39 protein-coding genes are annotated in these 48,127 nt (G+C 42.4%); 6 read left to right on the forward strand and 33 right to left on the reverse strand.

The features are described from left to right. Window positions 1-141: 141 nt before the first annotated feature. Window positions 142-1,464 (forward strand): adenosylmethionine decarboxylase, encoded by a 1,323-nt coding sequence (gene speD / locus ACFPRA_RS23385; protein WP_381440150.1) that lies wholly within the window; start codon window positions 142-144, stop codon window positions 1,462-1,464. Between the two features lie 149 nt (window positions 1,465-1,613). Then, window positions 1,614-2,456 (forward strand): metallophosphoesterase family protein, encoded by an 843-nt coding sequence (locus tag ACFPRA_RS23390; protein WP_381440152.1) that lies wholly within the window; start codon window positions 1,614-1,616, stop codon window positions 2,454-2,456. A gap of 20 nt (window positions 2,457-2,476) precedes the next feature. Here ACFPRA_RS23390 and ACFPRA_RS23395 read toward each other — a convergent pair whose 3' ends face one another. The 13 genes from ACFPRA_RS23395 to ACFPRA_RS23455 all read right to left on the reverse strand — a co-directional run bounded on the left by ACFPRA_RS23395 (window position 2,477) and on the right by ACFPRA_RS23455 (window position 18,735). Then, window positions 2,477-5,122 carry a YfhO family protein gene (locus ACFPRA_RS23395; RefSeq protein WP_381440154.1) on the reverse strand — a complete coding sequence of 882 codons (2,646 nt, stop codon included), beginning with the start codon at window positions 5,120-5,122 and terminating at the stop codon, window positions 2,477-2,479. Between the two features lie 13 nt (window positions 5,123-5,135). Beyond that, on the reverse strand, window positions 5,136-5,513 hold the full coding sequence (locus tag ACFPRA_RS23400) for a GtrA family protein (protein WP_381440157.1): 378 nt from the start codon (window positions 5,511-5,513) through the stop codon (window positions 5,136-5,138). Continuing rightward, window positions 5,494-6,465, reverse strand: a complete 972-nt coding sequence (locus tag ACFPRA_RS23405; protein WP_381440159.1) for a glycosyltransferase family 2 protein — start codon at window positions 6,463-6,465, stop codon at window positions 5,494-5,496. The genes ACFPRA_RS23400 and ACFPRA_RS23405 overlap by 20 nt, the downstream gene beginning before the upstream one ends. Before the next feature lie 36 nt (window positions 6,466-6,501). After that, window positions 6,502-7,212 carry a glycerophosphodiester phosphodiesterase gene (locus ACFPRA_RS23410; protein WP_381440161.1) on the reverse strand — a complete coding sequence of 237 codons (711 nt, stop codon included), beginning with the start codon at window positions 7,210-7,212 and terminating at the stop codon, window positions 6,502-6,504. A gap of 36 nt (window positions 7,213-7,248) precedes the next feature. Then, window positions 7,249-8,073 carry a carbohydrate ABC transporter permease gene (locus ACFPRA_RS23415; protein WP_381440163.1) on the reverse strand — a complete coding sequence of 275 codons (825 nt, stop codon included), beginning with the start codon at window positions 8,071-8,073 and terminating at the stop codon, window positions 7,249-7,251. Between the two features lie 15 nt (window positions 8,074-8,088). Beyond that, window positions 8,089-9,030, reverse strand: a complete 942-nt coding sequence (locus ACFPRA_RS23420; protein ID WP_381440165.1) for a carbohydrate ABC transporter permease — start codon at window positions 9,028-9,030, stop codon at window positions 8,089-8,091. Next, window positions 9,027-10,112, reverse strand: a complete 1,086-nt coding sequence (locus tag ACFPRA_RS23425) for an ABC transporter ATP-binding protein (RefSeq protein ID WP_381440168.1) — start codon at window positions 10,110-10,112, stop codon at window positions 9,027-9,029. The genes ACFPRA_RS23420 and ACFPRA_RS23425 overlap by 4 nt, the downstream gene beginning before the upstream one ends. Before the next feature lie 51 nt (window positions 10,113-10,163). Next, window positions 10,164-10,994 (reverse strand): HAD family hydrolase, encoded by an 831-nt coding sequence (locus tag ACFPRA_RS23430; RefSeq protein ID WP_381440170.1) that lies wholly within the window; start codon window positions 10,992-10,994, stop codon window positions 10,164-10,166. A gap of 60 nt (window positions 10,995-11,054) precedes the next feature. Continuing rightward, window positions 11,055-12,347, reverse strand: coding sequence for an ABC transporter substrate-binding protein (locus ACFPRA_RS23435; RefSeq protein WP_381440172.1), 1,293 nt, complete (start codon window positions 12,345-12,347; stop codon window positions 11,055-11,057). A 425-nt stretch (window positions 12,348-12,772) separates the two neighbouring features. Next, complete coding sequence (locus ACFPRA_RS23440; RefSeq protein WP_381440174.1) at window positions 12,773-13,366, reverse strand: glycerol-3-phosphate responsive antiterminator; 594 nt, start codon at window positions 13,364-13,366, stop codon at window positions 12,773-12,775. Between the two features lie 245 nt (window positions 13,367-13,611). Continuing rightward, complete coding sequence (locus tag ACFPRA_RS23445; protein ID WP_381440176.1) at window positions 13,612-15,843, reverse strand: S-layer homology domain-containing protein; 2,232 nt, start codon at window positions 15,841-15,843, stop codon at window positions 13,612-13,614. Between the two features lie 171 nt (window positions 15,844-16,014). After that, window positions 16,015-17,757, reverse strand: coding sequence for a sulfate adenylyltransferase (locus tag ACFPRA_RS23450; protein WP_381440178.1), 1,743 nt, complete (start codon window positions 17,755-17,757; stop codon window positions 16,015-16,017). Between the two features lie 132 nt (window positions 17,758-17,889). Beyond that, window positions 17,890-18,735, reverse strand: a complete 846-nt coding sequence (locus ACFPRA_RS23455; protein ID WP_381440181.1) for a TetR/AcrR family transcriptional regulator — start codon at window positions 18,733-18,735, stop codon at window positions 17,890-17,892. Window positions 18,736-18,838: 103 nt separating this feature from the next. On the opposite strand from ACFPRA_RS23455, the gene ACFPRA_RS23460 reads away from it, so the two are divergent. The 3 genes from ACFPRA_RS23460 (at window position 18,839) to ACFPRA_RS23470 (ending at window position 24,297) form a co-directional block, all read left to right on the forward strand. Continuing rightward, on the forward strand, window positions 18,839-21,925 hold the full coding sequence (locus ACFPRA_RS23460) for an efflux RND transporter permease subunit (protein WP_381440184.1): 3,087 nt from the start codon (window positions 18,839-18,841) through the stop codon (window positions 21,923-21,925). Between the two features lie 163 nt (window positions 21,926-22,088). Beyond that, window positions 22,089-23,267: an MFS transporter gene (locus tag ACFPRA_RS23465; RefSeq protein WP_381440186.1), complete on the forward strand. Its 1,179-nt coding sequence runs from the start codon at window positions 22,089-22,091 to the stop codon at window positions 23,265-23,267. 241 nt (window positions 23,268-23,508) lie between these two features. Then, window positions 23,509-24,297 carry a DUF2935 domain-containing protein gene (locus ACFPRA_RS23470; RefSeq protein ID WP_381440237.1) on the forward strand — a complete coding sequence of 263 codons (789 nt, stop codon included), beginning with the start codon at window positions 23,509-23,511 and terminating at the stop codon, window positions 24,295-24,297. Window positions 24,298-24,374: 77 nt separating this feature from the next. On the opposite strand, the gene ACFPRA_RS23475 is transcribed toward ACFPRA_RS23470, so the two are convergent. Continuing rightward, complete coding sequence (locus ACFPRA_RS23475; RefSeq protein WP_381440188.1) at window positions 24,375-25,013, reverse strand: superoxide dismutase family protein; 639 nt, start codon at window positions 25,011-25,013, stop codon at window positions 24,375-24,377. Between the two features lie 728 nt (window positions 25,014-25,741). On the opposite strand from ACFPRA_RS23475, the gene ACFPRA_RS23480 reads away from it, so the two are divergent. Next, window positions 25,742-27,574, forward strand: coding sequence for a hypothetical protein (locus ACFPRA_RS23480; RefSeq protein WP_381440190.1), 1,833 nt, complete (start codon window positions 25,742-25,744; stop codon window positions 27,572-27,574). 156 nt (window positions 27,575-27,730) lie between these two features. Here the strand turns inward: ACFPRA_RS23480 and ACFPRA_RS23485 are convergent, their stop codons facing one another. The 19 genes from ACFPRA_RS23485 to ACFPRA_RS23575 all read right to left on the reverse strand — a co-directional run bounded on the left by ACFPRA_RS23485 (window position 27,731) and on the right by ACFPRA_RS23575 (window position 48,027). After that, the gene (locus ACFPRA_RS23485) at window positions 27,731-28,246 is read right to left on the reverse strand and encodes a flavin reductase family protein (RefSeq protein WP_381440193.1); all 516 of its coding nucleotides are present in this window, start codon (window positions 28,244-28,246) and stop codon (window positions 27,731-27,733) included. 73 nt (window positions 28,247-28,319) lie between these two features. Further along, a complete protein-coding gene (locus ACFPRA_RS23490; RefSeq protein ID WP_381440195.1) occupies window positions 28,320-29,762 on the reverse strand; it encodes a cytosine permease in 1,443 nt (480 codons plus the stop codon). Between the two features lie 66 nt (window positions 29,763-29,828). After that, window positions 29,829-30,494, reverse strand: a complete 666-nt coding sequence (locus tag ACFPRA_RS23495; RefSeq protein WP_381440197.1) for a cysteine hydrolase family protein — start codon at window positions 30,492-30,494, stop codon at window positions 29,829-29,831. A gap of 40 nt (window positions 30,495-30,534) precedes the next feature. After that, complete coding sequence (locus ACFPRA_RS23500; RefSeq protein ID WP_381440200.1) at window positions 30,535-30,840, reverse strand: YciI family protein; 306 nt, start codon at window positions 30,838-30,840, stop codon at window positions 30,535-30,537. An 11-nt stretch (window positions 30,841-30,851) separates the two neighbouring features. Then, window positions 30,852-32,297 carry an aldehyde dehydrogenase family protein gene (locus tag ACFPRA_RS23505; RefSeq protein WP_381440202.1) on the reverse strand — a complete coding sequence of 482 codons (1,446 nt, stop codon included), beginning with the start codon at window positions 32,295-32,297 and terminating at the stop codon, window positions 30,852-30,854. 24 nt (window positions 32,298-32,321) lie between these two features. After that, the gene (locus ACFPRA_RS23510; protein WP_381440205.1) at window positions 32,322-32,606 is read right to left on the reverse strand and encodes a hypothetical protein; all 285 of its coding nucleotides are present in this window, start codon (window positions 32,604-32,606) and stop codon (window positions 32,322-32,324) included. 32 nt (window positions 32,607-32,638) lie between these two features. After that, window positions 32,639-34,135, reverse strand: a complete 1,497-nt coding sequence (locus tag ACFPRA_RS23515) for an aldehyde dehydrogenase (protein ID WP_381440207.1) — start codon at window positions 34,133-34,135, stop codon at window positions 32,639-32,641. A gap of 13 nt (window positions 34,136-34,148) precedes the next feature. After that, window positions 34,149-34,952 (reverse strand): alpha/beta fold hydrolase, encoded by an 804-nt coding sequence (locus tag ACFPRA_RS23520; RefSeq protein WP_381440209.1) that lies wholly within the window; start codon window positions 34,950-34,952, stop codon window positions 34,149-34,151. After that, window positions 34,952-35,530, reverse strand: coding sequence for an amino acid synthesis family protein (locus tag ACFPRA_RS23525; RefSeq protein WP_381440211.1), 579 nt, complete (start codon window positions 35,528-35,530; stop codon window positions 34,952-34,954). Before ACFPRA_RS23525 ends, ACFPRA_RS23520 begins: the two co-directional genes overlap by 1 nt. A 2-nt stretch (window positions 35,531-35,532) precedes the next feature. Then, window positions 35,533-36,681: an LLM class flavin-dependent oxidoreductase gene (locus ACFPRA_RS23530; RefSeq protein WP_381440213.1), complete on the reverse strand. Its 1,149-nt coding sequence runs from the start codon at window positions 36,679-36,681 to the stop codon at window positions 35,533-35,535. Window positions 36,682-36,695: 14 nt separating this feature from the next. After that, complete coding sequence (locus ACFPRA_RS23535) at window positions 36,696-37,385, reverse strand: GntR family transcriptional regulator (RefSeq protein WP_381440215.1); 690 nt, start codon at window positions 37,383-37,385, stop codon at window positions 36,696-36,698. A 202-nt stretch (window positions 37,386-37,587) separates the two neighbouring features. Continuing rightward, on the reverse strand, window positions 37,588-39,192 hold the full coding sequence (locus tag ACFPRA_RS23540) for a BCCT family transporter (protein ID WP_381440218.1): 1,605 nt from the start codon (window positions 39,190-39,192) through the stop codon (window positions 37,588-37,590). 331 nt (window positions 39,193-39,523) lie between these two features. After that, entirely contained in the window at window positions 39,524-41,965 is a 2,442-nt protein-coding gene (locus ACFPRA_RS23545; protein WP_381440220.1) for a Lon protease family protein, read from the reverse strand. A 160-nt stretch (window positions 41,966-42,125) separates the two neighbouring features. Continuing rightward, on the reverse strand, window positions 42,126-43,742 hold the full coding sequence (locus ACFPRA_RS23550) for an FAD-dependent oxidoreductase (protein ID WP_381440222.1): 1,617 nt from the start codon (window positions 43,740-43,742) through the stop codon (window positions 42,126-42,128). Window positions 43,743-43,854: 112 nt separating this feature from the next. Then, window positions 43,855-44,334 (reverse strand): hypothetical protein, encoded by a 480-nt coding sequence (locus tag ACFPRA_RS23555; RefSeq protein ID WP_381440224.1) that lies wholly within the window; start codon window positions 44,332-44,334, stop codon window positions 43,855-43,857. A 543-nt stretch (window positions 44,335-44,877) separates the two neighbouring features. Continuing rightward, on the reverse strand, window positions 44,878-45,936 hold the full coding sequence (locus tag ACFPRA_RS23560) for an anti-sigma factor domain-containing protein (protein ID WP_381440226.1): 1,059 nt from the start codon (window positions 45,934-45,936) through the stop codon (window positions 44,878-44,880). Beyond that, a complete protein-coding gene (gene sigI, locus ACFPRA_RS23565) occupies window positions 45,936-46,691 on the reverse strand; it encodes an RNA polymerase sigma-I factor (RefSeq protein ID WP_381440228.1) in 756 nt (251 codons plus the stop codon). Before sigI ends, ACFPRA_RS23560 begins: the two co-directional genes overlap by 1 nt. An 81-nt stretch (window positions 46,692-46,772) precedes the next feature. Continuing rightward, the gene (locus ACFPRA_RS23570) at window positions 46,773-47,459 is read right to left on the reverse strand and encodes a hypothetical protein (protein ID WP_381440230.1); all 687 of its coding nucleotides are present in this window, start codon (window positions 47,457-47,459) and stop codon (window positions 46,773-46,775) included. 130 nt (window positions 47,460-47,589) lie between these two features. Then, complete coding sequence (locus ACFPRA_RS23575; RefSeq protein ID WP_381440232.1) at window positions 47,590-48,027, reverse strand: Dps family protein; 438 nt, start codon at window positions 48,025-48,027, stop codon at window positions 47,590-47,592. Window positions 48,028-48,127 lie beyond the last annotated feature (100 nt).

Raw genomic sequence — 48,127 nt, forward strand, 5'->3', positions numbered from 1 at the left:
TTTCGATTCATTATTTCTAAATTAAGTAATGTGCACAAGCCTTCTGACAACTTGTACATAACATAATTTTAGAATGGTTGAATAAGCATAGAAACTCATACCACTAACAGCTCATTCACAATAATAGAAAGAAGTGATTTTATGGATACAAATGGACAACATCTCGTAATCGATGCGTTTGATTGTCAGAAAGAAATTCTTAATAACGCAGCAGAATTAGAGGTAATGCTAACGAAGGCAATTAAGCAGTTAGGGATGGAGATATTATCATCTCATTTTCATTCTTTTACACCTCAAGGGGTGACAGGGGTTATTGGTATTTCCACTTCACATATTTCAATTCATACATGGCCAGAACATGGTTACGCTGCGTTGGATTTATATACTTGTGGAAATCAGGATATCTGGCCGGCATTAGAAGAAATCCTTACTAAAATGCAAGCTAAGCGAACAGCTGTGTTCGAGCTCAATCGAGGGGATGAATCCCACACGAAACCTATCATGAGAAAACTCAATCTTTCATCCAACGTCTCCAAAGATAAAAAGGCTGATTCCAAAGCGATATTCCAATTACAGAAAAATAAAGGAAATGATTGGGACTTGATACAATTGAAAGAAATTGCGCTAGGAAAACACAATGTTCTTTATCATGGAGAAAGTCAATATCAAGACATCTTATTAGTTGAAGCGAATGATCTTCGTTTGTATTTAAACCAAGAGCTACAGTTTTGTTCGCTGGACGAGAGACATTATCATGAGGCATTGGTCTTTCCAGCAATGGAGGTTGCACAATCGCACGAACGTGTTCTCATTCTAGGCGGTGGGGACGGACTGGCTTTAAGGGAGGTGTTGAAGTACCCAAATGTAAAACATGTAGATCTTGTCGACATTGATCCGCTGATTGTTGACCTTGCCAAAAATGAACCAGCGTTAGTCGCCCAGAACAATCGTTCATTATTGGATGATCGGTTAACTGTACATTCCGAGGATGCCAAGAAGTATATAGAGCAGGAACTGCAACCTTATGATGTGATTATTATCGACTTTCCTGATCCCGTCGACCCAATTCTGAGTTCTCTCTATACCAAAGAATTATTCGACAAAATCGCCAAGCATTTAGCCGTTGACGGTGCATTAGTTTGCCAATCTAACTCACCGGAGGATACACCACAAGTATTTTGGAGTATTGCAAAAACCATGACAAGTGCTGGCTTGAATACTCTGGCGTACACCGTCACTGTACCTTCATTCGGTTTATGGGGATTTCATTTAGCAACACAAAAAAAATCCATAGGAACAATACCCGAAATCTCTGTCCCTCACCAAGCCCTCCCTACCAATATGGAAGCCATGTTTCAAATTCCACCAGAATTACTATCCGTGCAGGAAACTGCAATTGTAAATAGCGAAACAAACCTAAAATTGCATGAACTTTACCAAAAGGAAATAAAAGACATATATTAGTCATATAAATTCTAATTTTTTACCGACCCTTTTCAAAAATCCTACAACCTCTTCATAAATACACCTTAAAATAAAAACAGAAGATAGTAATGTTGTCATGCAGCTATTATCTTTCCACAACAAATAACCATATCGGAAGGAGCATTCTCTTGAAGATTGTATTAATGGGTGATTTACACTATCCGTCTATCGACGAAACGATTCCTGGATTGCTTGAAGCACGCGATGCGTTTTACGAGCAATTGATAGGTCATTTTTTAAACATCGATGCGGATTTCTATGTTTCCATCGGAGACCTGACAAATTTCGGTCATGCTTCGGAATTGCAGGAGGTGTATGCTCTATTGTCCCGGGACAATAAAACTTTTTACCATACGCTTGGCAACCATGATTTATATTCCATGACGCGTCAAGAAGTGCTCGAACTGACCGGGCAATCCCGCTACCATTCCCTGACAACAGATCAAGCCGTATTCGTTTTCTTAGATACTGCAAAAGAATTGGATTTTGAAGATTGGGGCGGATGGGTAGATGAGGAACAACTCCACTGGTTTGAAAACATCGTCAAAGCATCAGGCACAAAACCATTGCTTGTTTTCGGCCATCACCCTGTCTACCACACAACGAAACGATCCGAGAACGACAAAGGTTCCATTCATCCGAGCATTGATATGTGGGAGATTTTAGAGCAGAAAGACGGCGTAGGTCTTTATTTTAACGGTCATACGCATATCGATTCCATCGAACAGATCGAAAATTGGACATTCGTACAAACATCTGCCTGTCTAGATCAGCAAGCTTTCCGCCAGATCGAAATCACAGAAGATGAAATCGTGATTACAGCAATTGACATTGCCGATGATGCATTGAGTAATCATGCGGCAACGATTTACAATCATATTAATCATTATAAGCACCAACCGGATGCCCGTGGTGATGCTGAAGACCGTGCATGTACAGTTTCATTGTTACCAGCTGAGGCACTTTCTTAAGCAAAAAAATTCCCCTCCGATCAGTGAAGGGGAATTTCTTTGTTTACTTTTCTTCGTGAAAAAATGAACAACAATCCAAAGGTGAGGCCTGTAATGAAGAGACCTAGAAAAAAGTAAGGCGGATAATACACAAGCTTGATATCATTCATCCCATCCTCCAATTCAATGCCGATAAATGCAAAATTGGCCTGATGCAATTTTTTCTTTTGTCCATTTACATAGACATTCCATCCTTTTTCAAAAGGGATCGGGAGCGCCATATACGTTTGACCCGTTCGATTGTCATAAGTCATTTCAACCGTATTCCGTTCCCACTTGACGGGTACATCAGGCTCCGAATTACTTCGTTCTTTGACCGCTCTCAACAATGTATAATCTTCTTCATAAAGCTTCAAATCCTTTAGCTGATACCTTCCTTTTGGCAGACGAATTGCTATTCGCTCATTTTTGGCCACTCGAATTGTTAAGTCATCTACATTCGTTTTGTAGATGGATTTATTTATTTTTCTGGACGTTTCATACTCATTTACCATTAAAAATAGTTCATCGGGACTTTCTGAAGAACCCCGATTATTTTTAACACTTCTCAAATAAAACGATACGTAATAATCACCTACGGTTTGTTCACCATTTTCAATCAGTAAATCCAAACCGCCTTCTTCTTCCGTAATTTCAAGCAGATCATTTTCATACGTACCGCCGACCGCTTGGAACGATACTTGGTCAATCAGATTGGGGCTATCTATCACTTCCTGCTGGCCCTTTGGTGCATCTTTTAGGATAATGCCATCCAACATCGCTCTTTCTTTTGCGATTGGCGATGTTTGGTTGAAATCCTTCTCGCTGAAAACCGTATCGGTCGTTCGTACAAATGGTAGGATGTAGTCATTTTTGTAGGCAATATAATCACCAGACGTAAATAGCTTTTCAAATCCATAAGGGATCGAAGTTTGATCTTTATGGGCGATCATATATTTACCCTCAAGTATGCTGTAAAGATTAGCACGGTCGCCAAGTGAAGCATACCGGCTGACACTTTCCCTCCCCATATCAATGGCCAAATCGAATAAGTAAAAATGCAACAAATGTTCATTCAAAATACTGGAATAGACACTCATCCCTTTAAACTCTTGAACAATCGGGGTATTATTCCTCGTATCCGTCATCCAATCGATGCGGGCGTTCGGATCGTTTTCTTGTGCTTGAACCCGCTGGATCAACTCACGTTGGTCTTCACCGTTGTACGCGTCACTCATCATATAGCTCCGCGATGAATCCTTTACATTTCCTGCATTCGACAGCTTTACTTCTTGGAAAATATTCGCGACATAGACACTCGTCAGGGCGATGGATAAGGCTAGTAACAGATGACTGAGACGATCTCTTTTCCATCCATACCAAATGAGCAAAAAACTGACAATCACCGCAGAAATAGCTAAATAGCCACCCTTCCAAGAAGATATCGACAGCTTAGGATCAACGATAAATGACACACTATATACAAGTGCCATTGCCATAAGCGCAATGCCTAGTTCACGCATCTTCACCTGTTTGATCATCTGAAGCGCCGCGGCAACTACCCCGCCCGCCATCAGCGATAAAAAATATTCCCAACGGTATTGCGGAGCGGAAAAGCCATTGAACATACTGCCGATTTGCGGACTGAAATGTAAAATCGTCGACAATATCGTCAAGCAGGCAAACAACCGGAATAACCGATTGCGGTAAAAGGAAAAGAGAAAGATGCACAGCACCACAAACGCTGGAAGAACAATCACTCTTCCATTCAGCAATGGATTGTCGACAGCCTCAAATAGGGAGATAGACCCTTCATAGGGCGGCCTGTAATTATGTAAATATCCGTAGACGGATGGGATGAAAAAAATCGCGCTAATGCCCAATCCCGCAACTCCACCTACCAAAAACAACTGAGTTTGCCGTAGTTTACCGACCTCATTACGCTCTAACGAAATAATCCAACGGGCTATTATATAAAACAAGCACAATAGAAAATTGACATAGGAAAAATAAAAATTATCCATCAAGTTAATGGCAACCCCAAAAATAAACCAGCCCAACTTTTGTTCTCGTATGATTTTTTCTACCCCGAACAGCAATAAAGGCAGCCAAACCATCGCATCCGCAAAAAACTCCCAATACGTCACATGTCTAAAGTAAATAACACTCGTCCCGTAAACGGAAGCACCAATAAAAGCCGGAATGGCATCCAACTTCATAAAACGGAAGTAGCGTGTAGTCACCACAATAATAAGCGTCACCCGAATGATGCTAATCACAAGCAAACTATCCGCCCAATAAAACAAAGTCGGTTCTTGCAAAATATGTACACTGACCAGGATAAACGTTATAAGAACAGTCAGATGAAAAAAGATTGACGTCGAGAAATAATAACCAAGTTGTGATAATGTTCCTCCCCCATAACCGAAATTGGCTGAGTAGAAGAAATTTCCGTTCACATATTCCTGATATAACAATTGTTTGAACGGAAGCATTTGTGAAAGACCATCGCCAGGTCCAGTCATATATCTGCCTTCGGTCCATTCCATAAGAAAAAACAAATGACTAGTAATCGCTATAAGCAAGCTACCGATTACTAGTAGAAAAGATGGTTTGCTGAATGTCTTTCTCACTTTTTTGGAAATCATAAAATCTCCTTTGTCATGTTGTTTTCAACACTTTACCCGTCACTAAAAATGTGATCGGTATGGTAAAAATGACTGCAACAATCGGTGCAATGCTGCTATTCATCTGAAAATAGCTGACAAAAAGAAAAAGAAGCACAGCAGATGTTGCGATATTGACAAGTTGCGTCAAAGGAAACTTCAAAAATTTTGTCATCGTCGGCTTCACCTTATACGTAAATAAGGTATTGAGAAAAAAGGATCCCACCAAGCTAATCGCAAATCCCAGCATATGGGCCGTGAAATAATGCCACTCTATGATATGTAGACAAAGGCTATACACTGTATAGTAGACGACTGTATTAACACCGCCGACCAGTACGAATCTGATGAATTCACGATCGATGAACGGCATAAGACTCTTCCTCTTCTAGACCCGGCTGGACATTTGACCGTCTTACCAAATAATGTGGCCGTTTTTTCGTCTCATTATAAATGCGTCCGATATATTCCCCAATAATCCCCAGGCAAATCAGCTGAATACCTCCCAGCAATAACACCGCAGTGATCGTTGTGAAATAACCTGGGACAGTAATCCCCTGCTGCGTAATTTGAATAAATGAAAAGGCAATATAGAAAAGAGATAAGATAACCGTCAAAGCACCCATGTAAAAACAAAATCTTAAAGGTTTCGTATTAAAAGAAACAATGCCATCGATGCCATAATTCAATAATTTCGGGAAAGTGAACTTCGATTTCCCTTGTTCACGGACAACATTTTCATAGGAGATCGTCTTTTGTTCCAATCCGATCCACGAATAGAGACCTTTTGAAAAGCGATTCCCTTCACTAAGCAACAGCAGCGCATCCACCGCTTTGCGGCTTAGTAATCGAAAATCCCCTTCCCCATCCTTTAATTCTACGTCAATCGTTTTGTTCACGAAACGATAATAAGTTGTCGCCAACAACGTTTTCAATCGGGCATCCCCTTGTCGATTCCGCTTCGCGACAACTTGGTCATAGCCTTCCTCAAATCCTTTGATCAGCTGCGCAATCATACTCGCTGGATGCTGTAAATCAGCATCCATCATAATGACTGCATCTCCTGTGGCATGTTGCAACCCCGCTAAGATGGCTGCTTCCTTTCCAAAATTCCTTGTAAAGGAAACATATTTTACTTCTGGGAAATCAAATGACAATCCTTGAATGATTTCCATGGACCGATCAATACTTCCATCGTCTATAAATAGGATTTCATAATCGTAAAACAACTTGTTCATTTCATCATAAATCGCTTTATGGCAATGTTGTAGATTTGCCGCTTCGTTGTAAGAAGGGATAATAAATGAAATTGTCAATTGTTTCATCATTTCACCTACCGCTTTTTATTTTGCACAGCATGATCAGACGAGAAGCACCGGGTGATTCGTTGTAATAAAAATCGTTGGATCGATGTTTTGAATACGATCGATTGATTCAGCATCGTCAACAGTCCATACGCCTACTTCTACATTCAACTGCCTCAGCTGCTCCATAAATTCTTCTGTCATATAGCCGTGATGAAGCGATAAATGAGTGGCCCCTGTATACGCCAGTTGTTCTTCCAGCATAGTAGGACGACCGATAAATGTAATCCCGATTTCAATATTCCCATCCAACTCTTTTACTTTTTTAGCGGATTCATGGTCAAATGACATGATGACAACTTCGTCATGCAACTCATGTTTTTGAATAAGCTCTACAACCTTCTCTTCCATTTTCGGATAGCGGGCACCCATTTGTTTCAATTCAATCAATAGCTTCTTTTTGCCCTTAACCAATTCGATGACTTCTTCAAGCGTTGGGATGTTTTGCCCTTTGAATTCGGGGCTGAACCATTGGCCTGCATCAAATGCCGCTAACTCTTCAGCCGTATAATCGGAGACGAACCCCTTACCGTCCGTCGTACGATCGATTGTATAGTCATGTATGACAACGGGAACATTATCCTTCGCAAGGTGAATATCCAATTCAATCGAATAAATTTTCGGCTCGTTCAACGCCAATTCAAATGCAGCCATTGTATTTTCAGGCGCTTTTCCTGACCAACCTCGATGAGCAATACATGTAATCATATGATTTCCCTCATTTCTTTTTTTTACAATTATTCATCACTTCACGCCTGTATAGACGAATGCTTGGATAATTTGACGTTGCGCAAAGAAAAACACGATAAGAATCGGAAGGACCAACATCATATTCCCTGCCATAATGATGTTCCATGCAGCGCCGCCTTCCACTTCCCGCAACATCGTAATCCCAAGTGGCAACGTGCGAGCAACATCGCTTGTTGTCATGACAAGCGGCCAGAAATAGTCATTCCAATGGGTGATAAAACTGAACAACCCAAAGGTAACAAGTGTCGGCTTTGCCATGGGAACCATAATCTTGAAGATAATTTTCCATTCACTCGCCCCATCTAAACGCGCCGCTTCCAATAATTCTTCCGGCACTTGTTTAAAGGTTTGCCTTAGTAAGAAAATACCAAATGCACTAGATGCAAACGGAAGGATTAGCGCCCAAAGTGTATCGAGCAGTCCCCACTTGCTCATTTGCAGATAGACTGGCAGAAAGATGAGCTGTGTCGGAATCATCAAGGTAATCATCGTTAGACCAAAGAAAAATCGATTCCCTTTAAACCGGTATCTCGCAAACGCATAAGCGGCCGGAATAATCGTTGCAAATTGTAAAATCAAAATACTAATCGACACGATGATGCTGTTGGTAATGTAAGTTAAAAAGGGTCCTGAATTCCATGCTTTCGCGAAGTTTTCCCATAGCAATTGATTCGGAATCCATTTAGGTGGAAATGTCAGCGTTTCTCCCAGTGACTTAAACGAAGTGGAAATCATCCAAACAAAAGGGAGTGCAAAAATACAAACGACAAGCAATAAGCCGATTCCGTTAATGACTTTAATAATAGTAGAGGCCTTCATCTTTCGTCTCCTCTCTCACTGATAATGGACGCGACGCGACAGAATGTTGAAATAGACGATCGTCATCAAACTAATAATAACGAGCAACACAACCCCTGCAGCCGAAGCAAAGCCAATTTTGAAAAACCTGAAACTGTACTCATAAATGTAGAAAACAAATGTATTTGTCGAGTTCAATGGTCCACCTTGCGTCATAATCGCAATTGTTTCAAATACTTGAAAGGAGTTGATAATGCCGATAATTGTTAAGAAAAACAAAGTAGGTGACAACATCGGCAATGTAATTTTGAAAAAGGTCCGCACTTTGCTTGTGCCATCCAATTCAGCCGCTTCATAGATATCCTTCGGAATACTTTGAAGCCCCGCTATAAAAATGAGCGCATTAAAGCCAATCCCTTTCCACACTGCGACAATCACGAGAGATAGGAGCGATGTGCTCGGACTCGTCAACCACGGGACATTGGAAATCCCGAACAGATTTAAAAACCAATTCAACAGACCATAATTGCTATCCATAAGCCACATCCAAAGCATCGAAATCGATACGAGCGAGATGATATGTGGACTGAATAATGCCCCTTGAACAAATGCATACACTTTGCCTTGTTTATTGAGCCACAAAGAGATCAGCAAAGAGATGACGATCGTGAGGGATACGGTCAACGTAGTGTACATGAATGTATTTTTCATCACTTCTAAAAACTTCTGTTCCTGAAATAGACCTTTAAAATTAGCCAATCCGATAAAATCTTTGACTGGGCTGACAAAGTTCCAATCGAGCACACTTAAATAGATCATATAGCCAATTGGATAGATGAAAAACAAACTGAAGACAAGGATTGCCGGAGCAATCATGACATACGGCCGTACACTGCTCCGCGTCCAAGAACGTACATTATTACGAACTTTTGGTCGTGGCATGACCTCCGTCATCGGATTTGCGCTACTGCGTGTCATGCTTTCGCCCCTCCTACCAATACCGGCTCCAATCTTTCCATAACCGCGCCATGATTCCGTTTGCCTTGTTCGTCAAAATAATAGAGTTTTTCGTAAGGAATGGCTACGGTAATTTCCTGAATGTTGTCGAATGGCTCGATAAAGCTTTTAATATTCATTTTTCCAGCTGCATTTTCGACTGTATAAATCGTTTCTGCTCCAAGTGTTTCCATCGTGATGATTTTGCTCGCAAGCCTCAAAAACATAGATCCGCTTCCATTTTCCATCCGTTCTAACAGCGCATGCTCTGGGCGGAATCCGACAAAACCGACATTACCAATGAGGGGAGGCAAATGTTTTTTCACCTTTTCATAGGCAAAGATATTCATGGCAGGCGTTCCGATGAATTCTGCCGTAAAAACATTTTCCGGATTATGATAGACATTCATCGGGCTATCCATCTGCTGAACCGTTCCTTTGTTCAAGACGATGATTTCATCACCCATTGACATCGCTTCGACTTGGTCATGGGTAACGTAGACAAATGTCGTCCCCAACTTTTTATGCAATTGGATGAGTTCGATACGCATTTGCCCACGGAGCTTCGCGTCCAAATTGGAAAGTGGCTCATCGAGGATAAATACTTTCGGTTTCTTCACCATCGCCCGAGCAAGTGCCACCCGTTGTCTTTGACCGCCCGATAGATTTTGTGGTTTTTGATCTAAGTACTCTGTCAAACCGACAATTTCGGAAATATCTTGGATTAGTTTCTCCCGTTCTTCCTTCGGGATTTTCTTATTGACCAGCCCGAACTCAATATTGCCTCTCACCGTCATCGTCGGATACAATGCGTAATTTTGAAAAACCATTGCAATGTTTCTTTTTCCAGGTTCTGTATCATTCACGCAATCATCGCCAATCCAAATCTCACCACTCGTCTGACGTTCGAGTCCTGCAATCATCCGTAGCGTTGTCGATTTCCCACAGCCCGACGGACCAACGATCACTGTGAAAGAGCCATCTTTGATTGTTATATCAATATCCTTCACGACTTTTTCATCTTTAAAAATTTTGGATACATTTTTCAATCTGATTTCAGCCATCCGTACTAACTCCTTTTAACAATGGATTTTTGCAAGATTTATTGTGACGTATTAGTGCGCTTGCACCAGATGTAGTTCAGCTTGGCCTTGTAAAAACTCCGTCAGCTCTTCAATTGTACGAACGCTTATATCCCATTCGGTCGGGTCGCTGTATGCATACTTCGTGATTAAACAAGTTTTTCCACCACTCTTTTTGACGGGATGCAAATCATTCCATGGATTATCACCAATTGATAAGATTTCATGTGCCGCATAACCTTCCTTAAGCAATCTTTCAACAGTGGACTGGATTCCATATGGCTTTTCTGCTCCATACACATACTCATCAAATAACTGTTCAATATTCAAATGCTTCACAAATTCAGGTCCTGACGGTTCAGGCGTATTGGTCATTAAAATTTTCTTCTCTACATGTAATTTGGAAATCGCGACAAATAAGGGATGATGGCAAAAGATTTCATAGGGATCAGTAAGCATTTCTTCACGTACTTGGTGAAATGCCCTCATCCTTTTTTGTTCATCAATACCATGTTGGATCGCATACAACATGGCAATTCCCCAAGGATCTCCGATATAGGACAGTTGTTCAAGCTGTTGATCCAAATCCTCATTTTCTTCGCCATTCCACTGAAACGACTTAGTCAACTGCATATTCTGATGCGCATATACTGTTTGGTTTTCACGATTGTAAAAATAACCAAGGCGAGCTATATGGTTCCCTTCCAAAATGGCATAGGCTTCGCGCACTTTGCTTTCGATGGTCTCTTGAGGTAAAACATCTTGTAGAAGATGCCTCACATAACGCCCTAAAAAAGTATAGTCTTGATATAATGTGCCATCCATATCAAATATGATGACTTTAATCTTTTTCAACCACTCCATAATTGTCACCCTTTCAAAAAAGGGGAAGAACAGGATTCTTTTCTCCCCCTTTTTCTGTTCTTAGTTCAGTAAGTTATTTGCTTCTTCAGCGGCTTTATCCAATGCATCTTGAGGTTTTAAATCCTTCTCAAGCATTGTTCTGGCAATCTCGTCTGCAAGAATCATTGCAATTTCAGGATAAGCTTGTTCCATTGGTCTTGGGCGTGCATATTCCAATTGATCGACCGCTACTTTGAATTGCGGCTTTTCTTCGTATAATTTTTTCATCTCATCCGATTCAACAGCAGATAGACGGCTAGGCAAATAACCTGTATACGAACTTGCATAAATTGTTTGTTCTTTAGCCGTCATCCATTTGATGAATTCCCAAGCTGCTTCTTTCTTTTCCTGTTCAAGACCTGCAGTCATGACCAGATTGGCTCCACCAGTTGGCACCCCGTAACTATCGTTCGCAGGCATAAAGGCCGCATTCAGTTCAAATCCTTGTTCTTCCGCAAGCATCAACATTTGAGAGAGACCAGCCGTCGAGTTAAAACGCATTCCGGAACGCTCGTTGGCAAAATCCTGCAATGCGACATCAGCCCCGCCTTCTCCACCTTGGAACGTAATGACACCCTCATCAGACAACTTCTTCCAGAACTCAAGTGCTTCAACACCTGCCGGGCCATTGAACTCTGCTTTCTTGCCGTCATCCGAAATCATCTGTCCGCCACTTTGTGCGACCAATCCTTCATAGAACCAAATATCCACTGGCAAACTCATCCCGACACGCTCACCCTCTTTTGTCAGTGCACGTGCATATTCTTCAAACTCTTTCCAGTTTTTCGGACCTGTTGGATCAAGACCCGCTTCCTCCAACATCGTTGCATTTAAATAGAGGATCGGCGTACTGCGCAAATAGGGTAGACCATAAAGTTTGCCGTCCACATACGAATTCCCCATCAATCCCGGAATAAAATCATCCATATCTACCTTATCTCGCTCAATAAACGGTGTTAAATCTTCTGTCATGCCAGACTTGGCAAAGACACCAATGGACGCAATTTCATTCAATGTCACCTCAGGAGCATTTTTAGCCGCGAATGCTGCTTGTGTTTTGGAATGTAAATCTTGATAATTTCCTTGAAATTCCGCTTTCACACGAATTTTATCTTGAGATTCATTAAACATTTTCACGAGGTTTTCATTGTTTTCACCAATTTTATCTCCAAAAGCATACCAATACGTAATCTCGATTCGATTATCACTCGCTTCCGCTTGGTTTCCATTGTTTTCTTCATTCTCTCCAGATTGACAAGCTGCTAGGAAAATCATCATTGCAAATGTGAACAGTAGCATCATTGTTTTCTTCATGTAGAATTCCCCCGTAATAGTTGTTTTGAAAATTGGATTTGACTAGATAGTGTTAATGCTTCTCATTCATTTTCAAATTTGCTATCATTCCCCTTTTCTATAAGTAAAAAGAGACCCCAAAGACATCGGAACATCCGATTGTATTTGAGGTCTCTCAACATAGACTCTATTTGCTATTCACTTTTCACTTACTATCGTACAGTTGAATTGTTAAGGAAGTATAATGGTAATGTTATGAATTGTTAAGGCACTCATCTTTTTTCCAAAAAGGTTAATTCGATCAATTGCGCCCAGATTCTGAGTTGCTCTTTCTAATGGCCGGTGCCTTAATTTCTGCAAAGAACGCAGAAATTAAGGCAAATCGAACCCTTCGCCGTTCGATTCGCAATTAACTCCTTTCAAAATCTGTGACATCCACCAGAGGCTTAAGTTAAATCTGCTTTCCAAACATTCGAACTGGATGTCGTAACAGCTAGTGCACCACATGCCAACGCTTCTTGCGCATGTTCTTTTTCCGTTAGCAATCCTCCTGTTATTAAAGGTGTGTCCATTTCCCTGCTAAGCGATTGAATGACATGCGGAAGTCGGGAAGGCATGATTTCAATCAGGTCCACTTCCGCTTTGTCCATCTGTTTGGCATAATCATACACTTCCGTATCGATCATGAATATACGTTGAACCGTCATCAGCTTTCTTTTCTTAGCCATTGAAATGACATTCGGTTTGGTTGTCACAATGCCCAGTGGTTTTATATAATTGGCGATAAAATCAAGACCTTCACTATTGATACTTAACCCACCGATTTTCTCAATATGGACAAAAACAGGCAATCCTTCTTTTTGAAAGAGCTCCACATAATTTTTAATCGTTAAAATATTCCCCATCAGTAAAAAGACGGCACTGATCCGATCTTTATACTTAATAGCCTCTTCCAACCCTTTTGGTGTCTTAATAGCGGCGATTTTTTTATATGTCTCCAAACGTTCAAAGAATTCCAGTTCATCTTTACTTCTTTTCAAACTTCTCCGCCCTTTCTCCACCGCACTCTGTATCAAATGCCGTTATCCTTTCCATAGAAAACGCCATAGCGTCCATTCTATTTAAGTGTATATGAAGCGCGGGGTTTCAGTAAACCAATAATCTTAATAGAAAGTTGAACAATAACTCTTTTCAATTTCAATACTATTTGACAAGAACAACAAATACCCCCTCCACCGTTTTTTTTACGGTGAAGGGGGTTAAATAGAATCCATATTCTTACTTGTTAGTAGCGTAAACCTCTTCCATTTTCAGCGATTTCGTGCGCCAGACGAACCGTTGAAACTGCCAACTCCGCGTATGTTACTTCCCGTGTTGGATTAAACTGATCTTGATCCGCTTCAATGATTCCCAAGGAGCTTGCTAGAGCAACATATCCCGTGTATGCTGTTTGAACCTTATCAGCATCCTTAAAATCTAGTTTATAGATGTTACTCTTTTTGGCGGCTTGCTCAAAACCTAGCGCGCGGATAGACCAAACTGCTAATTCTTCTCTTGTGATTGGTGAATCGACATCTAACTTCTTGCTGTTCGTTTGAATGATTCCTGCCCCAACCGCACGTTCAACCACATTATACAACGGGTGTTTCGGGTCAATATTGTCAAACGTTTGTTTTACGTTTTCTCTTCCATAATAACCTGGTCCATCATAGAAATAAGTGAGTGAATTCATAATAATTTTCAATGCTTCCCCTTTTGTAATCGAAGCATCTGCATTAAAGTTTTCAGGATCTTTTACATCTAAAATTTTAGCGCTAATTAGATAATTCAGTTCATCTTCTGCCCAAGGATGTGAAATGGAAACTGAATTTTTATCATCCAAGAAATTATTCCATTCCCCTGTATTGGCATCTAAATAACTATACGAATCTCCGTTAAATGCAGGCACATAGACGAGATCATAATGATCTTTGTCTTCGTTTTTCGCGTGTTTCAAATACGTCAGTTTGAGGCTAAGTGCCTCTTCCAACTTCGCTTTGGCTTCTTCTTCAGAGATTACTTGATCGCTAGAAGGCCAGTTTTCTGTCTCTTGATAATTAACATGTAGGCTATTTAAAGAGCCATCAGCTGAGACGCCTACACTAATGGAATCCCCAATCACGACAATGCCATTGACGATTCTCGGGAAAGTAACGTAATATCCACCTTGCCATTCTTCAAAATAAGGATCATCTACAGGCATCGCATAATCGTGTAGATAGGATGGAACCCATTCCTTTGCATAACTGACAGCTTTGGCAATCGCGTCCTGCTGGGAGATCGCCTTTTTGTTTTCAGTTTTTTCTCCAAGTTCTTCCAACAAATGGTTTTTTATATCGCTATATTGAATGACTTCACCTGTCTGCTTATCAATGTCTAAGTTCGTGCCGCTTCCGCCACGCGCATATTCATACATATATTGAACACTGATCACTTCTTGTCCATTATAATTTTCCGTTTCATGGATAGAGTTGATGTTTAACTTTACCTTATCGGAATCCACAGCAAGTAACTTTTCCGCAATTTTCTTCGCTTCGTCTACCGTTATTCCATCCTGTTTTGGCGGAAGTGGATTTTCTGCTAACATTTCAATTTTTGTTTTCTCTGGAAAATCTTCTACATAGCCGTTCGGCGTTAACCATTTACCTGAAATCGCATGAACGCCTTGCAATTTAGATGTCGGCTGATATACGAGCTGAACTTTGCGATCACCCGTTGCGTAATCATAGTTAATTTGATAATTCAACTCTGCTGAAAGTTGTTCTTTTACTTTCGCTACCATTTCATCGTTCTCTTTTATTTGTTTGACATCGTCAAAAGTAGACGATTTCGACTGTGTTGACATTTTGTAGAAGCTAACGATTTCTCCATTCCCGAGAACAGATACTTCCATTCTTTGATCGGCAATGGAAACGTCATTTTCCGTACGGGCAAAAGAAAAGGAGTAACGAATCGGTTCTGTTAAGATTTGTTGCGGATAATAGTTATATGTGTCTGTTTCAAGTTTATAGCCCTTGCCGCCCAAAAAGTTATTCACAAAACTCTCAGCTTTTTTCTGCGCCTCTTCTTTGGAAACCTTCGCAGGGAACAAAGCCTCTGTTATATCGGCAGGTTGATAATAAAAATTCTCAATATCTAAATCTTTTCCAACAAAACCTACACTCCCGTAAATGTCTTTGCCATTAACCGTTTTGGAGAAATACAATTCATGGCGCAACGTATCATCATTGGGATAAATGTGGGGATTACTCATTTGAAAATCATCAGTAGTTAAGAAATCAAACTGCTTTGGAAAAAACTCACGAAACTTTTTAATTAAATCCTCTTTCGTAAACACCGTGTCTGTAGCAGCGACTTGAATTTGTACCCTTTCTGGTTGTCCATCCACCGGCGTTGAAGCACCTGCAACCGATGAAAACATTCCTAGTGATAAAACAGAAGAGCCTAATAGAATTCCAACTTTCTTAAACCTATCCAAAATATCCCTCCTAAATTAAATCTCTTTCAATCATACAACAAATTTTGGAAATGTAAACTACCATATAGACTATATGGTGATGTGGACAAGAACATTCCACAATAACGAAAAAACATATCAACATCCGCCGACTGGAGAGTCAATCGGCGGATGTTGTTCAAGTGGAGTGATTCACTTTTCGGTATCATCTTGTTGCGCTTCTGGTTCATCACTACCGCGATAACGATTGTACGGTAGAAGATTCCATGTACGATATTGCAATTCTTCCTCCGTGAGCACCTTCGGAATATCCGACAAGATCTGTTTTGCCACTTCCAATTCGCGTTGTGCCTCTTCCTTATCCTGGTACATGAACTCATCTGATGCAGTAAGTGGAGCCATGGCAACTTTCTGCTCTAGATCCTGAATGACCATTTGTTGTTGCCCGCGCAATGCTTCACGAGCATCTGCCACCCATTCAGGCTGCAAGCTACGATTCGTATCACCGACACTACTATATTCTTCAAAAATGTCTCGATAAATCCGGTCAGCATTCGCGCGGACATCCAAGTTGGCCATTTCCAAATCGAGGTTCGTCAACTCTTCTACCGTCAATGGTTGAAGACGTTTTGGTCCACCGAGCCTCGCTCTTTCCAAATAGTATGGGAAAATACTTTTCAATGTTTTCCCAGCCGGCGAAATAGCCCGTCCAGCCTCATCGAGCCCTTTCGGTTGCACGCCTTGGATCGCAATGCGAGCCGATTCTGGGCGCACAATTTCCTTCGGCGGCATGATTCCATGACGAAGCATTTCCCGAATCCCTGTACCTGAAATATTGATGCGGAACCGCTCATCATGCGGACAGGATTGAACAGTAGCCGGACTATCGCAACGTGTGCAATAAAACACTTCATGGAACAGACGAATATCAATTCCTAACTCTTCCGGTTTAAATTCATCGAAGATACTATGACTTGCATACTTATCATAATAGTCTCCGATTCCCGCATGGTCCCGCCCAATGAGCGCGTGCGTACAGCCATAGTTTTTCATGATCAATGCATGTAAAACCGTTTCCCTCGGTCCTGCAAAAATATATGTTACGCGCAATGGAGCTAGAATCGAACGGCCTTTTGGATAATACGTATCTAGCACACTTCGATAAGACAACATGCGGAATTCATGGCGTGTATATTCCCGCTTCGCCATCTCCACCAACGGTTGTAGCAATAGGCCATCGATTTCTTCCAATGCATTCTTATGGATATATTCATGGCCTCTATGCAATGGATTCGCCCCCGTGATGAATCCTGCAGCAGACCGGAATTTCTTTTCTTCATAAAAGGTATGCCATGTATCTTTCGGTTCCAGACGAAGCTTCTCGAATGGTCCCCAATCGACACGCTGCAATAACCGGATCGGGCCGCCTAAAGCGACGTCTCCCATACGTCGGAAAATCGCATCCACCCCAGGATGATTGCGGTCCGTCGTACCAAACAGATGGGATGCACGATGATCTTTATCATATTTAAAAATATCTTCGATTGTCAGAATGGCGACAGGATCATTATTTTCATTAGCCAACGTCACTTCATCCCCAATTGAAAGTGACTCGATGATCTCTTTGTTCCGATTCCCAATCGGAGCAAAGCTAAGCGGTGCCGGCCAGATCAGCCCATTTTTGAGACGGCCTTTCGTCAGAACGGAATTGTAATCAGCTTCGTTCATAAAGCCTTCATTCGGAGACAAAACACCCGTTGCAATCATTTCAAGTGTAATGACGGCTTCCATATCTACCATGATTGTCGGAAGCTGTTTCGCCCGAATCAATTCTTCCTCTCGTTCTTGACCAACCACCACTTTGTCGACCAATTTGCCGCCATGAGGCTGCTGTGGATATTTTGAAAACGCACTTTTCTCTGTAACGTTTAACATCCCATTCCCTCCCCTTCAAATTGTCTATCAATATTTCTAATTATGGAAGCACATCCCATTATCTGAATATTATCATACTTAAACAATTAAAAAAAGAGCAATATTCGGAATTAAACTGAAAAGACGACATATTTATTGCATGTCGCCTTCCCTTTCAAAGTAATTCCGCAGGACATAAGAAATCCATTTACAATGTGGATGTTGCTGTATGTTACCCAATAATCCTTTTACTATTGCATAACTGTAAGTTTCCTCCAGCACCTGTTGCTTTAATAAGATCAAGGATTCTTTTTCAACGGACTCTTCCAATTCCCCGATTTTCTGTGTTAACATCCCTAGAATCTCATCTTTTGACTCCACTTCGTTTGTGGGTCGCTTTAACAACTGGACGATTTCCTGTGAAATAAACGGGACTGTTGTCTGTCTGGCAAGCAAATTGGTTTTTTCAACAAGTGATTTGGCAAGTAAATCCAAATCCAATGGATATGGATAGAAAATGAAAAACTCCGAATAGGTCTTCAGGAAGCCTTTAATGATATAAACCAAGTCAAATTTGATAAGTTCGATCTCTTCCCCATATAATCGTTCCACCATGGATAAGATGATATCTTCCATCAACTGATCGTATTTATGTATTTTCATGATCAGCTCTTTGTTAAAAGAGTGTAGTTGTTCTTTCATGAAGATTTTCGTGAAATCTGAACGTTTATAGAAAGAATGAAATGCCGTGTAATAGAATTTATACAATCGTTCGTCTTTATACTCAACCTCTCTGACTACTTGGTCAATGTCAGAGATTAATTGAGACATAAAAAAGTCGATCATTTCCAAAATTAATTCATCTTTTGATTTAAACGATAAATAAAAAGCCCCTTTAGAAATACCACAACGCTCCGTTATTTGTTGGACTGAAGTTGCTTCAAAGCCTCTTTCCGCAAAAAGTTCCAATGCCTTTTCCAATATTAGCTTTCGTTTCATCATTTTACCTACCCTACTTTCCCGTGTATTCATTGACAATTGACCACTCAGTCATTAGTATAAATAACTGCATGATCCAAGTCAATTTGAGGTAGGTGTAAACGTGAAAAGTTTAGTCAATTTCGTGTTAAATAATAAATTGGCGGTATGGTTGCTAACAATCATTATTACCGCATCAGGCATATACTCAGGAACTCAAATGAAAACAGAGACCATTCCTGATATTTCAATTCCATACTTGATGGTCATGGATGTCTATCCAGGGGCAACTCCTGAACAAGTCATGGAAGAGGTGTCCATTCCGTTAGAAAAAACGATCGAAAACCTGGAAAACGTCAAAGCCGTTTACTCCAATTCCTATTCCAATATGGCAAACATCCAAGTGGAGTATGAATATGGGGTCGATATGGATGAGGCGAAACGCGAGTTGGCGTCCGCGCTCGACGGGGTGACTTTGCCTGAAGAAGCACAAGCGCCGAACATTACAGCCATCAGCATGAACATGATGCCCGTCGTCGCATTGAGTGTCAGTAGTTCTACAGAGGATATAGTAGATTTGTCAGCAACTGTTGAAGAAGGTTTGCTACCGAAAATCGAGAAAATCGACGGTGTCGCTTCGGCTACCATTTCGGGTCAGCATATCGAAGAAGTCCAACTGACATACAATGATGCAAAAATGGCTGAACTTGGTATCACTGAAGAGACCGTCAAACAAATGATCCAAGCAAACGACTTAGCTGTCTCATTGGGCTTATACGAATTTGAAGAAGGTGAACAAGCGGTCGCAATTGACGGGAAGTTCATGACTGCGGATGAACTAAAAGAAATGCTCATCCCGATTACACCGACAGCGACCACTCCGTCCCCATTCGTGAAACTCGAAGACATCGCCACAATTGAAGTAGTCGGCAAAGTACAATCCGTATCACGTACGAACGGCGAAGATGCGATTGCGATTCAAATCGTCAAAGGACAACAAGCCAATACTGTCGATGTCGTCAACGATGTCAAAGATTTAATCCAAGAAGAACAGGCGAAAATCGATGGCCTAGTCATCGATGTCACCCTTGACCAAGGTGCACCTATTGAAGCATCGATCGGTACCATGATTGAAAAAGCGCTCTTCGGTGGTTTAATCGCTGTTCTGATCATCCTTCTCTTCTTACGCGATTTCAAATCGACAATCATTTCGATCGTTTCCATCCCTGTGTCCATTTTCATGGCTTTGTTACTCTTGAACTGGATGGACATCACGTTGAATATGATGACACTTGGTGCGATCACCGTCGCCATCGGCCGGGTCATCGATGACTCCATCGTCGTGGTGGAGAACATTTACCGACGTCTGCATTTGAAATCAGAAAAATTGTCAGGACGAGCACTCATTCGTGAGGCAACGATTGAAATGTTCAAACCTATCATGTCTTCGACTATCGTGACAATCGCTGTATTCGCACCACTTGTCTTCGTCGGCGGTATGGTCGGCGAATTGTTCATGCCATTCGCATTGACGATGACATTTGCGCTTGTCGCATCGTTAATCGTCGCGATAACAATCGTCCCTGCACTCTCCCATTTCTTATTCAAAAAGAAATTATACGGAGAGAAAACAGAAAGTAACCATAAAGAAGCCGGGAAATTAGCCAATGGGTATAAGCGGATTCTAAACTGGACGCTTAGCCATAAGATTATCACTTCACTCGTTGCCGTTGTCCTATTAGCAGGAAGCGTGGCGTTAACGCCATTGATCGGTTTCAGCTTCATGGGCAGCGATGAGGAAAAAGTGATGTACTTAACATACACACCAGAAGCAGGCGAATTGAAAGAAGAGACATTAGCAAATATCGAAGTAGTGGAAGAAAATTTATTAAAACGTGATGATATTGATATCGTCCAATTGTCCATAACGGAGAATGGCGATACAATGTCAGCCATGATGGGCGGCGGCGCAGGTGGCGCGCTCATGTACTTGATCTTTGACCCGGACATGAAGGATTTTCCGGAAGCGCGCGCCGAAATTGAAGACTATGTGTTCAATATTGGCCAATCAGGCGAATGGAAAAGCCAGAACTTCACTTCCATGTCCATGGCAACAAACGAAGTGAGCTACACTTTTTATAGCGAGGACTTAGACAAACTGAATGAAGCAGTCAAATTGGTCGAAGGCGTCATGCAAAAAAATACTGGTTTGGAAAAGGTGTCTTCAACTTCAGAGGATGCATACATCGAGTATACGTTCAACGTTGAACAAGACGAGCTCCTACAGTACGGTTTGTCAACAGGTCAAATCGTCATGTTGCTCAACCCGATGCAAACCGAAGACGTTCTAACGACTGTTGAAAAAGACGGAAACACCTTACAAGTGATCGTGCAGCAAGAACAGGCTGCACAACCGAAATCGATTGACGATCTGTTAGCAACGGAAGTCCCCACAGCGCTCGGTACGACGATGAAACTTTCCGAGCTTGTCACCGTCGAGGAAGGAACAACGTTAAATACGCTGACACGCAGTAAAGGTGAATACTACGCTACTGTTTCCGGCACTGTGATCGGCGCAGATATTTCGAAAGCGACAGCTGAAGTCGATCAAGCAATTGAGCAACTGAATTTGCCGAAGGGCGTGACAATCGGGGTTGCCGGTGCAGCTGCTGATATGCAAGAAACCTTTACGCAATTGATCGTAGCCATGCTTGCGGCAATCGCCATTGTGTATTTCATCTTGGTTGTCACATTCCGTGAAGGTGTCGCACCATTTGCCATCCTATTTTCGTTACCATTTGCAGTGATCGGCTCATTTGTCGGCCTATTGATTGCAGATGAAACGATTTCCGTATCCGTCATGATGGGTCTCTTAATGCTCATTGGAATTGTTGTCACGAATGCGATTGTGCTCGTGGACCGCATCGTTCGAATGGAACGCGATGGCATGACGATGCGTGAAGCCGTCTTAGAAGCTGGTAAAACACGGTTGCGTCCAATTCTAATGACAGCCATCGCCACAATCGGAGCGCTCATCCCATTAGCGGTCGAATCAGGTGCCGGTGGTGGTCTGATTTCCAAAGGACTCGCCATTACCGTCATAGGCGGATTGGTCAGCTCGACATTATTGACATTGATTGTCGTGCCGATTGTCTACGAAATCCTCTCGAAACTGTTCAAGAAAAACCGTAAAGAAATAGACGAAAACTAACAAAAGCTCCGGGCCTCTCCATAGATGTCCGGAGCTTTTTCGTTTGATGTTCTTAAAGCATGGTATTGATGCAAATTATCCATTGGAAGTCCTGTATAATGAAGCGTATGATGAGTGTTATTCAATTCAGTTTTCAACAACAATCAAAGGAGTAATATCATCTATGACCTATATTCAACGTGGCACTACCGAGTTTAAAAAGGTCAACATCGCTTTATTTGCCGGTGGATTTTGCACATTTGCCATACTATGGGGAACTCAGCCTTTACTTCCCGATATCGCAAAAGAATTTCAACTAACACCCGCAATGGCCAGTTTGAGTCTCACAACTACGACCATAACGCTGGCAATCAGTCTTTTACTCATCGGTTCTTTGTCAGATCAATATGGCCGTAAAAACATCATGGCTATTTCTCTAATAGCTTCATCTATCCTCGCTATCTTAACGGGGTTTGCCCCCACTTTCTCTTTGCTGATTTTATGTCGAATATTGCAGGGGATCACATTAGCCGGGCTTCCAGCAGTCGCAATGGCTTATTTAGGCGAGGAGATTGAACGGAAAAGTTTAGGCTTGGCAATGGGTTTATACATTAGTGGTAATTCAGTTGGCGGAATGGCAGGCCGGATCATCAATGGCTTTTTAACCGATTATTTCAATTGGCATATTGCCTTAATGGGGATCGGGATCGTCAGTTTATTGGCAACGATCATTTTCTGGTTGTTCCTTCCTCCTTCAACACATTTCATAGCGCATAAATTACAACTCAAACACTTCGCAACCTCATTGTTGGGCACTTTTAAAACACCCGGCCTTCCGCATCTTTTTTTGATCGGTTTTTTATTGCAAGCCGGATTTGTTTCTTTATATAACTATATCGGCTTTGAACTCATTCAACCGCCTTATTCACTTAGTCAAACCTTAGTCGGGTTTATTTTCATCGTCTATCTTGTCGGTACATTCAGTTCGACATGGATGGGGATGTTAGCAGACCTACATGGTAAACGGAAGATTTTACTGTTAGCGCTATTGATTTTATTCATCGGGGTTTGCATCACTTTACAGCTCAATTTATGGCTCAAAATTATCGGGATTGCAATCTTTACTTTCGGCTTTTTCGCCGCCCATTCCATCGCCAGTAGTTGGGTCGGGGAATTAGGGAAAGAGGATCGGGCGCAAGCCGCCGCATTGTATTTATTTTTCTACTATTTAGGAGGAAGCGTCGGAGGTACCACAAGCGGGACATTTTATCATCACTTCGGTTGGCTCGGGGTGGTCGCGATCATTGCCGCTTTTTCTGTTCTTTCTCTTTTTGTAACGACTCGGTTAAGAACGATGACGTAGAAATCAGGTTCGCCGGGCAATCTTATTGGATCAATTACTCCTTGGTGTAATTGACTGACGCTGAGCTTTAAGATGTCTTGTTTCGCAAGATCCCTTTCATGTTTCTATCAAAAAAAATCATTTCAACTTACTGACATCACTGTGGATGCTATATTTTTCACAAGATTTCTATATGTAGGTATTGATTTAGAAAACAAGCATAACTTATAGATAGAGGAGCAAAATCAAGGGAGGGGTTTCAATCAATCATTCATTTGTTGCTAGATCATTAGATGAAATTCAGTTTTGGTCTAGGATTATGAAAGAGCATTCATTATTTTTGAGTTTAGGCTTTACGTATGAGCAACAACAACTAATTAATGAAGCACGGCAGTTTATCGCTATTTTTGAACGTATTGAAGAGAAGTTGAGCAGGTTTTCGTTAAACTCAGATCCACAACAAGTTAAAGCATTTAATATTGAAGTTTATCAAGCCGCTGCTTCCATTTGGGCTTACAAACGAAAAGTATTAGGTTTGATCCTGAGTTGCAAAATCCTAACAAATAATATGCCATTGTTAGTTGACCATATTAGTCGAGAAGCTGCCTATTTTGCGAATCGACTAAAAGAACTTAATGAAGGAAAAATAACGCCCCTTCCAGATGCAATTGTTGAAGAGAATGTGTTCTTTTTGAGAATTATGGCTGATCATGCGAAGTTCATTGGGCATTTGTTAGACCCATCAGAGCGAAAATTAGTCGATCAAGCAAGAGAATTTAGCCATGACTTTGACCAACTACTTTTCCAAGCGATCGACCTAGATTCGATGCGTCCTCAATCCGAAACGGAGCCTTTACTGGATCAATTTTTAGATCAGAATCGAGTATCCGTCGTTTCGTTACGAGACTTCAAAAAAACCGCACGAGACTTAATCGAAGCATGTCGTATCAAGAGTAATATTCATCCTCTTCTGGCTGACCATACTTTCAGAGAAGCTGAAAGATTTATTGAAATCATCGATCTGTTTGAGGCAAGTTTAACCAAATCATAGAAAAACGTTAATGAATTAAGCAAAACACCTTCTTCACAGATTCATTTCTGTGAAGAAGGTGTTTATCGTTGTTAGAACTATTTTTCTACAGTCCCACAAGCAATACGATCACCGGAATTTCCGGATGGCTGTGTTTTTCCATCGTCCGCTTCAGCATGGATGACAAGCGCTGTCCCATCTTCACGCAATAATGAGTTGTCTTGTCCACTTTCCAGCGTAACAAGTTCCACTAAAAACTCTTCATCTGCAGTCCCGTCTGCCCCCACCTCAAGATTGGGTAGGTCACCTGCATGTGGGCCACTTTCGTTCTCCAATCCATGATCGGCGCCAGTCGGGTTGAAATGACCGCCAGCCGACTCAAAATCCGGAGCTTCACATTTCCCGATCTCATGGAAATGAAAACCATGCACCCCTTCAGGTAAGCCAGTTACATTCACCTTCACACGTACACCATCTTCTTCCTCAGCCAATTCCGCGACACCGACCGATTTTCCATTCGTATCTATCAAGTCAGCAGTCGCGGATGAAAGCTCTCCCTCCCCCGTCCCGTTCATATCAGATGGATTCGGATTATCAACATCGCCCACTTCCAAGTTCTCCTCTTCCTTCACTTCATCCGCTTCCCTATCCGGTGCCGCGTCATCCGCTTCATCACCACACGCTCCAAGACCCAAGACAAGAACAATTGAGGAAATTGTAAAGAACCACTTTTTCATTTTCACACGCTCCTTTTATTAGTTTATTAACATCTTTACAATTCACTCTTTCTCAAAAATTAAACATAAATTTATGTCTGTAATATTTAACCCCGAATAACGTTGGATCGTTTAGACCACCTAATTGAGTTGTCAAAAAAGTAACACAATGCATTGGTATAGCCTTTTGCGAGGTCTCCCCCAAAAGGAAGAAACTGGAGCAAAGGAAGCGAGTCTATTAGAATGGACCTTCTTTTTAGCCTTTTTTCATACAGTATCTAGGACTCTCGGAATATTTTTTCATTATGACAAAGGTTAATATTTCCATGGAAAGTTGTTACTTGATTGTTACCCTCTTGTTATTTTCTTTTGTTATTGTTGTTATCAAGCAGACGGGGCGCTGCTAAATGATCCGTTGGACAACCGTCGGATATAAAAAAACTGACCCTGATTTAATCCATTGCTTGTGAAGGAGGTAGGTGTACATAACGATTCAAAATCTGTGACATCCGCCGGAGGCTAGGGCCAACAGGATGTTGGTCACTCAGGCGTTGCCGCAGGACGCGGCGACCTTAGCCTGAGTTCCTCTAATCAGCAAATTTTTTGTACTGAAAGCGAAGCGTCAGCTACAGGGATTTGGGACTCGTCCTAATTGAAATGCCTTCCGGTATTCACCCCGCCACTTATAGAAGTGGTGGACTGCTGCTGAATCAAGTTTAAAAAAATGCAAAAAGGGAGTTTGATGATTCATGGTTAAAGAGACGAATTCAAAAGAGAAAAGCACGAATAAGAAGATTTTACCGTTTGTCATGTCTACCTCAATGCTAACTGCTGCTATTTTCGGAGCGGGCGGATCAGCTTTTGCGGCTGAAAAAGAAGACACTACTGCGTTTAAAAATCATGGTGCAGAGGTTTCATCTTATGCCACTAGCATCCCGGGCTCACCTGAAAAAGGAAAAATAATGCGTACGATTGCAAGTAAAAATTGGCTGGCAGCGGCACCGAATGATGATACTTCGGATGATGAGGCAACGGATGTGCCGGTTGATGAAGACGATACAACAGATGCTCCAGTCGACGAAGATACAACAGAGGATGCTGTTGACGAAGACGAAGCTATAGATGTTCCGGTCGACGAAGACACTACAGAGGATGCTGTTGACGAAGACGAAGCTACGGATGCTCCAGTCGATGAAGATACAACAGAGAACCCTGTTGACGAAGACGAAGCTGCAGATGCTCCGGTCGACGAAGACACTACAGAGGATGCTGTTGACGAAGACGAAGCTACGGATGCTCCGGTCGACGAAGATACAACAGAGGATGCTGTTGACGAAGACGAAGCTATAGATGTTCCGGTCGACGAAGACACTACAGAGGATGCTGTTGACGAAGACGAAGCTACGGATGCTCCAGTCGATGAAGATACAACAGAGAACCCTGTTGACGAAGACGAAGATACAGATGCTCCGGTCGATGAAGATACAACAGAGAACCCTGTTGACGAAGACGAAGCTACGGATGCTCCGGTCGATGAAGATACAACAGAGGATGCTGTTGACGAAGACGAAGCTATAGATGTTCCGGTCGACGAAGACACTACAGAGGATGCTGTTGAAGAAGACGAAGCTACGGATGCTCCAGTCGATGAAGATACAACAGAGAACCCTGTTGACGAAGACGAAGCTGCAGATGCTCCGGTCGACGAAGAGGATACTATTGAGCTTCCTGGAGTCGATGAAGACACAACAGATGCTCCTGTTAACGAAGAGGATCCTGCGGACGAAACTGGGGTTGAAGAAGAGCCTGCTGGTGAAGAAGGTACAAATGAAGAAGAAACAGAAAGGCCAGCTGACGATAGTATCAATGAAGATACGACATCAACTGACCAATCCAACGATAGCGTTATTATAACAGATGAACTGGTAAATGAATATAGATCTATCCTACAAAGTTACGGAAGTTTAATTGATTACTACGATTTCCTTATCCAAGATCATCTTGGTCTAATATTACCAGTGGATGAGGAAGCTGCAGAAGAACCTATTCTTGACGAAGTAGGAACTGACGCTCCAGCCGTAGGTGACGACATGGCTGAGGAACCTGCTCTGAACGAAGATGAAACTGACGCTCCAGCTGAAGGTGAAGAGACAGCTGATGAGCCTGCACTAGACGAAGAGGATACTGACGCTCCGGCTGAAGGTGATGACACTGCAGAGGAACCTGCTCTGGAAGAAGATGAAACTGACGCTCCGACTGAAGGTGAAGAAACAGCTGAAGAACCTGCCCTAGGCGAAGAGGATACTGAAGTTCCGGCTGAAGGTAATGACACTGCAGAGGAACCTGCTCTGGAAGAAGATGAAACTGACGCTCCGGCTGAAGGTGAAGAAACAGCTGAAGAACCTGCCCTAGGCGAAGAGGATACTGAAGTTCCGGCTGAAGGTGAAGAAACAGCTGAAGAACCTGCTCTGGACGAAGAAGCTGACGCTCCGGTTCAAACAACAGTATGGGACACGTTAGTTGGTTATTACCAACAAGTTGTTACAGCATATGGCTCTTTATTCGGCACGTTGAAAAAATAAAATAACATAACAATTAAATAAAACACTTAACAGGGCGTACTAGCATTCCCTGCCTGAACCGTATCACTTATGGTTGCTCAAATTGAGAAACTTTAAAACCCTTGGAACTTCTTAATGATGAAGTTTCCAAGGGTTTTAGTTCTCTGTAATCTGAACCTACAAAACAGGTTGTTTCGGCGTGTAGAACTCTTCCGGTATTGGTCCGAAAACTCTACGATGGTAAAGCATCGGATCTTTTTCCGGCGTAACTTGAAGATCGATGACTTCGCCGATTAAAACCGTATGATCTCCCGCCTCAATCGCTTTAAATGTTTTACATTCAAAGACTCCAAACGCGCCGTCAAGAATCGGTAAACCGTTTTCAGAAAGGCTCCAGTCACAACCGCTAAATCGATCCTCGACTTTACTTGCAAACGTTTTACAAAGTTCCTGTTGTTCACCGGCTAAGACGTGCACGGCGAATTTCCCACCTTCCGTAAACGCTTTCAACGATGACACGCGATGATCGATGGACCAAAGCAACATAAGTGGATCCAAAGACACGGAAGCAAACGAATTCACTGTCAACCCGACAGGCTTTCCGTTCTCATCCGTTGTTGTCACAATGGTTACGCCTGTTGGGTAATTCCCCATAATTTGTTTGAATAACTCTTGTTGTTCTGCTTTTTGCATGCTTGTTCTCCCCTTTTCAATTCTATTGAGAATTAATTCATCAAAATTTTAGACAACCCTTATCTTTTCGTCCTTACAATAAATTTGTAGCTTTCCGTCTAGGCAATGAGATGAGACAGTAGAGCAATGCTGTTATTAAGATCGTTGGGTATACAGCGCCGACTGACCCCCCCAATAAGGCGGAGTCACGAACCATTAAGAAGAACACCACGCCGAATGCCCACACTGCTACAGCTCTTAAATTAATCCCTTTTGAATACCAATACTTCCCGCCTACTTTTTCAAATTCTTTTACGTCATAGGAACGCTTTTGGACAAAGTAATAATCTGCCACTAACACTCCGAGCAACGCGCTTAACACCATGCCGATATACTCTAAGAAACCCATAAACGTATCTAAGAAACTAGCCAGATAAAGTGGTACGAGCATGAATACTCCAGCTAAGACCGTAACGAGCCAAATGGAGTGCAGCGGTTTGATTTTCTTCGTTACATTCGTTATTGAAATCCCTGCCGCCATCAAATTCACGACATTGGTCGTAATACATGCTACAACAATCAGTACGAGCGCAAACCAACCAAGTCCGAGATTCGTCACAAGTGAACTTGGATCCGAATTCTCTGGATTGTAAACGCCCGTCGTAATCGCTGAACCGATTGTAGCGATAATGCCGATAAATGCAAACCACATGAGTGAAACGCACGCACCGATCAGTGGAGCGACCGTTGCTGTCTTTGCGGAGCGCGTATAGCGTGTAAACTCGGCAATCCCAAGAACCCATGCTAAACTGAATGCAGCCATGATATCCACTGCTTTCCCTACAGGCATAACCGCCTCAGCAGGTGGCCTCCAGCTCATAATGGCGGACAATGGATGTGTACTCAAGACGACAATCGTAATCCAAATACCTAATGCGAGCACTAAAACAATACCGATTCTTTCAGCTATTTTTATGGAGTTTCTGCCTAATGAAACAGCTAATAAGTTTAAGCAGCTCATGAGGATAATACCGAATATCATCGGCCCTGCGCTGCCCGGCTCGCCAAAAGCAGGCCAGCCAAATAAATCTTTTAAAATAAAACTCATCGAAATGACGGCTATAAACGTATTGACGACTGCCCAGCCTAGAAAGACGATTGTATTTAAAACTGTAGGGAGAAGGCTCCCCCTAATTCCAAAAGCAGGTCTTGTTAGTGCCATGGTGGACGTCCCTACTTTATAGCCCATGTAGCCAACGAGTGCGAGCACTAGGTAGGCGAAAGGGTTTGAAATCATTGTGACTGCAATTGCACCAGCAAATGCCATTCCGGCTACCGTTCCCCCTACATACCAAGAAGCATTATTTGAGTTCGCCCCTACCCAGATTGCGATCATGTCAAAGAAACCTATGTTTCTCTGACTCATCGGAACTTCTTCAGTTGCGTAATGTTCTTCTGTGACTACTTCATCGCCATTAATAGCTTGCTCAAAGGCTTCTACTCCCACATTTGCTTCTACTTTTTCCGCAGCCTTCATACATCTCTTCCCCCTTTACAAAATTCGTGTTGTTTCAGAAAGCATTGTGTAGTAGATCCTTAGATGTCAGTCAACTGTTAATTTATCAAAAACTCTTCGCAGATTATCGGGTGTAAACGGCAATTCATCAGGTCCATCAGATTTCCAAACATGGTATTCTTCGCCTGACAACTTGTTAATCAGTTGATGTGTGTCATAAATTTCAATATCATAAATCCAATTCGCCATCATAAGGATTGCTGCCATATGTGCACCTTCAGTCGTTGTCCCGCACATATCTTTGACAAGGTTAATCTGATAATTCCGATAGTAAGCATCCATTGCTGTTGAGATCACACAGACATCCGTCAACACACCGCCGATAATCAAGTGATTGACCTGTAAGCTTTTTAGCATCAGCTCCAAGCTCGATTCATGGAAACCGCTATATCTGTACTTATCGATGATTATATCGCCAGGTTCAGGTTTCACTTCTTCCATTATGTCGATTGCCTCTGTACCCGTATGGTAGTAGAGCGGTTCCCCTTTTTCATTCAACGGCTCCCGGTTGGCAAGCCCGACCGCATCTCCTCGATTTAAATGGCGCGTATAAATGATCGGTATTCCCTTCCTCCGGCATTGCTTTATGAGAGCTACCGTTTTTTCGATGATTGCATCCATTCCAACCACATCTGACGTTCCGCCTTCTTTTTGAAGGTCTATCAAGAGTAAAGCTGTATTCTTTTCATTCATTTATTGGACACCTCCCGGCTTACCATGTACCATGCAAGATTTACGTTCTGTTATTTGCCTGTAATTTTTCACCTTGTTGTTGAAATGTTGAAATGGCTTTCCATTCCTTTAACTCCAACCGACGCACTTCCTCCACGATATGTGGATCTGCTTCTGCCATTTCGACAGCTTCCTCATAGGTGTCTGCAATATAGACGACGAGGCCGCCAGTTCCATCCGTAAAGGGCCCTCGCGCAAAAATTTTCCCTTGAGCTTCTAAATCTTCCAAATAAGCAATATGACGGGGAAGAACCTGAGCATTTTTCTCAGGATTCACCATGTGCAACAATGCCGCATAATACGCCATACTTTTGCCTCCTAATTCCGGTTCCAAACGACCAGTTTCATTTCAGTCATTTCTTCTATCGCATATTTTAATCCTTCACGACCTGTACCACTTTCCTTCACACCGCCGTATGGCATATTATCCACCCGAAATGTCGGAATATCGTTGATCATCACGCCGCCGACAAATAACTGATCTGCCGCATTCAAGGCTGTTGTTACATCATTTGTGTAAATTCCTGCTTGCAGCCCATAGCGCGAGTCGTTTACTTGTTCAATCGCTTGTTCTACATTTCTCACTTTATTGACGACAACGATCGGAGCGAACACTTCGTTGCAAGACACTTTCAATGCTGCATCCGCCTCAAGGATAATCGTAGGATAGAGTATATTTCCTTCTGCATGGCCACCTGCTACAACTTTTGCTCCATGGTTTTTCGCTTCTTCTATCCAGCTGAGGGTCCGTTCTACATCCCCGGCTGAAATAAGTGCGGATACATCCGTTTGTTCGTCGAATGGATTCCCGATGACGAGCTTTTTCGTTTCTTCTACAAGTTTTCCAACGAACTCTTCGTAGACATCTTCATGGACATACGCGCGTTGCAAAGCAATACAAACTTGGCCTTGAAAAGCGAAAGCGCCGGTTACACAACGTGGAATGATTTTATCAAGGTCAATGTCCTTATCGACAATCACAGCCGCATTGGAACCAAGCTCTAACGTGACTCTCTTCAAGCCTGCCTTGCTTCGTATGCCGATCCCGACCGCCGGGCTTCCTGTAAATGTGATCATACTGACTCGATCGTCCGTCACGAGCTTGTCACCGGTTACTCTGCCGCTTCCCGTCACAACGTTAAGCGCCCCTTTCGGCAATCCCGCTTCTAGAAGTAGTTCCGCGATAAAGAACGAGGATAGCGGTGTTTGCGATGCCGGCTTTAAGACAATCGTATTGCCGCTTGCGATTGCTGGTCCGACTTTATGGGCAACTAAATTCATTGGAAAATTGAAAGGCGTGATCGCGCCAATGACACCGATCGGTTCACGCACTGTATAAGCGAGGCGATTTTCCCCGCCGCGAGCGGCATCCAAGGGAAGTGTTTCGCCATGGATACGTTTCGCTTCCTCTGCAGCAAACTTATATGTTTCAATTGTACGGCTCACTTCGCCTCTTGCTGTCGCAATCGGTTTTGCCGCTTCTAAAGCTATGATTTCCGCTGCTTCTTCAGCTCTTTCCTGCAAAGAATGAACTAAATTTTCCAAAATCTCTGCGCGTCTATGAGCCGGCATTTTCGCCATCTCTTGTCGCGCGTTCACAGCTGCTTCGATTGCCAACTCTGTTTCTGCCGCTGTTGCCATCGGTACCTCTGCAATGATTTCGCCTGAATAAGGTGAGCGAAGCGGGCTATATTCTCCTGCTTCCACCCACTCGCCGTTAATAAGAAGATGCTGCTTCTTTACACTTGTGATCGACTCCGTCATGATTTAGATAACCTTCTTCCTCTATTAGATTGCTACTCTATTTTTCTCGAGCTCAACAAGATATTCATCGATTTTTATCTTCAATCCACCACTTCCAAATTTGGCACGATTATTTTTAAAATCTGTATTTTTTTGGATGTGTTCAAGAAAGTAGAGTATATTTCTTCTTCTATCTACAATTCGTTCGAAGCCACGTTCGTAAAAAAATAGATCAATCGTATTATAGAGTCCTCTGTTTATGCCATACTCTTCGTTGCATAGACGGATGAAAGACAAATCCGGCAAATGAATCATTTTGTCGATAGGCATGTCGATTTCTCCTTTCCTGATGAAGATAGGCTTTAGCGCATGATGAATGGATCAGGTATCGCTTCGGAGGATGTATTCACCCAAACAACTTTACTTTGTGTATATTCGTAAATTGCATCAAAACCGCTTTCTCGACCATGTCCACTTAGACCGGAACCACCGATTGGTGCAATAGGCGATATACTCCGGTAGGTATTTACCCAAACAATACCTGCTCGGACAGCCTTTGCCACGCGGTGTGCTTTTGCAATATCGCTTGCCCAAATACCAGCCGCTAATGCATAATCCGTACTGTTTGCCAACTCGATGACTTCAGCTTCCTCTTTAAATGGAATGACACTTAATACAGGACCGAAAATCTCTTCCTTTGTAATACGTGCTCGGTTATCCGGATGTTCGAAAATCGTCGGTTCAAAATACCATCCTTTTTCCAAGTGCTTCGGTTTTTTACCGCCGATAACAATTTTTCCACCTTCCGCTTCCCCGATAGATACGTATTCTTCCACTCGTTTCAACTGTGCTTCTGTTGCAAGCGGCCCCATTTCAGTACGATCAGAGAGCGGATCACCAATCGTAATTTTTGAAACACGGTCAACAAGTCTCTCCATGACTTGGTCATAGATATCTACGTGTAAAAAGGCTCTTGATCCGGCAACACAGCTTTGCCCCGTCGCTCCGAATATTCCAGCAATGATGCCCATCGCTGCATTATCAGGGTTTGCATCCTCAAAAACGATATTCGGTGATTTTCCACCAAGCTCAAGCGACACTTGCGCGAAGTTCTCAGCCGTATTCCGGACAACATGTCGAGCAGACTCCGGACCTCCCGTAAACGCAACCCGTCTTACAAGTGGATGAGATGTCAACGTGTCACCTACCGGCATCCCATATCCAGTCACCACATTGACCACACCCGGAGGAAATCCAGCTTCTTCCACAAGCTTCATCAGTTCAAGTAAAGAAGCTGATGTCATTTCAGACGGCTTAATGACAATTGTATTGCCAGCTACGAGTGCAGGTGCTAACTTTAATGTTGTCAAATAAAGCGGTGAATTCCATGGTGTGATGGCGGCGACAACGCCAAGCGGTTCTCTCGTTGTAAAAGCGAACATATCCCGTTTATCCATTGGCAGCGTCTGGCCGTGGATTTTATCGGCAAGGCCCGCATAATAATAGTAGAATTCAGGTAAGTAGTTTAATTGCCCACGCATTTCACGGATCAACTTTCCATTATCAAGCGTCTCATACTGTGCCAGTTCTTCGACATTTTGAGCAATCAATTCTCCCAATTTCCTGACAAGCTTCCCTCGCTCGGTATAGGTCATATGGGTCCACTCAGAATTCACAAACGCTTGGTGTGCAGCTTGCACCGCCCGATCCACATCTTCAGCCGTACCTTTTGCTACACGGCACCAAGCCTCTCCCGTTGCCGGATTATAGCTTGGAAAGTACTCCCCGCTTGAGGATGCCGTCCACTCGCCATTTATATACATATCGTACGTTTTTAGCCCTGTTACTAGTTCAGTCAAATCTTCATCTCCTTTATCTAACATACACGGTTCTTTCGATAAATGAATGAATTGCTTCGTTGACGATATCAGGCCTTTCGACTGGCAGCATATGCCTCATCGTAGGAACAATCAGCAATTCGGAAGCCGCAATTTTCTCATGGATTTGTTGTGCCATTTCAGGTGTAGAACCGACATCCTCTTCTCCAGTGATGACGAGTGTCGGTACTATAATTTGGTCCAATTTATCCCAAAGTTCCTGATCGGCCGTTGCAAACAACGTATACGCCGCCAGATAAGAGGATGGATTGTTGGTCTGAAGCCTTGCACGGATTTGACTTACAACTCCCTCCTGTTCCTTAAGATAATCGGAGGTGAACCATCGTTGGATCGCTGGTTCGATTGTAGGTTGTGGTCCATTTGCACTCACTTCTTCTACCCGGGCGAGAATCGCTTGTCGTTGCTTTTCCGTCCGATTCGCAACTGCATTCATAATTGTGAGCGTTTTCATTTTCTCCTCGTATGCCAATGCAAACCCTTGCGCAACCATCCCACCCATCGAAAATCCGACGAGGTGGATTTTCTCAAGACTCAGCCCATCTACAAGTGCAGCCAGTTGTTCGACATACTGAGAAAGTGAATAAGGACCAGGAGGATGCGAAGATCCCCCATGTCCTATCATGTCGTACACAATTACGCGATACTGTTCGGACAAACGATTCACTTGATGCTCCCACATTGCATGATCCAAGCCGACTCCATGTATGAAAACGAGCGGTTCACCCGTTCCTTTTTCTTGATAATGAATGGTCCCTTGATCATACGTAATCTTTGGCATTAGACGAGACCCATTTCAACCATATCTTGATGACGATCTCCCGTTCTAGGGTGCGGACGTCCACCTGTCGATACGCTAATTGCCACAACGATTTCATCAGCTCTTGGTGCATCTGGAATTGTTGCTTCAAATGTTAAGAAATGTGAGCGTTTTGAATCTTCGTTTTTATGGACCATCGGAATAAGAACAGCCGTACCTGCTCCGCCACGTTTATTCGTAAACGGTAGGATGCTCTTCCCTTCCACCGCGTCGCGGAATTTGTTACCGAACTTCAAAGTATGGATGAACGCAGAAGCATGCTCCATTTCCCCGTCTACACCGACTACAGCGGCTTTCCCGAATGCTTCCACATCGTCTGCTGAGTCAATATGCTTGAATAGTTCTGAAACCAATAACTCACCAATTTGTGGCGCATATTCATTGATTTCTGGCATTAAATCTTCAACAAACCCTCTTTCGACCCAAGGATTTTTCATCACTAACATCGTTGTGATCATCTTAATCGGATTTTCAAGATTCTTTCCACCTTCAATTCGTGTTTCCTCAATCGCTGTATAAACTTTACGGATTTCTAACATGTTTATAGTACCCCCTGTTTAGTTTTCGTGAAATTTGGCATGACTTCTTCTGTGAATAATTTCAAGCTCTTCATCATCTTCTCATGTGGTAAATGACTATGATTTACCCAGAGTAGTAGATTTTGTACATTCAGTTCTTCTTGTAATTCTTTTATTTTTTCCGTCACATATTCTGGCGTACCGAACAATAGGTTCCGAGGATGCAGGAAGTCATACGTTAATTCCTGGCCAGCTTTCACTTCTTCACCTGGATCCATCAGATTGCCAAGCCCTCTCCAATGGCAAATCCAGCGATATGTGTTAAGTACTGCTTCAGCCGCGTCTTCACGGGCTTGTTCCATCGTTTCCGCTACATATACATCGCGGACAAGCGCAATTCCTTCCCCAAGAGGCACTTCGTAACCACGCGCTTTCGAAGCTTTTTCACGATAGAGTTCAAAACGGCCTTTCAACTCTTTCACCGTCGGCATCCAGAACATCGCATTGATGCCGGTTTCGGCAGCAATTTCAATGGAACGCGGAGAATCGATTGTTTGCCAGATGTTCGGCATCCGTCCTTGGTATGTACCTGGCATAATTGAAATCTTATTGATTTCCCCCTTTTCCATATCCATGAACTCTGAAGAAAGCGGGCTCATTGGATGACTCCACTTTAATCCTTCCGGAGGAAACTTATAGATATCTCCATCATGCGAGAAGAAACGGTTGGACCAAGCTTTTTTCATCACTTCCACGGTTTCTTCGAACAAAGCCCGGTTTTGAGCTTGATTGGTCGGATCTGCGAGCGTATTCAAATTTGCTGCTTCGCGGCCGTATAATCCTCGGGCCAATCCAACCTCCACTCGCCCTTTGCTCAACTGATCCAGCATGGCAATATCTTCTGCCAATCGTAATGGATGCCAAAATGTCGCAACGTTTGCAGCCTGGCCGATCCGAATATTCTTCGTTCGTGCGGCGATATCCGCTCCGATCATCAGTGGATTCGAAATCAACTCATTGCCTTCATGACCGAAGTGGTGTTCCGTATACCAAATCGAATCGTAACCGTTTTCATCGCAATAAATCGCTTGCTCCCGTGCTTCATCCAATACTTTGTCGTACTCCCCATGTCGACCTGGTCCAGCTAAATTAGCAAAAATTCCGAACTTCATATCTGTTTTCCCCCTTATTTGGCTGTTTGTTGGTAAAGTCTTTCAGCGATTCCCTTCTTTAATCCCATTGCACTTGCTCTTACGTGATTTCGCATCGCTTTTTCAGCCGTCTCCCGATCCTTGCTTAAAATAGCGTCTAAAATGTTTTGATGTTCCTTCAGAGATACTTCAAGTCGATTGGGAACGTCTATACTTAGATAAACGTAGCGATTATATGGTATTTGATTGAGCAGTAGATTGAGTACATAGCTTAACTTGGAATTATCAGCACCGTCCAAGATTGCTTGATGAAAATGATTATTGGCTTCCACAAACAGATTATGATCCTTTTTCTCTACGGCCACTTCCATCGAAGCGACAGCTTGACGGACTTTTTCGATTGCTTCCATGCTACCGTTTTCCGCAAGAATCCCGGCTGCCAGCCCTTCCATCGCTTCCTTTACGGTAAATAATTCATCCAAGTCTCTTTCAGTCGGCTTTAATACACATGTTCCGACCCGTGGGATAATCTCCACTAATCCTTCTCGTTCCAATTGCTTTAACGCTTCCCTGACCGGCGTTCGGCTCACTTTATAAAACTGTGATAACGCGGCTTCAGATAGCTGTTTCCCTGGTTCATATTCTCCCGTAATAATTGCTACGCGAATGGCATCCGTTACTTGGGTTGTAATGCTTGTAGTCAAAATGCTAGCAATGGTGAACACCCCTTTTCTTAATTATGTGCCATGTACCATGGTACATAAATGTGTAATTGAGTAAGACCCCTTGTATTCCTGCTTCAAGAAATTCTCTTTCCAACTATGAAAGAATCGTAATTTATTTCGTACCATGTACCATGCAAGGTCTATTGGCAGTATAATATCTATACTTTCAGATGTCAATAAATATTTAGAAAGTTATAAATCATCATCTTGTTTTTTTCATTTTAGCTAACGCGGTTGTCTCCCCGATAGCTGACGCATCCGAATCTATCTTTTCTTCCACAATGCCCTGTTCGATCGCTAACTGCTTTGCAATTTTCGGCGCGTGCCAGAGTGTTGGCAACATCAAAATGGAAATCGGAACTGCTGCAACAACAATGAATGATTGTAAGGCTCCAATGCCCCCGCCCCCAATTTTAATTAAAATCGTTGCGATGACTGCCATAATCACTGCCCAAAATACACGAATCGTTTTTGGTGGATTTCCATCTCCAGTGACACCCATCGAAATGGAGTAAGACATCGAATCGACAGTTGTCACAACGAAAAGAGTCGTTAGCACAAGAAAGACAGTTGGCATGATCGCACCAAGTGGCATTTGCCCTGCAATAGCGATAATTGCGCTCGGTAGTCCACCATCCAACAATGGCCCACTAACGGATCCTGCATTGCCCAGTTCATAAAAAATGCCTGTTCCCCCTAAAACCGTAAACCAAAAGTTCGTTGTAATCGGAGCAATAATCGCCACAACGAGAAATATTTCCCTGATTTTACGACCTTTTGAAATCCGTGCGACAAACAACGCAACAAGCGGACCGAATCCAATAAACCAACCAAAGAAAAAGAGCATCCAATAACCAAGCCACTCCTCATCACCACGGAATGTACTGATGTTGATGAACTCACTCATATACGTTCCGAATGAGGACATGAAAGAATCGATAATGAACAAACCAGGCCCGAAAATCAACAAAAATACCGCAATGATAACGACCATGTTCACATTGAGTTTACTTAACCACTGAATCCCCTTATCGATCCCCGTCAAGGTCGACACTAAAACAACCGCAGTCAGTCCGGCTATGATAAGAACTTGTGTGCTGAATATATCGGGAATGCCAAATACCGAATTGACGCCATAGCTCACTTGCAAACCGAGAAAACCAATCGGACCGATTGTTCCCGCTGCCGCCCCGATAATGCAAAATGCATCCGCAGCCGTTCCCCACTTGCTCGTCAAAATTTTCTTGCCTAAGATCGGATATAGCAATGTCCGCGGCTTTAACGGCATTCCTTTATGGTTATGTGCATAGATCAAGATAATTGCACTGATCGCACCATATACAGACCATGCCGTGAATCCCCAAGACATATAGCTTTGTGCGAGTGCAGGGCCGATAGCCTCCTGTGTACCGGCTATAATTCCTTTATGCATCGGCGGCACTTCCAAAAAGTAATACATTGGCTCTCCAGCAGCCCAGAATACACCACCGGCCCCGAGTCCTGTCGTAATGATGACCGCCACCCATTTAAAATAGCTCATTTCCGGTTTATTCGTATTTCCAAGTCGGACATTCCCGTACTTTGAAACGGCTAGCACTGCCCCCACTCCGAAGGTAGCTAGCATCAGTAATTGCCAGTACGCTCCAAAGTAGCGGATTGACAGATCAAAACCGATATTGACGTATTTACTCACCATATCTACTTGAAAAAACGACAAAAGCACAAATGTGACGAGTGCCCCGCCACTCCAGAGAAATACTGGCCAGTCCACCTTTTCCCTAATATGATGCCAATAATTTTTGGTCATTTGACTTCCTCCCATTGGTCATTTTTTTGAACCATTCCCATTTACAGTTCCACATCCGACCACCATTTCCCGAATTGCTATTTGACAATTCCCCTTACATACTAAACAATTCACCCCTCTTGTATGTCTGGAAACGCTTTCAACACACTTTCTCGCCTACATGTAACTTGCATGTACCATACAAGTTGAATTTCAGATTATAACGCCTATTCGAAATTGTCAATACCTAGTTTTCTTTTTCATATTTTTAATAAACTATTTTTCGCTATCAAAAACACAAATAAACCAGATTCCAATAACAATCACGATCTGTTTTGGAACCTGGTGCTTTTCACTCCCGATTATTCTCTTTCTCATGTTGCTCGGACAGTTTCATATAGTCCCTTAACTTAGCTGTCACTCTACCAAAGACAGTGTTTTCTTCGTATTCCCCCTCCACGTTCATTCGCCCTGCAGGGATTCCTGTTAATAGTTCAATGCCTTCTTCAACTGTTTTCACTTCGTAAATATGGAAGTTTCCTTCTTTTACAGCTTCGATGACTTCCTCTTTTAACATCAGGTTTTTCACATTTTGATGGGGGATTAAGACGCCTTGTTTACCCGTCAGGCCTTTGTTTTGGCAAACTTTGAAAAAACCTTCTATTTTTTCATTGACGCCACCGATCGGTTGGATTTCTCCTTTTTGGTTGACTGAACCGGTCACGGCAAGCCCTTGTTCAATTGGCAGTTCCGCTAAACTAGAAAGCAGTGCATACAATTCCGTGCTTGAAGCGCTATCGCCATCCACTCCACCATAAGACTGTTCAAAAGCAATATGAGCAGTTAACGTTAAAGGATGTTGCTGGGCAAATTTTTGGCCTAAGTACCCACCCAGAATATAAATGCCTTTATTATGAATATTACCGCCCAATTTACTTTCTCTTTCGATATTAATAATGCCGTTTTTCCCGACAAATGTCGTTGCAGTAATTCTTGATGGTTTCCCAAAGCTATACTGCCCCAGATTATAGATGGCTAAGCCGTTCACTTGTCCGATTTCTGCCCCGTCGATATCGATTAAGATGGAGCCTTCCTGTATACTTTCCTGCAATTTTTCTTCGTACAAGCTGGAACGGTATTCTTTTTCTTCAATCGCCTTGATGACATGTTTTGCCGAAACAAGCTCGTCTCCCATCATATTTGCCCACGTATCCGCCTCATAGATCGTCTCGACTTGTTGGTTGAAACGAGTAGATAATTTGTTTTGGTCACCCGCAAGCCTCAAGCTGTATTCCATCATTTTTGCGACAGCGGTCCGGTCAAAATGGCGCAAATCATGCTCCTTACAATGGGTATGGATAAAACTCGCAAACCTCGCCATATTTTCCGTACTGTAATCCATCACCACATCGAAATCCGCTCTAATTTTAAACAGCTTGCTGAAATCTTCTTCATGCTGATAGAGCAATTGATAGGTTTCCATATTGCCGATAATGATCACTTTGACATGCAGCGGAATCGGGTCCGGATTGAGAGACGTGACCGTGATTAACCCCGAATGTTCTCCAAGATTTTCGATTTGTAGTTTATGATTTAATAAAGCTCTTTTCAACCCTTCCCAAGCGTAACTTTTGGAAAACAAATCTTTCGCTTGAACAATAATATAGCCTCCGTTGGCATAATGAAGGAATCCTGGTTTGATTTTCGTGAAATCCGTGCTCATGATTCCCATTCGATTCTCGAATTCGACCTTCCCTATTAAATTATAATAGGTAGGATTATCCGCAACAATGACAGGGGACCCCTTCGTTTCACTATTATCAACGAGCAAGTTGATCGCATATTTCGTATAAGTCCGATCTCGACTTTTTCTTTGTGTTAGCTCTCCAAAGGCATTCGTCTCTTTTGCTTGCTCATCCTGCAGAAAATCTTCAATATGATTGACGATATCCCCTTCTACAGCAACAAAATAGGCGATCACATCCGAGCAATCCTTAAACTTCTTCTTCACTTCTTCCATATGATATTCAGTAGCAGTCAATGCAATTTTTTTATCCAATTTCTCCAATGCCATCTTCGTTTCTTTTTCCATAACACGTAGCGCGTTTGTAGAATCCAATATTTTTTCCTGGAGCAATGCCGATTTGCGATCGATCTCTTTCAGTTGCTCACTCGTCATAGTGCGGTACGTTTCTTCATTCATCGGCTTCCCTTCCATGACGGGAAGCGTAATAATACTAGCGCCGGATTGTCGAATGATAAAACCATATTCGGCTGCAATTTTGTTTACTTCTTGATAGATTTCCCCTCTTTTTTCTTGCAAGTCCCGAAGAATGGAAGACCGTTCTTTTTGGTAATTTTCTTCATTGAACGCCAGCGGAATATCCGTCTTTAAATTCTCAATCAGGTTTTTCATATCATTTTGCAAAACTTTCCCTATCCCTACTGGCAACTTTAAAATTTTTGGCTTATAACCATCTTCAAAGTTATTCACATAGCACCAGTCAAATAGTTTCGCATCTTTTTTTGCAATCTCATGGACCAAGGATTTTGTAAAGGTCGTTTTTCCTGTCCCCGCAATCCCAGAAACATACAAATTATAACCCGACTTATCAACATGTAAACCAAATTCCATCACTGCTCTGCCACGTTCTTGACCGACGATATTCGTCAACTCCGGCACCTGTTCCGTTGTTTCAAATTCAAACTTTGTGGAATCTACCGTTCTTTTTAATAAACTAGGTGATAAAGAAACTTTCTTTTGAATTGGCTTTCCATTTCTTTTATCATCCATTCGGATCATCCTTTTGTAAAATAGTCAGTACTGTTGTCTTCATCACAAAGTACCTATTCCTCCGATTAGGTCTTCAGTACTTCTATACCCAAAAAATAACTTATCAAGCATCTTAATAAAAAAACAGCAGGAGCTCGTCCCTGCTGTAGAATGTTTCGTATCAATAACCTGAGTCTTCGGATGTCAGGTTATCCAACATCGTATAGTCGTATTTTTGTAATGGTTTTTCGGCGGGACCTTCAATCACTTCTCCGGTAAATGAAAATCTGGAACCATGGCAAGGACAATCCCAAGTACGTTCACCGTTGTTCCATTCGACTTCACATCCGATATGGGTACAGGTCGTATCCACGATATGCAATTTTCCTTCTTCATCTTTATATGCGCCTTTTCTATGCCCGTCCAATGTAATAACCGCACCTTCGCCTTTGGATAGATCTTCAGGTTTGGTTTTTGGTGAATCAAGCTTCCCTTTTATCAATTGACCGACAACGTTAGCATTTTCCTTAAAGAAGTTCTTCAAACTTGGATGTGCATAGAAACGTGAAGGCGTATATAACTTTTCAAAGTTGTTCTCATAGCCCATGATAATATCCCGGAACAACAGTGCAGCTGCAGTTCCATTGGTCATTCCCCATTTGCGGAAACCAGTCGCAATCAAGATATTCGGTTGCCCGGAGGTCAGCTCACCGATATAAGGCAATTTGTCTAGTGTAATCAGATCCTGGGCCGACCACCGATAGACTATTTCTTTCAGTCCAAAAACTTCCTCGCCAAACTGCTCCAGCGCCTTGTAATGTTCCATCGTCTCGATTCCTTGCCCCGTCTTATGGTTTTCCCCGACAATCAGTACCATTTCCTCACCATTGATGGTTACAGATCGAAGGGAACGTGTCGGTTCATCAGCACTGATATAAATCCCACCCGGGTATTGCTTATTTGCTTTCACAGCAAGCGCATAAGATCGATCCGCATGCATCCTCGTCGAATAAAGCCCTGCCCCCTCGTAAAATGGAAAATGCGTACATGTGAGGACATGATCGGCAGTTATTCGTACGTCTTCTTTGGTCAGTACAACAGGTTGCTCACCCGTTTCAACATTGACCGCTGTTGTGTTCTCAAAGACGAGACCACCTTTTTCCTTGATGGTTTGAAGGAGATGGACTAAATATTTGGTCGGGTGGAATTGCGCTTGTTTTTTCATGACAAGCGCATTTTGTATCGCGATGTCAAAAGGGATACTGTCAACCAAGCCCCCTTCAATCCCGATCTTTTCATAGGCTTCCGCCTCTTTTTCAATCTTTCGTGCATATTTCTCGGTTGTAGCGTATATGTACGCATCTTGCTGACTAAAATCACAGTCAATTTTATGTCGGTCCACGGTTTCTTTAATAAAACGAAGTGCTTCCATGTTCGCTTCATAGTATAAACGTGCATTGCTTCTCCCAATATTATGGATGAATTCATCGTAGATGAGATCATGTTGTGCAGTGATTTTGGCGGTCGTATGGCCCGTCGTCCCGTTCAACACTTCCCCCGCTTCAATAATGGCGACCTTCAAGCCTTCATTCACTAACAGGTAAGCGGATGTGATTCCCGTAATACCTGCCCCTATAATAATGACGTCAACTTGAATATCCTCCTCTAAACTTGGAAACTTCGAAAAATCAATACCTGTCCTCCAATACGATTCAGGATGCTGTGGCAACTTTCCATTTTCAGTCACAATAAATCCTCCATTCGACTCTAAGCTAATAGTAGGATTCCCATCCGGCATCAGACTTAAACAGGAAACGGTACCGGGTTCTCGTTGTTGACTTAAAACTAGGTACCGTTAATAGACAGCTTCACAAAACGGCGTGTGTAGAGTCCTGCCACATGCCTCCCAATCAATAAGATATAACTAACTCATATTCACTTTTCTGTTCATTATACTTATAAAGTTGAAATAGACCACTTGAAGTCGGCACACTCGTTATTTGGGCATAATAAAGTTCCGATCCCCCAGCATCAAAACCGATCATTCCATTTTGCTGTAAATGGTAATTTGCAATCGGAAGATTTTCTCTATTTGTAGCAATTCCTTTCCAAACTTCTTTATAACCTTGTGGTGTATATCGAACGACGTGATGATCCGATTGCCATATTCCAGTCCCGCCACCGCCACCACCAGTTACAACAAGTATTTGATTATTTGATGAGCCTCCTACAACTTTGACCCCTTCTACAAACTGTTCATTAACATATACTTCTTGATACTGATCACCCTTTTTTTCGTAAATGACAAACATAGCATTAACCGCACTGATATTTATAAAGGCTGCAATTTGTTCTTCACTTTTGGAACGTTTCATATTGATCTTCAGCATCGAAATATCTTCACGTTTGATGGAATCAGGGTATCGAAATTTCGCCTGAATGGAATAACCAATATGGTACCAACGTGAGTACCTCCCCTTTATCCGTATATGATGTAAATAGATATTGGCCAACTGCGACCATTTCTAAGTTATGAGGAAAACAACATTACGGTTCATCCATTTTATGAAATTCACCGAACTCTATCCCAAAGCTCAAAACTACTCAGGTCAGTATCCTAGCCCGAGTGTTTTTGATAACATTTGATTGAATTACAATCAATTACGCCTCGGCGTAATTGCGTCCGGATTTTGAATTGCGAATTGAACAGCGAAGGGTTCGATTTGCCGTATTTCTGCGTTTTTTGTGAAAATTAAGGCACTTAGATAAACGCAATTAACTCCTTTCAAAATCCGTGACATCCGCCGGAGGCTTAACTTGATTCAGCCCGGGTTTGAACCCCCACTGAATGGAATGCATATCTAGCATTCATCCCGCCACTTATAGAAGTGGGGGACTTCTGCTGAATCATGTTAAAAAGATCGACAGCAAGGCTATTCCCGACCATTCCCAACTGGTGGACGTTCTGGACTTCCATGGCTGTTCCCGGTTTCCGGTTGCTTTTGCTGATTGTGATCTTCCTTCGATTGTTTAACTGTTGGGCTTTGATTTCCCTTGTTGGCGTTTTTAAGATCCGGGGTAGGATGAGATGGTTTCTCCTTTTCTGTCGGAGAAGACTTGAATCGTTCCTCCTGCCCCTTATTCGGTTTTGGATCAGATTTCTTTAGTTTTGGCTCTTGAAGTTCCTTTGGTTCCTTCTGATTTTCATTTCCATTGTTTTTCTGATTTGAAAGTGTAGTAGGAACCGATTGTTGAGGCACTTCTTGGTCTCTTGGCTGATTCCTTGAATTTGTTTTTTCGTCGTGTTCGATTTTGGTAGAAGGTTTCTTTTCATCCACCGGCGGACCTTGTTGACTCGCCTTGAATTTATGAATAGACATGTCATGTTGATTCGCCAGCACTCTTTCTTCCAAAGTGCTTCCGGAAATTTCCCAGGCCAATTCTTTATGTGCACCGCGAACCTCCTGAACCGCACTACCAACAATCCTTTCCACTTTATGTTGTTTTTCGGAACTGGTAAAGATTGTTGTGAGAATTACTGGCACATCACTGGTCTCTATCACTAATTTCTTCACGGCCGTGTCCAACACTTGACTGAAAGTTCGGCCTTTCCAATTGGTAAGCTTGTCTTCTTGTTCATCAGACGCATCATTCAAATAGCGTAAGGTAATGACCTTTCCTGCCTGATTGATACCAAGTTCCAATGCTATGCCCGCTTCCAATTGAACATAAGCCATCACTTTATCATTTATGGGAATTAAAGATGCGACGATGAATAAGAGAAGCACTGCGGCAATCAAAACTGCGCCTGCGAATTGTGGCTTTACTTTTCCAGCAAAAAGAGGAGGTGTAAAAACCGGATGAAAGTCGACTTCTTCTCCAATATCCGGTGATCCACCAATTGGAATCCCTCGTAGAAAATTGCCTTTTTCCGTTAGGAACACAGTATATTTATTTTTCCTTTCGCAAACAACGCCTCTGTATGTCCGCATCATATAAGTTCCCCTTTTATATATTCCTTTATGTATACAAAGTGACCAGTAAGCAGTAGCGTTAAAGCGATGATATATTTACGATGCCGCTCAATCGTCTTTCTTGAAACCTCGACAGTCGATTCAAGTTCCCTAATCGGCAATTTATGATTCGCCATAAGATAAGAAAGGAATTCTGGTGTTTCCACGATGATTTGCGCAATCTGAATGGCTGTCTTCTTTGAAGCAGCATGTTTCGGAGACAACCTGGCAAGCTCTTGGAATGATAAACCAAAGTCCTTCAGAAGTTCGGTATATTCCATAATCTCTTCACGACGTTCCAACGCTTGTTGCTCACTCGAATAGGATGCAATCGATGCTTGATCAAATACATAACATTCGGCATCAGAAGCTGCCGTTTCATCCTCGCCTTTCAATAAATGAATCGTACTAGTTCTTATTGCTTCTTTACGAAAATGATCGACCATTCTTCTCTTCATTATTAAATGTGAAAATGTCGTTAACGAAGCGTTGTCTTTCGGATTGAACTGTAATACCGCCTCATGAAAGCCGCTCATAGCGATACTAAATTCGTCATCATGCTCATCCACAAATCGTTTGCAGACAAAAGAAGCCGTTTTTTTTATGTACGGAGTAAATGCGATAAGAAGGTCGTCCATAACCTTCTTATCACCACTCTTTGCCTTCAATACAAGCTCATTCAATGCTGTATCAGACTTCTTATTGAATATTCCTTGTATGATAGACAAAAGCATACATCTCCCTCCGTTCCCATTAGACCAGTGTTTTTGATTTTAATGGGTGCAACGGAAAATGAAAAGTAGTTTGCTGGGACTTCATCCGTTATTCTTTTCTTTTTCCATTTGCTTTTGTTGCTCTTTATTCGCTTTACGTTCTGTTTTTAACGCTTCACGCTCTGCTTTTTGAGTTGCTTTCAATTCTTTTCTTTGTTCTCTGTGCTGTGCATTTTGTTCGGCTTGAGGCGCTTTTTCCTGTTTCACTTTAGCGGGCTTCTCCTGTTTCGCTGGTGCTTCTTGCTCAACCGCTTCTTCTTTCACCTTTGGCTGTTCCGAAGCAACTGTTTCAGGTTTCTCAGGCGTTTCAAGCTCAGGCTGTTCACCAGTTTCCGCTTCTGACTGCTTAGCTTCCCATTTTTCAATGGAACGCTCCATATTACGTTTAATGGAAGCCTTTGCGGTTGGATTTTGAACCTGTTCATAGGCAATTCCAAGTGCAACAAGATTTCCAGCAGTATACCCTTCCGGAATTTCTGGTAGCATATTTGCCTCTGCACCTGTTTCTTCATCTTCCTTAACTTTTTCCTCCACCTTATCCTCTTTACTTACGTTTTCCGCTTCAGGCAATTCCACAATTTCAGTTGGATCTTCCACGACATCAGTAGCGGAATCTTTTACAAGTCGGCCCAAATCAATTGGTTCATCCGCCCATGCATAGCTTGTCCCTGTTACTGTCAACCCTGCAATCAGCAATACTGCACCTGTTTGTTTCCATTTCTTTTGCATTCTAAATCACCTCAACATGTTTTTGCCCTTTTATGGGCATACCAGTTATTCGTATGGAATTCTTTTTTTGTGGGGGTCGAAAAAAAGAAAAGTCGGTGATATGAATCACTGACTTTTCTTCAAGTTTCTGTTATTCACCTAAGTAAGCAGATAGCATCCAAATATGTGTATCCACTTTCACCAATAAGCCGACAGCGAGATCATTAATGACATCGTCTTCTTGTTGGGCTGAGAGTTCAGCTAATGCCTTCAGCTCTTGTTTCAGATGCTTGTAATCATCGACAAGGCTTGCAACCATTTCATCGGCACCGCTTTCTCCTTTTGTTTCTTCCAAAGTCGCAAGGTTCAAGTATTCCTTCATCGTCGCAACTGGCGTTCCACCACTTGCGAGAAGTCTTTCTGCTACCTCATCGACAACAGTGGCTGATTCATTATAGAGTTCCTCGAATTTTTCATGAAGAGTGAAGAAATGCGGTCCTTTTACAAACCAATGATAACGATGAAGCTTCGTATAAAGGACACTCCAGTTTGCGATTTGAATATTTAGTGCTGTTTGTAATTTTTCCATTAAATAATTCCCCCTCAAATGACCTTATATTCATTATAACAAATTCTATATAATAATCAATACTAAATTATAATAATTATAAACTATAGACGATATTCTT

Origin of the sequence: Sporosarcina soli (genome assembly GCF_042655805.1) — a bacterium.
Classification (GTDB): domain Bacteria; phylum Bacillota; class Bacilli; order Bacillales_A; family Planococcaceae; genus Sporosarcina; species Sporosarcina soli.

What these genes read in the sequence shown, in the direction of transcription:
- ACFPRA_RS23450 (WP_381440178.1), bottom strand. Translation starts at nt 17,757, where the DNA reads ATGTTAAACGTTACAGAGAAAAGTGCGTTTTCAAAATATCCACAGCAG.
- ACFPRA_RS23465 (WP_381440186.1), top strand. Translation starts at nt 22,089, where the DNA reads ATGACCTATATTCAACGTGGCACTACCGAGTTTAAAAAGGTCAACATC.
- ACFPRA_RS23550 (WP_381440222.1), bottom strand. Translation starts at nt 43,742, where the DNA reads ATGCCGGATGGGAATCCTACTATTAGCTTAGAGTCGAATGGAGGATTT.
- ACFPRA_RS23475 (WP_381440188.1), bottom strand. Translation starts at nt 25,013, where the DNA reads ATGAAAAAGTGGTTCTTTACAATTTCCTCAATTGTTCTTGTCTTGGGT.
- ACFPRA_RS23425 (WP_381440168.1), bottom strand. Translation starts at nt 10,112, where the DNA reads ATGGCTGAAATCAGATTGAAAAATGTATCCAAAATTTTTAAAGATGAA.
- ACFPRA_RS23575 (WP_381440232.1), bottom strand. Translation starts at nt 48,027, where the DNA reads ATGGAAAAATTACAAACAGCACTAAATATTCAAATCGCAAACTGGAGT.
- ACFPRA_RS23455 (WP_381440181.1), bottom strand. Translation starts at nt 18,735, where the DNA reads ATGAAACGAAAGCTAATATTGGAAAAGGCATTGGAACTTTTTGCGGAA.
- ACFPRA_RS23495 (WP_381440197.1), bottom strand. Translation starts at nt 30,494, where the DNA reads ATGAATGAAAAGAATACAGCTTTACTCTTGATAGACCTTCAAAAAGAA.
- ACFPRA_RS23490 (WP_381440195.1), bottom strand. Translation starts at nt 29,762, where the DNA reads ATGAAGGCTGCGGAAAAAGTAGAAGCAAATGTGGGAGTAGAAGCCTTT.
- ACFPRA_RS23510 (WP_381440205.1), bottom strand. Translation starts at nt 32,606, where the DNA reads ATGCCTATCGACAAAATGATTCATTTGCCGGATTTGTCTTTCATCCGT.
- ACFPRA_RS23525 (WP_381440211.1), bottom strand. Translation starts at nt 35,530, where the DNA reads ATGTTAGAAATCCGTAAAGTTTATACAGCGATTGAGGAAACACGAATT.
- ACFPRA_RS23505 (WP_381440202.1), bottom strand. Translation starts at nt 32,297, where the DNA reads ATGACGGAGTCGATCACAAGTGTAAAGAAGCAGCATCTTCTTATTAAC.
- ACFPRA_RS23395 (WP_381440154.1), bottom strand. Translation starts at nt 5,122, where the DNA reads ATGATTTCCAAAAAAGTGAGAAAGACATTCAGCAAACCATCTTTTCTA.
- ACFPRA_RS23520 (WP_381440209.1), bottom strand. Translation starts at nt 34,952, where the DNA reads ATGCCAAAGATTACGTATGATCAAGGGACCATTCATTATCAAGAAAAA.
- ACFPRA_RS23400 (WP_381440157.1), bottom strand. Translation starts at nt 5,513, where the DNA reads ATGCCGTTCATCGATCGTGAATTCATCAGATTCGTACTGGTCGGCGGT.
- ACFPRA_RS23555 (WP_381440224.1), bottom strand. Translation starts at nt 44,334, where the DNA reads ATGCTGAAGATCAATATGAAACGTTCCAAAAGTGAAGAACAAATTGCA.
- ACFPRA_RS23415 (WP_381440163.1), bottom strand. Translation starts at nt 8,073, where the DNA reads ATGAAGGCCTCTACTATTATTAAAGTCATTAACGGAATCGGCTTATTG.
- ACFPRA_RS23530 (WP_381440213.1), bottom strand. Translation starts at nt 36,681, where the DNA reads ATGAAGTTCGGAATTTTTGCTAATTTAGCTGGACCAGGTCGACATGGG.
- ACFPRA_RS23545 (WP_381440220.1), bottom strand. Translation starts at nt 41,965, where the DNA reads ATGGATGATAAAAGAAATGGAAAGCCAATTCAAAAGAAAGTTTCTTTA.
- ACFPRA_RS23430 (WP_381440170.1), bottom strand. Translation starts at nt 10,994, where the DNA reads ATGGAGTGGTTGAAAAAGATTAAAGTCATCATATTTGATATGGATGGC.
- sigI (WP_381440228.1), bottom strand. Translation starts at nt 46,691, where the DNA reads ATGCTTTTGTCTATCATACAAGGAATATTCAATAAGAAGTCTGATACA.
- ACFPRA_RS23540 (WP_381440218.1), bottom strand. Translation starts at nt 39,192, where the DNA reads ATGACCAAAAATTATTGGCATCATATTAGGGAAAAGGTGGACTGGCCA.
- ACFPRA_RS23570 (WP_381440230.1), bottom strand. Translation starts at nt 47,459, where the DNA reads ATGCAAAAGAAATGGAAACAAACAGGTGCAGTATTGCTGATTGCAGGG.
- ACFPRA_RS23405 (WP_381440159.1), bottom strand. Translation starts at nt 6,465, where the DNA reads ATGAAACAATTGACAATTTCATTTATTATCCCTTCTTACAACGAAGCG.
- ACFPRA_RS23480 (WP_381440190.1), top strand. Translation starts at nt 25,742, where the DNA reads ATGGTTAAAGAGACGAATTCAAAAGAGAAAAGCACGAATAAGAAGATT.
- ACFPRA_RS23500 (WP_381440200.1), bottom strand. Translation starts at nt 30,840, where the DNA reads ATGGCGTATTATGCGGCATTGTTGCACATGGTGAATCCTGAGAAAAAT.
- ACFPRA_RS23410 (WP_381440161.1), bottom strand. Translation starts at nt 7,212, where the DNA reads ATGATTACATGTATTGCTCATCGAGGTTGGTCAGGAAAAGCGCCTGAA.
- ACFPRA_RS23485 (WP_381440193.1), bottom strand. Translation starts at nt 28,246, where the DNA reads ATGCAAAAAGCAGAACAACAAGAGTTATTCAAACAAATTATGGGGAAT.
- ACFPRA_RS23560 (WP_381440226.1), bottom strand. Translation starts at nt 45,936, where the DNA reads ATGCGGACATACAGAGGCGTTGTTTGCGAAAGGAAAAATAAATATACT.
- speD (WP_381440150.1), top strand. Translation starts at nt 142, where the DNA reads ATGGATACAAATGGACAACATCTCGTAATCGATGCGTTTGATTGTCAG.
- ACFPRA_RS23435 (WP_381440172.1), bottom strand. Translation starts at nt 12,347, where the DNA reads ATGAAGAAAACAATGATGCTACTGTTCACATTTGCAATGATGATTTTC.
- ACFPRA_RS23420 (WP_381440165.1), bottom strand. Translation starts at nt 9,030, where the DNA reads ATGACACGCAGTAGCGCAAATCCGATGACGGAGGTCATGCCACGACCA.